At 64.6% G+C, this 57,671-nt stretch carries 48 protein-coding genes, 1 tRNA gene and 1 pseudogene (1 of these 50 running past the window's edge); 31 read left to right on the top strand and 19 right to left on the bottom strand.

Going from position 1 to position 57,671, the window contains the following annotated elements:
- Positions 1–37, bottom strand: partial view of a hypothetical protein gene (locus ATI53_RS22950; protein ID WP_146609897.1) — the 5' portion only. The gene continues 605 nt to the left of window position 1, outside the view; 37 of the gene's 642 nt are visible here — the first part of the coding sequence; the start codon lies at positions 35–37; its stop codon lies beyond the left edge, outside the window.
- Positions 38–372: 335 nt separating this feature from the next.
- On the opposite strand from ATI53_RS22950, the gene ATI53_RS08155 reads away from it, so the two are divergent.
- Positions 373–447, top strand: a tRNA-Val gene (locus ATI53_RS08155).
- 176 nt (positions 448–623) lie between these two features.
- On the opposite strand, the gene ATI53_RS22945 is transcribed toward ATI53_RS08155, so the two are convergent.
- A complete protein-coding gene (locus tag ATI53_RS22945; RefSeq protein ID WP_146609896.1) occupies positions 624–1,025 on the bottom strand; it encodes a hypothetical protein in 402 nt (133 codons plus the stop codon).
- A 1,238-nt stretch (positions 1,026–2,263) separates the two neighbouring features.
- Positions 2,264–2,434: a hypothetical protein gene (locus ATI53_RS23235; protein ID WP_009503588.1), complete on the bottom strand. Its 171-nt coding sequence runs from the start codon at positions 2,432–2,434 to the stop codon at positions 2,264–2,266.
- Between the two features lie 54 nt (positions 2,435–2,488).
- On the opposite strand from ATI53_RS23235, the gene ATI53_RS08140 reads away from it, so the two are divergent.
- The 4 genes from ATI53_RS08140 to prfB all read left to right on the top strand — a co-directional run bounded on the left by ATI53_RS08140 (position 2,489) and on the right by prfB (position 8,934).
- Entirely contained in the window at positions 2,489–3,631 is a 1,143-nt protein-coding gene (locus ATI53_RS08140; protein ID WP_009503587.1) for a pyridoxal phosphate-dependent aminotransferase, read from the top strand.
- A gap of 128 nt (positions 3,632–3,759) precedes the next feature.
- Positions 3,760–4,959 carry an N-acetylmuramoyl-L-alanine amidase gene (locus tag ATI53_RS08135; RefSeq protein WP_009503586.1) on the top strand — a complete coding sequence of 400 codons (1,200 nt, stop codon included), beginning with the start codon at positions 3,760–3,762 and terminating at the stop codon, positions 4,957–4,959.
- Positions 4,960–5,071: 112 nt separating this feature from the next.
- The gene (locus ATI53_RS08130; protein WP_111550161.1) at positions 5,072–7,609 is read left to right on the top strand and encodes a penicillin-binding protein 1A; all 2,538 of its coding nucleotides are present in this window, start codon (positions 5,072–5,074) and stop codon (positions 7,607–7,609) included.
- A gap of 203 nt (positions 7,610–7,812) precedes the next feature.
- Positions 7,813–8,934, top strand: a complete 1,122-nt coding sequence (prfB, locus tag ATI53_RS08125; protein WP_009503584.1) for a peptide chain release factor 2 — start codon at positions 7,813–7,815, stop codon at positions 8,932–8,934.
- A 3-nt stretch (positions 8,935–8,937) separates the two neighbouring features.
- Here the strand turns inward: prfB and ATI53_RS08120 are convergent, their stop codons facing one another.
- On the bottom strand, positions 8,938–10,080 hold the full coding sequence (locus tag ATI53_RS08120) for a CaiB/BaiF CoA transferase family protein (protein ID WP_009503583.1): 1,143 nt from the start codon (positions 10,078–10,080) through the stop codon (positions 8,938–8,940).
- Positions 10,081–10,213: 133 nt separating this feature from the next.
- Positions 10,214–11,173: an agmatinase gene (locus ATI53_RS08115; protein WP_009503582.1), complete on the bottom strand. Its 960-nt coding sequence runs from the start codon at positions 11,171–11,173 to the stop codon at positions 10,214–10,216.
- 195 nt (positions 11,174–11,368) lie between these two features.
- Here ATI53_RS08115 and guaB point away from each other — a divergent pair, with 195 nt between their 5' ends.
- The 3 genes from guaB to ATI53_RS08100 all read left to right on the top strand — a co-directional run bounded on the left by guaB (position 11,369) and on the right by ATI53_RS08100 (position 16,441).
- Positions 11,369–12,817 (top strand): IMP dehydrogenase, encoded by a 1,449-nt coding sequence (guaB, locus tag ATI53_RS08110; RefSeq protein WP_009503581.1) that lies wholly within the window; start codon positions 11,369–11,371, stop codon positions 12,815–12,817.
- A 7-nt stretch (positions 12,818–12,824) separates the two neighbouring features.
- A complete protein-coding gene (locus tag ATI53_RS08105; RefSeq protein WP_111550160.1) occupies positions 12,825–13,979 on the top strand; it encodes an RsmB/NOP family class I SAM-dependent RNA methyltransferase in 1,155 nt (384 codons plus the stop codon).
- A 161-nt stretch (positions 13,980–14,140) separates the two neighbouring features.
- The gene (locus ATI53_RS08100; protein WP_205912135.1) at positions 14,141–16,441 is read left to right on the top strand and encodes an ATP-binding response regulator; all 2,301 of its coding nucleotides are present in this window, start codon (positions 14,141–14,143) and stop codon (positions 16,439–16,441) included.
- Positions 16,442–16,451: 10 nt separating this feature from the next.
- Here the strand turns inward: ATI53_RS08100 and ATI53_RS08095 are convergent, their stop codons facing one another.
- On the bottom strand, positions 16,452–17,045 hold the full coding sequence (locus tag ATI53_RS08095) for a hypothetical protein (protein WP_009503578.1): 594 nt from the start codon (positions 17,043–17,045) through the stop codon (positions 16,452–16,454).
- Between the two features lie 179 nt (positions 17,046–17,224).
- Between ATI53_RS08095 and recA the strand changes: the two genes are divergently transcribed.
- Entirely contained in the window at positions 17,225–18,307 is a 1,083-nt protein-coding gene (gene recA, locus ATI53_RS08090) for a recombinase RecA (protein ID WP_111550159.1), read from the top strand.
- 39 nt (positions 18,308–18,346) lie between these two features.
- Here the strand turns inward: recA and ATI53_RS08085 are convergent, their stop codons facing one another.
- Together ATI53_RS08085 and ATI53_RS08080 are read right to left on the bottom strand one after the other, a co-directional pair.
- Complete coding sequence (locus tag ATI53_RS08085) at positions 18,347–19,309, bottom strand: phosphotransferase family protein (RefSeq protein WP_111550158.1); 963 nt, start codon at positions 19,307–19,309, stop codon at positions 18,347–18,349.
- Positions 19,310–21,775: a penicillin acylase family protein gene (locus ATI53_RS08080; protein WP_111550189.1), complete on the bottom strand. Its 2,466-nt coding sequence runs from the start codon at positions 21,773–21,775 to the stop codon at positions 19,310–19,312. It lies immediately after the preceding gene.
- Between the two features lie 171 nt (positions 21,776–21,946).
- On the opposite strand from ATI53_RS08080, the gene ATI53_RS08075 reads away from it, so the two are divergent.
- On the top strand, positions 21,947–22,819 hold the full coding sequence (locus tag ATI53_RS08075; RefSeq protein WP_009503574.1) for an NAD(P)-dependent oxidoreductase: 873 nt from the start codon (positions 21,947–21,949) through the stop codon (positions 22,817–22,819).
- Between the two features lie 61 nt (positions 22,820–22,880).
- Here the strand turns inward: ATI53_RS08075 and ATI53_RS08070 are convergent, their stop codons facing one another.
- Complete coding sequence (locus ATI53_RS08070) at positions 22,881–23,306, bottom strand: OsmC family protein (protein ID WP_009503573.1); 426 nt, start codon at positions 23,304–23,306, stop codon at positions 22,881–22,883.
- Between the two features lie 529 nt (positions 23,307–23,835).
- Here ATI53_RS08070 and ATI53_RS08065 point away from each other — a divergent pair.
- The 7 genes from ATI53_RS08065 to ATI53_RS24625 all read left to right on the top strand — a co-directional run bounded on the left by ATI53_RS08065 (position 23,836) and on the right by ATI53_RS24625 (position 32,198).
- Positions 23,836–26,736, top strand: coding sequence for an Rne/Rng family ribonuclease (locus tag ATI53_RS08065; RefSeq protein WP_111550157.1), 2,901 nt, complete (start codon positions 23,836–23,838; stop codon positions 26,734–26,736).
- Positions 26,737–26,971: 235 nt separating this feature from the next.
- Positions 26,972–27,724: a cytochrome c biogenesis CcdA family protein gene (locus tag ATI53_RS08060; RefSeq protein ID WP_009503571.1), complete on the top strand. Its 753-nt coding sequence runs from the start codon at positions 26,972–26,974 to the stop codon at positions 27,722–27,724.
- Between the two features lie 83 nt (positions 27,725–27,807).
- Positions 27,808–29,046 carry a hypothetical protein gene (locus ATI53_RS08055; RefSeq protein ID WP_009503570.1) on the top strand — a complete coding sequence of 413 codons (1,239 nt, stop codon included), beginning with the start codon at positions 27,808–27,810 and terminating at the stop codon, positions 29,044–29,046.
- Entirely contained in the window at positions 29,043–30,395 is a 1,353-nt protein-coding gene (locus tag ATI53_RS08050; protein WP_111550156.1) for a cytochrome P450, read from the top strand. The genes ATI53_RS08055 and ATI53_RS08050 overlap by 4 nt, the downstream gene beginning before the upstream one ends.
- A gap of 88 nt (positions 30,396–30,483) precedes the next feature.
- Positions 30,484–31,389: a fructose bisphosphate aldolase gene (locus ATI53_RS08045; RefSeq protein ID WP_009503568.1), complete on the top strand. Its 906-nt coding sequence runs from the start codon at positions 30,484–30,486 to the stop codon at positions 31,387–31,389.
- Between the two features lie 235 nt (positions 31,390–31,624).
- A complete protein-coding gene (locus tag ATI53_RS23230; RefSeq protein ID WP_009503567.1) occupies positions 31,625–31,879 on the top strand; it encodes an EF-hand domain-containing protein in 255 nt (84 codons plus the stop codon).
- Complete coding sequence (locus tag ATI53_RS24625; protein ID WP_511223674.1) at positions 31,824–32,198, top strand: hypothetical protein; 375 nt, start codon at positions 31,824–31,826, stop codon at positions 32,196–32,198. The genes ATI53_RS23230 and ATI53_RS24625 overlap by 56 nt, the downstream gene beginning before the upstream one ends.
- Here the strand turns inward: ATI53_RS24625 and cobS are convergent.
- Positions 32,141–33,124 (bottom strand): cobaltochelatase subunit CobS, encoded by a 984-nt coding sequence (gene cobS, locus ATI53_RS08035; RefSeq protein ID WP_009503566.1) that lies wholly within the window; start codon positions 33,122–33,124, stop codon positions 32,141–32,143. The genes ATI53_RS24625 and cobS overlap by 58 nt on opposite strands.
- 203 nt (positions 33,125–33,327) lie before the next feature.
- Here cobS and ATI53_RS08030 point away from each other — a divergent pair, with 203 nt between their 5' ends.
- Both ATI53_RS08030 and ATI53_RS08025 read left to right on the top strand, forming a co-directional pair.
- Positions 33,328–33,837 (top strand): sigma-70 family RNA polymerase sigma factor, encoded by a 510-nt coding sequence (locus ATI53_RS08030; protein WP_375342733.1) that lies wholly within the window; start codon positions 33,328–33,330, stop codon positions 33,835–33,837.
- Complete coding sequence (locus ATI53_RS08025) at positions 33,834–34,529, top strand: anti-sigma factor (RefSeq protein WP_111550154.1); 696 nt, start codon at positions 33,834–33,836, stop codon at positions 34,527–34,529. The genes ATI53_RS08030 and ATI53_RS08025 overlap by 4 nt, the downstream gene beginning before the upstream one ends.
- A 66-nt stretch (positions 34,530–34,595) precedes the next feature.
- On the opposite strand, the gene ATI53_RS08020 is transcribed toward ATI53_RS08025, so the two are convergent.
- The 3 genes from ATI53_RS08020 to ATI53_RS08010 form a co-directional block, all read right to left on the bottom strand.
- Positions 34,596–35,588, bottom strand: coding sequence for an ABC transporter permease (locus ATI53_RS08020; protein ID WP_009503938.1), 993 nt, complete (start codon positions 35,586–35,588; stop codon positions 34,596–34,598).
- Entirely contained in the window at positions 35,581–36,618 is a 1,038-nt protein-coding gene (locus ATI53_RS08015; RefSeq protein ID WP_009503936.1) for an ABC transporter permease, read from the bottom strand. Before ATI53_RS08015 ends, ATI53_RS08020 begins: the two co-directional genes overlap by 8 nt.
- Positions 36,619–36,779: 161 nt before the next feature.
- On the bottom strand, positions 36,780–38,486 hold the full coding sequence (locus tag ATI53_RS08010; RefSeq protein WP_009503934.1) for a peptide ABC transporter substrate-binding protein: 1,707 nt from the start codon (positions 38,484–38,486) through the stop codon (positions 36,780–36,782).
- A 235-nt stretch (positions 38,487–38,721) separates the two neighbouring features.
- On the opposite strand from ATI53_RS08010, the gene ATI53_RS08005 reads away from it, so the two are divergent.
- From ATI53_RS08005 to mltG, 8 genes are all read left to right on the top strand, one after another.
- On the top strand, positions 38,722–40,548 hold the full coding sequence (locus ATI53_RS08005) for an ABC transporter ATP-binding protein (protein WP_009503932.1): 1,827 nt from the start codon (positions 38,722–38,724) through the stop codon (positions 40,546–40,548).
- Positions 40,549–40,803: 255 nt separating this feature from the next.
- Positions 40,804–41,973, top strand: coding sequence for an acetylornithine deacetylase (gene argE / locus ATI53_RS08000; protein ID WP_009503930.1), 1,170 nt, complete (start codon positions 40,804–40,806; stop codon positions 41,971–41,973).
- Positions 41,974–42,025: 52 nt separating this feature from the next.
- Positions 42,026–43,189 carry a M20 aminoacylase family protein gene (locus ATI53_RS07995; RefSeq protein ID WP_009503928.1) on the top strand — a complete coding sequence of 388 codons (1,164 nt, stop codon included), beginning with the start codon at positions 42,026–42,028 and terminating at the stop codon, positions 43,187–43,189.
- 128 nt (positions 43,190–43,317) lie between these two features.
- Positions 43,318–43,776: a c-type cytochrome gene (locus ATI53_RS07990; protein WP_034452092.1), complete on the top strand. Its 459-nt coding sequence runs from the start codon at positions 43,318–43,320 to the stop codon at positions 43,774–43,776.
- A gap of 4 nt (positions 43,777–43,780) precedes the next feature.
- Positions 43,781–44,371 carry a cytochrome b/b6 domain-containing protein gene (locus ATI53_RS07985; RefSeq protein ID WP_111550153.1) on the top strand — a complete coding sequence of 197 codons (591 nt, stop codon included), beginning with the start codon at positions 43,781–43,783 and terminating at the stop codon, positions 44,369–44,371.
- Positions 44,372–44,446: 75 nt separating this feature from the next.
- Positions 44,447–45,247, top strand: a complete 801-nt coding sequence (locus ATI53_RS07980; protein WP_111550152.1) for a glycosyl transferase — start codon at positions 44,447–44,449, stop codon at positions 45,245–45,247.
- Positions 45,248–45,341: 94 nt separating this feature from the next.
- Positions 45,342–46,598 carry a beta-ketoacyl-ACP synthase II gene (gene fabF, locus ATI53_RS07975; RefSeq protein WP_111550151.1) on the top strand — a complete coding sequence of 419 codons (1,257 nt, stop codon included), beginning with the start codon at positions 45,342–45,344 and terminating at the stop codon, positions 46,596–46,598.
- Between the two features lie 2 nt (positions 46,599–46,600).
- On the top strand, positions 46,601–47,761 hold the full coding sequence (mltG, locus tag ATI53_RS07970) for an endolytic transglycosylase MltG (RefSeq protein WP_009503921.1): 1,161 nt from the start codon (positions 46,601–46,603) through the stop codon (positions 47,759–47,761).
- A gap of 60 nt (positions 47,762–47,821) precedes the next feature.
- Here mltG and ATI53_RS07965 read toward each other — a convergent pair whose 3' ends face one another.
- Positions 47,822–48,736 carry a WcbI family polysaccharide biosynthesis putative acetyltransferase gene (locus ATI53_RS07965; protein ID WP_111550150.1) on the bottom strand — a complete coding sequence of 305 codons (915 nt, stop codon included), beginning with the start codon at positions 48,734–48,736 and terminating at the stop codon, positions 47,822–47,824.
- Between the two features lie 43 nt (positions 48,737–48,779).
- Entirely contained in the window at positions 48,780–49,979 is a 1,200-nt protein-coding gene (locus ATI53_RS07960) for an MFS transporter (protein WP_009503919.1), read from the bottom strand.
- A 127-nt stretch (positions 49,980–50,106) separates the two neighbouring features.
- Between ATI53_RS07960 and ATI53_RS07955 the strand changes: the two genes are divergently transcribed.
- Both ATI53_RS07955 and ATI53_RS07950 read left to right on the top strand, forming a co-directional pair.
- Positions 50,107–50,736: a DNA-3-methyladenine glycosylase family protein gene (locus tag ATI53_RS07955; RefSeq protein ID WP_009503917.1), complete on the top strand. Its 630-nt coding sequence runs from the start codon at positions 50,107–50,109 to the stop codon at positions 50,734–50,736.
- The gene (locus tag ATI53_RS07950) at positions 50,733–51,398 is read left to right on the top strand and encodes an alpha/beta hydrolase (protein WP_009503915.1); all 666 of its coding nucleotides are present in this window, start codon (positions 50,733–50,735) and stop codon (positions 51,396–51,398) included. The genes ATI53_RS07955 and ATI53_RS07950 overlap by 4 nt, the downstream gene beginning before the upstream one ends.
- A gap of 98 nt (positions 51,399–51,496) precedes the next feature.
- Here the strand turns inward: ATI53_RS07950 and trpE are convergent, their stop codons facing one another.
- From trpE to ATI53_RS07935, 3 genes are read right to left on the bottom strand one after another with little or no spacing between them, the layout of a single operon-like run.
- Complete coding sequence (gene trpE, locus ATI53_RS07945) at positions 51,497–53,011, bottom strand: anthranilate synthase component I (protein ID WP_111550148.1); 1,515 nt, start codon at positions 53,009–53,011, stop codon at positions 51,497–51,499.
- A 6-nt stretch (positions 53,012–53,017) separates the two neighbouring features.
- A complete protein-coding gene (locus ATI53_RS07940) occupies positions 53,018–54,862 on the bottom strand; it encodes a peptidyl-prolyl cis-trans isomerase (protein WP_111550147.1) in 1,845 nt (614 codons plus the stop codon).
- A 47-nt stretch (positions 54,863–54,909) separates the two neighbouring features.
- Positions 54,910–56,112 carry an aminotransferase gene (locus ATI53_RS07935; RefSeq protein WP_111550146.1) on the bottom strand — a complete coding sequence of 401 codons (1,203 nt, stop codon included), beginning with the start codon at positions 56,110–56,112 and terminating at the stop codon, positions 54,910–54,912.
- Positions 56,113–56,346: 234 nt separating this feature from the next.
- Here ATI53_RS07935 and ATI53_RS07930 point away from each other — a divergent pair, with 234 nt between their 5' ends.
- Positions 56,347–56,766, top strand: a complete 420-nt coding sequence (locus ATI53_RS07930) for a hypothetical protein (RefSeq protein WP_111550145.1) — start codon at positions 56,347–56,349, stop codon at positions 56,764–56,766.
- A 239-nt stretch (positions 56,767–57,005) separates the two neighbouring features.
- A pseudogene (locus ATI53_RS23855) lies at positions 57,006–57,335 on the top strand (transposase); the annotation flags it as partial.
- Between the two features lie 15 nt (positions 57,336–57,350).
- On the opposite strand, the gene ATI53_RS07920 reads toward ATI53_RS23855, so the two are convergent.
- The coding region (locus ATI53_RS07920) for a transposase (RefSeq protein WP_211315393.1) at positions 57,351–57,671 on the bottom strand (321 nt) is incomplete at its 5' end.

Raw genomic sequence — 57,671 nt, 5'->3', positions numbered from 1 at the left:
CGAGACTCTGGCAATCGGGGGAATCATTGGCGCGCACTTCCCTGAAACACCCTGATACGGCTCGCGGCAGAGGGCTGTCATATGCCGCGGGATGGGTCTGAGTCCGGGCGGCACCATGTGCGGTGGCTGCTCAGTCGCATGCGACTGGTGCTGATCGTCCAGGAACCAGAAACCGGCAAGCAGCACAGGATCTATCCAAACTTTTTCAGGAATTTGCCGATCGGGGATGCTCTTTTCCCTTGTGATGGTTTGGCTAAGGACTCATCGCACCAGCCCGATGCGATGCCGTCGGGAGAGACATTCACATCATCGATAAAGGTGGCGACTGCCCTCTTGCGTCCCCCAAAGGGTTCCATTAATAGGCCGGCTACCGGGTGATTAGCTCAGTGGTAGAGCGCTTCGTTCACATCGAAGATGTCAGGGGTTCAAATCCCTTATCACCCACCATTATTTCATTAGCTTGGCGGCAGCTAACGAAGCGCTTTCCGGTTCCGTGAACCTGAGCGCCGCGATTCTATGCCGCAAAATCGAGGACATCCACAGCGTCCGGCATGTGCTGCCGTAACCCGACAGAAACACCGGGCCAGCGGCGGACAAGCGTCGTTAAACGTGCTTAGGTGTCGTCAGCGGTCATTGGTTTTTTGAATAAAGCGATTTTGGGCGTTGGCCGAGTGGCTTCGGAAAAGGACGTAAGAGCGGTAGTGCGTCAGATAAAACAGGCCGCGATTCCAAATGCGCGGCTGAACAGATGAACCGTGGCCTCCGCCAGACTCTCGACATAATCGCTGTAGCGAGCCACATATCATTGCAAGTTTGACATCAGCTTTTTCAGCAACGCCGTTTTCCAGGCAGGGAGCGTTCAAGGCCCCGTTCAGGGCGCCCTTCACCCCTCCAGCCCCCACTCGACAGTCGCAGCGCCGGACGACAGCGTGACGCGCCCAGCCCGGTTGGCGATGGTCGATGTGGTGACATTGTCGCTGCGGCGCGGGGTTGCTGCGGCGCGGGCCGATCTCGCCGCTGTTCATGCTGCCCCGCACCAGGTTGTCGCTGAACCCCGCGTAGTTCGAGTTGGCGATGACGATCTCCTGGCAGTAGCGCCAGCTCTTTCTCGATCATCCATTGCCCGGCGTTGGTCAGCGGGCAGTCGACCCCGTCGAGCACCAGATCAGACTGGCTGCCGCCATCCGAAACGACCTCGGGGAGAAAGATCACCGTGTTCGCCCCCGTCCCAGACAGGTTCGCCCGAAGTGTCGTGCCAAACACCCGCCCGCCGGGGACGCGACGCTCAGCGGATGACAGGGCGTTGTTGACGATCTCGCCGCCGATGATATCCACCGGATGTATCGAAGAGACGCCGTTGCGCCCGTTGTCATGCACATCCGGGTTTTCGACGCGTCGTCCGGAATGGTCGAGCCGCCCGACGATGCCGTCGAAATGTTGTACGCCACCTCGCACCCGCGCAGCACCGTGCCACGATTGCGCAGCTGGAACCCGCTGTCCGTGCGTGGGCCAAACGCCTTGCACATGTCGAACACGATCCCGCGCCCGGTGTCTGCGTGCGCCCGGTCGGCGCGCCCAACGTCAGCCCGGCCGCTCTTGTCCGCCCCGGACTTGAGCGCGTCCCCAACCAGCTGGCGGTTGTCCTGTGCCTCGTGACCGGGCTTGCGTTCGGCTCCGATCCGTTCAGCCCCGCGGACGGGGCGGCTTGCCGGTGCTGAACTCGATGCCCGCAGCGGCGCTGGAGGCGTCTCGGGTTGCCGCAACACCAGTGCATTTTGTGATATCGAGACTTGATGCGGATCGCGAGCAGCGGCCCCACGGCGCCAAGTCCCGGCGCAGCTGTTTCCATTGATAACGTCCCATTCAAGGTTCCCTTCGGGGATCTTGGCGGGCTGGGCCATAGCCGCCGCCGGGTTGAAGATGAAAACGTGCCGGCGCATCTCTGCCCCCCCGATCAGCATGACCCCCCGTTCCGGTCGCAGCCGCATCGGTCGGTCTGTTTTGCGATGGCCGGGGATGACCAGCGGTCAGCTTGTGTCGGGGCGGCGATGGCGGACGCTTCCAAGTCGATGCGCGACATGGCCGTTGGCGCCAAGCGCAGCCTTATGTGCGATCCCGACCTGCGATCGTTCGGCGCGCTCACGTCTGGATAATTGGCCCGATTTGCCAAAGATCGTCAGAGGATCGTCGATACTGGCGTTGATCCGATCGGCGCTGACACTCACGATACGCAGGTTTGGCGGGCTGGAATCGACGCAGGAGATCACCGCAGATCGCTGCGGACCTCTGGCGGCGCAAGCCGGTCCAGCGTGTTTTCCATGACGGCGTCACGCAGCACGGCGACCGCCCGCGCAGGCGATGCGCCGGGCCTCACGATCGTGGCACGCGCCAGGCGGCGAAGCGGGTCGACAGGCGTATAGATGGCGGTGGACATTGACCCTCTGTCGGAAGGCCCCTATGCGATGGTGCGCCAGCATGGGAGAGCGGGATGCGAAACTCAAGCCGGGGGGCCGTTGACCCCTTCATCGTGATGGATGTCATGGAATCCGCGCGCCGCGCGGAAGCCTCGGGGCGCCACATTATCCATATGGAGGTGGGTCAGCCCTCGGCGGGCGCGCCCCAAGAGGCGCTGGATGCGCTCGCCAGCCGGATGCAAAGCGATCCGCTGGGCTACACCGTCGCGCTTGGGCTGCCCGAATTGCGGGCGCGGATCGCGCGTCACTACGGCGAACGGCACGGGGTCGACCTCGATCCGGCGCGGGTGGCGGTGACGCCGGGGTCTTCGGGCGGGTTCGTGCTGGCGTTTACAGCGCTTTTCGATGCGGGCGACCGCGTGGCCTTGGGACGACCGGGGTACCCGTCCTATCGCCAGATCCTCAAGGCGCTCGATCTGGTGCCCGCTGAAATCGAAGCGGCTGCCAGTAATGGCTATCAGCTGGTGCCTCAGGACCTGGAGGGCGTGGATTTTCAGGGCCTTCTCATGGCCTCGCCCGCCAACCCGACCGGCACGATGCTGGGTCGCGATGCGCTTGGTGCCCTGATTGATGTCTGCAAAGGGCGCAATGCGGCTTTCCTGTCGGATGAGATCTACCACGGGATCGAACACGAAACCCCCTCGGTAAGCGCGCTGGAACTTTCGGATGATGTCTGCGTCATCAATTCGTTTTCCAAGTATTTCTGCATGACCGGCTGGCGCGTGGGCTGGCTGGTGGTGCCCGAAGGGCAGGTCCGCCAGATCGAACGGCTTGCGCAAAACCTGTTCATCTGCCCGCCCCATGCCGCTCAGGTCGCGGCGCTGCATGCGATGGATGCCGTGGATGCGCTGGATGCAAACCTCGCGGTGTATGCCCGAAACCGCGCAATGATGCTTCGGGAGCTGCCGGGTATTGGGTTTGATCGCATTGCACCTCCGGACGGGGCCTTTTACATCTATGCGGATGTCGGGGATCTGACGCAGGACAGCCGCGCTTTCGCGGCCGAAATCCTTGAAAAGGCAGGGGTCGCGGTCACGCCCGGGTTGGATTTCGACCCCGCTCGGGGGCACGGGACGTTGCGCTTCTCCTATGCGCGCGACACCGCCGAAATCGCCGAAGGGCTGGATCGGCTCAAAGCGTTCATGGCCGCGCGCTAGAGACAGGATTTTTCGTGCGAAAAATCCTGTCCGGGGTAGCCGGGGCGAGGCTGTCGCGGGTGGACAAGAAGATTTTTCGTACGAAAAATCTTCGTCGTGGTAGCGTCGGGAAAAGATCAGGCAGACACATGAGCAGGATTCTAGCTGGCTTTTTCGGGCTGTTTCTTGCCCATGCCGCCGTCGCGCAGGACCTGGGCGGACGGGCGATGTTCGTCGCGGGGGGCATTGCCGACGCACGGAACGGGGCCGAGCTGACGCTCGATCTCAGCCAAGGTGTGCCGTGGCGCGCCTTTACCCTGACCGACCCGCCGCGCCTTGTTCTGGACTTTCGCGAGGTCGACTGGACCGGGGCCGACTCCAAGGCGATGGTACACTCCGATGCGGTGAAAACCCTGCGCATGGGGCCGTTCAGCGCCGGGTGGTCGCGGCTTGTCGCGGTATTGAACGCCCCCATGCTGATCGACCGGGCGGGGATGCGTGTTGATGACGCCTCCGGGCGTGCGGCGCTTGCCATCACTCTGCGCGGCGCCACCGTTGAGGACATGCGCGCCAGTTCCGGCGCGCCGCGCGACCCGCGCTGGGACCTGCCGCAAGTCACGCTGAAGGCACCGTCGCGCGGCGCCGATGCTCCGCTGCGAATCGTGTTGGACCCCGGCCATGGCGGTATTGACCCCGGCGCCGAACGTGGCGGGGTGCAGGAAGCCGAGCTGATGCTGACCTTTGCGCGCGAACTGAGGGATGTGCTGCGCAGGGCCGGCTTCGCGGTGATGTTGACGCGCGACGATGATGTGTTCATTTCGCTCGAAGGGCGTGTCGCTGCGGCGCATGACGCCCGCGCCGATCTGTTCGTTTCGCTGCACGCTGACGCCATCGAAGAGGGCATCGCGCACGGGGCGTCGGTCTACATGCTGGACGAAAACGCGTCGGACGCCGCCTCGGCCGCGCTTGCCGAGCGGCACGACCGCGACGACATCCTTGCTGGCCTCGACCTGTCGGGGTCCGACGACCGCATCGCCGACGTGCTGCTGGATATTGCGCGTCTGGACAACAGCCCGCGCAGTCTGTCGCTGGCGCGGCACCTTCTTGGCGGGATCGAGAACGCCGTTGGCGAGGTGCACAAGCGGCCGTTGCGCCGGGCCGGATTTTCGGTGCTCAAGGCTGCCGACATCCCCTCGGTCCTGATCGAGCTTGGGTTCCTGTCCACCGCACGCGACCGGACCAATCTGCAAGACCCCTATTGGCGCGCGGGTATGGCGGCGGGTATTCGTGACGGGATCGCTGCATGGGCGATCGAGGATGCCGCATTGGCCCGTCTGCGCCGCCAGTGACCCTGGTGCGGGTGCCTTGGCGCGGGCGATCTTGCGCCATCACGGCTGCGTGTGTTTTGACCGTGGACGACAGACGGTATAAGGGGACCGGCAATCCTGAAAGGCGGCCCATGTGACTCGGTTCATTCTCTCTTTCTTCGGCGGTATCTTCAGCCTCATCACGCTGGGCATCACCATGGTGGCGGTGACCATCGGCGCGGTGTTCTGGATCTACGGGCAGGATTTGCCGAGCTACGAGAGCCTTGCGCAATACACCCCCCCGACCATCAGTCGGATCTATTCCACCGAAGGGCGGGTGATCGACGAATTCGCGCAGGAGCGGCGCATCTTCACCCCGGCGGATCAGATCCCCGATCTGGTGAAAGAGGCGTTCATTTCCGCCGAGGACAAGAATTTCTACGACCACCAGGGCTATGACGTGCGCGGCATCGCGGCGGCGGCCTTCGACGCGGTGCGCTCGCGCGGGCGCGATGTGCGCGGGGCCTCGACGATCACCCAGCAGGTGATGAAGAACTTCCTGCTGTCGGGCGACCGCCGCGCCGAGCGCAAGATCAAGGAGATCATCCTGGCGTCCCGCGTCGAAGGCGCGCTGAGCAAGGACAAGATCCTTGAACTGTACCTGAACGAAATCTTCCTGGGGCAGAATTCCTATGGCGTCACCGCCGCCGCCCAGACCTATTTCAACAAGTCGCTGACCGAGCTTGAACCCAACGAGGCCGCCTTTCTGGCGTCGATGCCCAAGGCGCCGTCGGATTTTCATCCGGTGCGAAACAAGGAACGCCTGCTTCAGCGCCGCGACTATGTGCTGCGCGAAATGCGCGAAAACGGCTATATCACCCAAGGGGTCTATGACGTCGAGGTCGCCAAGCCGCTGCTGTCGGTGCAGAACGGCGATTACCAGCCCTATCACCGGTCGCTGCCGCCGCGCGACTATTTTACCGACGAGATCCGCCGCCAGCTGACGCAGGATTTCGGCGAGGGCGAATTCTTTTCCGGCGGGTTGTCGGTGCGCGCCACGCTCGACCCCGAGATGCAGGTGCAGGCCGCCGAAAGCCTGCGCATCGCGCTGGAACAGTATGACAGGGGTCTTGGCCGCTGGAACGGCACCGGCAAGACCATTCCCGAGGATCAGCTTGGCACCGAGACCGCCTGGCGCGAGGCACTGGCCGGCACGCCCGTTGCGCGCGACATCGACCTTGAAAGCAAATGGCTGCCGGCGGTGGTGCTGGAGGTGGGCGACCAGTCGATGCGCCTTGGCATCGAAGGCATTGCCGCGGATGACGCGCGCGGCACCGATGTGCCGCGCAGCGACATCGCCTGGCTGCGGGGCAGTTTTTTCGACAATTTCGACCGTGGCGATGTGGTTCATGTGCGCGAAATGACCCAGGACAGCGATGGCAGTTTCATCCGCTGGACCCTGCGGCAGGTCCCCAAGGTGCAGGGCGCGTTCATGGCGATGGATGTAAACACCGGGCGCGTGATCGCAATGCAGGGCGGATTCAGCTATCAGGATTCGGTCTTCAACCGCGCCACGCAGGCGATGCGCCAGCCGGGGTCTTCGTTCAAACCGTTCGTCTATGCCGCGGCGCTGGATTCGGGCTACGCGCCGTCCACCATCATCATCGACGCCCCGATCGAGATCGACACGCCGCAGGGTGTATGGCGGCCCAGGAACTCGTCCAACACCTATTACGGGCCCACACCGCTGCGCACCGGCATCGAGCAGTCACGCAACCTGATGACCATCCGCCTTGCGCAGGAAATCGGCATGGACACGGTGGCGCGCTACGCGGAAAAATTCGGCGTCTACGACCGCATGGGGCGGGTGTTGGCCAACGCGCTTGGCGCGGATGAAACGACGCTGTTCAAGATGATCTCGGCCTATGCGCAGTTTGCCAATGGCGGCGAAAAGGTCGAACCGACGCTGGTGGACCGGGTGCAGGACCGCTGGGGACGCACGATCTATAACCACGAATTCGCCAAGGGCAACGAACGGGTCTGCGAGGATTGCGCCGATCCGAACCTGCCGCCGGGGCGCGGGCCACGCATCGTCGATAACCGCGACCGGATGATGGACCCGGTGACCGCCTATCAGCTGACATCCATGATGCAGGGCGTGGTGCAGCGCGGTACGGCGTCGGGCGTGGTCGACCTGGGCGTGCCGACGGCGGGCAAGACCGGCACCACCAACGATGCCAAGGACGTGTGGTTCATCGGCTTCACCAGCAATATCGTTGCGGGCTGCTACATCGGCTACGACACGCCGCGCCCGCTGGGGCGGAGCGCGTATGGCGCGTCGATGTGCGGGCCGGTGTTCCAGCGGTTCATGACGCAGGCGGTCAGGAAATACGGCGGCGGCAAGTTCAAGGTGCCCGAGGCCTGCGAATTCATGAACATCGACCGTTTCACCGGCGCGCGGCTTGGCCCGAACGCCAGCGGTGGCAACGTGGTTTCGGAATGTTTCCGCCGGGGCGAAGAACCGATGTTCGGCGTGGCGCTGGATGGGGGCTGGGCGATGTCGGGCAATTTCGACGTGATCCAGCCCGACGGGTCGAGCCGGGCGCGTGAAGTCACCACCTCGACCGGGAAGAAGGCCGTCGTGGGCCCGAAGGCAAGTTTCGGCACGTTGTCGTCGGGCGGGCTGTACTGATCCGCGGCGCGCCTCTGGCCGCAAGGGTGCTGGGGGCGCTGCCCCCTCGGCCATGCGGCCTCACCCCCGGAGTTTTTCTGGCAAGGTGAAGGGCGGGCGTGGCGCGTTGGGCATGCGTGCGGCGCTTGAAGGGGCGGGGCGGCTGGTTTATGTCGCCCTGACCACCCGCGAACCTTGCCCGCGAACCGTGAAAGAGACTTGCCATGCGCGCCGAAACCCAGAAGACCGTCGACCGGATCGAAAAGTCGCTGAACCTGCTGGGGCAGCGTCTTGACTGGGAAACCGCGCCGCATCGGCTTGAGGAATTCAACGCCCGTGTCGAGGATCCCAACCTGTGGGACGATCCGGCCGCGGCGCAAAAGCTGATGCGTGACCGCCAGATGCTAGTCGATGCGATGGAGACCTATCATTCCATCAAGCAGGATCTTTCGGACAACCTTGAACTGATCGAACTGGGCGAGATGGAAGACGATGCCGATGTGGTGTCGGATGCCGAGGGCGCGCTGGCCACGTTATCGGAAAAAGCGGCCCAGAAGGAGTTGGAGGCGTTGCTGGACGGGGAAGCCGATGGCAACGACACATTCCTGGAGATCAACGCAGGCGCCGGCGGTACCGAGGCCTGCGACTGGGCGGCGATGTTGCAGCGGATGTATGTCCGCTGGGCCGAAAAGCGCGGCTATGAGGTGGAGCTTCAGTTCGAGGAGGCGGGCGCCGAGGCCGGGATCAAATCCTGTGGGTACAAGATTTCCGGTCAGAACGCCTATGGCTGGCTGAAATCGGAATCCGGGGTTCACCGGCTGGTGCGGATCTCGCCCTTTGGCAAGGGCACGCGCGAGACGTCGTTTGCATCGGTCTGGGTTTATCCGGTGGTGGATGACAATATCGAGATCGAGGTCAATCCCAGCGACATCCGCATCGACACCTATCGCTCTTCGGGGGCGGGGGGGCAGCACGTCAACACCACCGATTCGGCGGTGCGGATCACCCACATCCCCACCAATATCGTCGTGACCAGTTCGGAAAAATCGCAGCATCAGAACCGTGACATTGCGATGAAGGCGCTGAAATCGCGGCTGTATCAGATGGAGCTGGACCGGCGGAACGCCGAGATCAACGCCCAGCACGAGGCCAAGGGCGATGCGGGCTGGGGCAACCAGATCCGGTCTTATGTGTTACAGCCCTACCAGATGGTCAAGGATTTGCGCACCAGCCACGAAACCAGCGACACGCAAGGGGTTCTGGACGGCGCTCTTGACCCGTTCATGGCGGCGACGCTGGCGCAGCAGGCATCGGGCAAATCGCGGGCGGATGCGCAGGGGGATTGAGGGCTAGCCCTTTTCCAGCCACCGCAGGATGTCCGCCCGGTTGCCGTCAAGCTCGGGGGCGGCGGGGCGCGCGGGGGGATCTTCCATGCCCGACATCTTGATCGGATTGCCGGCGGCCTTGAAGCTGGCGCGCCCGTAGCGGTCGAGCACATCGACGATCATGTTGCGCGCGCCAAGTTGCGGGTCCTTCATCACCTGATCCATCGCTTGGATCGGCGCGCAGGGCACTCCGGCGGCGGTCATCCGGGGCAGCCAGTGGCTGCGGGTATGATCCAGGGTAACCGCCTCTATCAGCCGCTTGAGCAGGCGCGCGTTGGCCAGCCGGGCGGCGTTGTCCGCGAACCGCGCATCGCCGGCGATGGGCAGGTCGAGCACCAGACAGAGCCGTTCGAACTGTGCCTCGGTTCCGGCCGCCAGCACGAAGGAGCCGTCCGAAGCCTGAATCGCCTCGCACGGGGCGATGGCCGGATGGCGGCTGGGGTGGGGCGGCGGCGTCGCCCCCATGGCCGCGCGCGGCACCGCCTGTTCCATCAGCGCAAGCTGAGCATCCAGCATGCTGACATCGACCCGCCGTCCAAGGCCGGTGCGGGCGCGGTCATACAGCGCCGCAAGAATGCCCTGCGCCAGAAACATGCCCCCCGACAGATCGCCAAAGCTGCTGCCCGCGCGGCGCGGCACCTCTTGTGTGCCGGTGCGGTCCATCAGCCCCGACCGGGCCTGCACGATCACGTCATAGGCGGCGCGTTTGGCATCCGGGCCGGTCTGCCCGAAGCCCGTGACCGAGGCATAGACAAGCTCGGGGTGGCGCGCGTGCAGCAGTTCCCACCCAAGGTTGCGCCGGTCCATCACGCCGGGGCGGAAGTTTTCGACCAGCACGTCGGCGCGCGCGATGATGCGGTCCAGCAGGGCACGGTCGGTGTCGATGTCGAAATCCAGCGCCAGCGACCGTTTGCCCCGGTTCACGGCGGCGAAATATCCCGATTTGCCATCCTTGAGCGGGGGCAGCGTGCGCGCGCCGTCGCCGCTGCCGGGACGTTCGATCTTGATGACCGTCGCGCCAAGGTCGGCCAGGATCATGGTGGCGAATGGCCCGGACAGAATCCGGGTGAAATCGACGATCGTGACGCCGGAAAGGGGTAGCGACATGGGCCTTTGGCTCTCTGCTGTCGGGGACTGCTCTGGGGCAGGCTGTCACGAGCGTCGCGGGCGCCGCAAGCGATTTGCGCGGGGCCGCCCGATTTTGCCGCGCGGGCGTTGCGCACACGTTTCGGTTGTGACCTCAGGCGCCTGCCTTGCGAGCATGAAACACAAACCCCAGCAGGTTCATCAGCACCTGCGCCGCCAGGATCGACGTCGATCCGGTGGGGTCGTAGTCGGGCGCGACCTCGACCAGGTCGATGCCGACGATGTCATGGGCCCGCGTGACCTGCTGCAACAGTTCCAGCACATCGTAATACAGAAATCCGCCATGGCTTGGCGTTCCGGTGCCCGGCGCGATCGACGGGCAGAACGCGTCGATGTCCAGCGTGATGTAGACCGGCGCGCCCTTTGGCAGGCGCGCGGCGACACCCGCGGGGCCCAGCTTGCGCGCCTGGCGCACCGACAGGATGTCCGAGCCCATGGCGCGTGCGGCGTCGTAGCCCTCGCGCGCGGTCGATGACACGTTGCGGATGCCGACCTGCGTCAACCCGCTGACATGGGGCTTTTCGGCGGCGCGGCGCATCGGGTTGCCGTGGCCGCGCGTGACCCCGTGGCGGACATCGACGAAATCCAGATGGGCGTCGATCTGAAGCAGATGAATGGGCGCGCTGCCCCCGAACGCCTCGATGCAGGGGATGTTGACCGAATGGTCTCCGCCGATGACAACCGGGAGGACGCCGGCTTTCAGCGCTGCCGTCACCCCGGCGCGGATGTTGGCGTGGCTTTGCGTGGTGTCGGTGTGAATGATGTCGGCGTCGCCCATATCGACGATGCGCACATCGGGGCCAAGGTAGGTGGTGTCGTCTTCGTGGTCGTAGGCCCCGGCGTGGCCGAAGCTGAACAGGGTCGAGGCCTCGCGCACGCCGCGCGGCCCGAACCGTGCCCCGGCGCGCCACTGGGTGCCCGCATCGAACGGCGCGCCGAGGATGGCGGCGTCCGCGTCGATCCGCGACCAGTCCGCGACGTGGGGCTTTCTGGCAAAGGTGCAGATGCCGGTAAAAGGCAGGTCAAGGCGCCCGCCTTCGTATCCATGGGCCATGTTCGGTTTCCTTCTTCGGGGCGAAGGTGGCCGGAATTGACGGCGCGGGCAAGAGTGGCGCCGCAGGCGGGGCCGGACCGGGTTCGCCGTCGCGGCGGCGGGCGGGGGCGTCGGCCGTGCCCTTTCGCCCTTTCCCCTCGGGCACATCCATGCAATAGGGACGTGCCAACCGATCCCCTCCCAAGGAGCTGCCCCATGGAGATTCGCGAGGCCCTCACCTTCGACGATGTCCTTCTCGTTCCCGCCGCATCCAGCGTGCTGCCCAGCACCGCCGACACCCGGACCTGGGTGACGCGGTCCATAGCGCTGAACATCCCGTTGCTGAGTTCGGCGATGGACACCGTGACCGAGGAGCGCATGGCCATCACCATGGCCCAGGCCGGCGGCATCGGGGTGATCCACAAGAATCTGTCCGTTGACGAACAGGCCCGTCAGGTGCGCCGCGTCAAGCGGTTCGAATCCGGTATCGTCTACAACCCCGTGACACTGACCCCCGATCAGACGCTGGCCGATGCCAAGGCCCTGACCGACCGTTACGGGTTCACCGGCTTTCCGGTCGTCGACCAGAATCACCATGTGGTCGGCATCGTCACCAACCGCGACATGCGCTTTGCCCAGCAGGACGATACGCCGGTGCGGGTGATGATGACGTCGGAACGGCTTGCGATCCTGCGCGAACCGGCGGATCGCGACGAGGCAATCAGCCTGATGCGCGCGCGTCGGATCGAAAAGCTGCTGGTGACGGATGCCAGCGGCAAGCTGACCGGACTGCTGACGCTGAAGGATACCGAAACGGCGGTGCTCAACCCGACCGCCTGCAAGGACGGGCTGGGCCGGCTGCGCGTCGCCGCGGCGACAGGCGTCGGCGACTCCGGGCTGGAACGGTCCGGGGCGCTGGTGGATGCGGGCGTCGACATTCTGGTCGTCGATACCGCGCATGGCCATTCCGCCGGCGTGCTGGAGGCGGTCGCCCGCGCCAAGCGGCTGTCCAACGAGGTGCAGGTGATCGCCGGCAACGTCGCCACCTATGATGCCACCCGCGCGCTGATCGACGCGGGCGCGGATGCGGTCAAGGTCGGCATCGGGCCGGGATCGATCTGCACCACGCGGATGGTGGCCGGGGTCGGGGTGCCTCAGCTCACCGCGGTGATGGATTGCGCCAGGGCGGCCGGAGACGTTCCGGTGATCGCGGACGGCGGCATCAAGTTCTCGGGCGATTTCGCCAAGGCGATCGCCGCGGGGGCGTCCTGTGCCATGGTTGGCAGCATGATCGCGGGCACGGATGAATCCCCCGGCGAGGTCATCCTGTACCAGGGCCGCTCGTTCAAGGCCTATCGCGGCATGGGCTCGCTTGGCGCCATGGCGCGCGGCTCGGCCGACCGGTATTTCCAGAAGGATGCGGCGAGCGACAAGCTGGTGCCGGAAGGCATCGAAGGGCAGGTGCCCTACAAGGGGTCCGCGGGCGCGGTGATCCACCAGCTTGTGGGCGGCCTGCGCGCGGCGATGGGCTATACCGGCAATGCGACCGTGGCCGACATGCGCAAGGACTGTTCATTCGTAAGGATTACCAACGCGGGGCTGAAGGAAAGCCATGTGCATGATGTGACAATCACGCGGGAATCCCCGAACTATCGGATCGGATGACCGGAGGATGACGCCGGCGGCACGGATTCAGGCGGCGGCGGAAGTGCTGGACCGCATTGCGCAGGGGACAGCGGCCGAAAAGGCGCTGCTTGGCTGGTCGCGCGGCGCGCGCTATGCCGGATCAAAGGACCGCGCGGCGGTGCGCGACCACGTCTTTGACGTGCTGCGCCGCTGGCGCTCCACGGCGGCGGTCGGGGGCGGGCAAACGGGCAGGGCGCGAATGCTGGGCCTGCTGCGTCAGGACGGCATGGATCCGCAAACGCTGTTCACCGGGGTCGGCCATGCGCCCGAACCGCTGTCGGCGGATGAGTTGGGGGCGGGGCGTCCGGCGAGCGGGGGCGAGGCGCTGGACCTGCCCGACTGGCTGCTGCCGATCTGGACGCAAAGCCTTGGCGACGCGGCGGTCGGGACCGCGCTTGCGTTGCGCCAGCGTGCGCCGGTTTTCCTGCGGGTCAACCTTGCGCGGATCGCGCGGTCCGACGCGCAGGCGCTGCTGGCGTCGGATGGCATCGAAAGTCAGCCGCATCCGCTGGCGTCAGGCGCTCTTGAGGTTACGCGCGGGGCGCGGGCGGTGTCGCGTTCATCGGCTTACACCGATGGTTTCGTCGAACTGCAAGACGCGGCGAGCCAGGCGGTTGTCGATGCGCTGCCGCTTGCGCCGGGGCTTCGTGTGCTTGATTATTGCGCGGGCGGCGGAGGCAAGGCGCTGGCGATGGCGGCACGGACCGGCACCGAAATCCAAGCGCATGACGCCGACCCGGCCCGCATGAAGGACCTGCCGTCCCGCACGGCGCGCGCCGGTGCCCAAATCCGCACAGTGGCGGCGCCAGAGGGGCGCTATGATCTTGTGCTGTGCGATGTACCCTGTTCTGGCGCGGGATCGTGGCGGCGGGCGCCCGAAGGAAAATGGCGCTTGTCCGCCAATGGGTTGGATGCGCTTTTGCAGACGCAGTCGGACATTCTGCGCCAGGCCGCCCCGCTTGTCGGGGCCGGCGGCACCCTGGCCTATGCGACCTGTTCCGTACTTATGCCCGAGAATACGGCGCGCATCAAAGCAGCCCTGGCCGAGATGCCGGGCTGGACGCTTGAACTGTCCCGCCAGTTCTTGCCATCCGACGGCGGGGACGGTTTTTTCCTTGCCTGCCTTCGGGCGCCGGGCTAGCGGCATGCGCTTAAAATAGCTCGATTTTCCGTTAATTCTGGGCGGTTTGGCAGGATTCTGCCCCGCGCGGGGTTTGCGAGGGGCTATCTTTCGCCGGTTTACTATTGGTTAATGTTTCCTGTGCGATGACTCGCGCAAGTGATCGGAAGGAAGGCGGCAAGGTGTCGGAAATCGCAACCACAATGCGGCGTCGTTCCCAATGGACACCCGATGTGCTGCGCAGCGCCGCCATGCTGCTGGCGCTCGCGCTGTTTTCGGGCGGGCTTGCCATCGTGATGACCGACGCCGCCTTACGGGTCGCCTGTGTGGCTGCTGCTTTCGCCTTTGGAACCATGGCGGTGCTTTCCGCCGCAGGATATCTTGTCCAGCGGCGGCGCAGTCTCGATGCCTTTGCCACGCTCAAGCGGTTCGCTGCGGATGAACCGGTTCCGACGCTTGCGACCGATGCCTCGTTCCGGGTGATCTATGCAAACACGGCGGCGGTCGACGTGCTGCGCGCCTCTGTCGACGATTCCCTGCCCGAACTTCTGGCAACCCGGATCGCCGATGCCGATGCGCTGGTGCACCGCCTCAGCATTCGATCGGAAAGCTCGGGTTTTGCGCGCGAAGGGGCGATAGCGAACGATCCTCGGGTCTCGCTTTCGTTGCGGCGGCTGGATCGCGGGCACTGGTTCTGGCGGTTTGAAACGGACAAGGCATTCGAGGATTCGCATGATGGCGAACACGAACCGCCAATTCTGACGCTCGGGCGCAGCGGGGCCGTGCTTTACATGAACGGTCGCGCCCGCGCGGTGCTTGGACGACGAATCAAACGTCTGGACGACGTGCTTGAGGATCCGCCGCTGCAGAACGGCGGTATTCACCATTTTGTCACACCCGAGGGCCCCAAGGGCTACAGCGTGCGTTGCGTCGATACCGGCATCGGGCGCCAGGAGGTCATTCTGGACCAGATCGACCCGGTGGTGGTTGAAGGCAGCGCGGCGGACGGGTTCGACAATCTGCCTGTGCCGCTGCTGCGCATCGGTCCGGATGGCACCATCTTGCGGGCCAATCCCGGCGCCTGCAAGCTGCTTGACACCGAACGTGCCGACGGGCGGAACATGTCGGAATTCATGGAGGGGCTTGGGCGGTCGATCCGGGGCTGGATTTCCGAAGCCGTCGCCGGGCGCGGGCTTCACAGGTCCGAATTTCTTCGCCTGACCCGGTCCGATCGCGAAATTTTCGTTCAGGTCACGCTGACCCGTGTGCGCATCGACGGGATGCCCGAACTGGTCGCCGTACTGAACGACGCGACCGAACTCAAGACGCTTGAGGCACAGTTCGTACAAAGCCAGAAGATGCAGGCCATCGGTCAGCTTGCCGGCGGCGTTGCCCATGATTTCAACAACCTGCTGACGGCGATTTCCGGCCACTGCGATCTGCTCTTGCTGCGTCACGACCAGGGCGATCCGGATTACTGCGATCTGGTCCAGATCAACCAGAACGCCAACCGCGCCGCTGCTCTGGTGGGGCAACTTCTGGCTTTCTCGCGCAAACAGACGCTTCGCCCAGAGGTGCTTGATCTGCGTGACACGCTTTCGGACCTGACGCATCTTCTCAACAGGCTGGTGGGCGAAAAGGTGCAGCTGACGCTCAACCACGACCCTGTCCTGCCGTCGATCCGTGGGGATCGGCGCCAGCTGGAACAGGTGATGATGAACCTTGTCGTCAATGCCCGCGACGCCATGCCGGATGGTGGCGAGATTCATATCGAAACCGCTAGCCAGACGCTCATGGAACCGCTTCACCGGAATCGCGCGGTCGTGGAACCGGGGCAATATGCCGCCGTCAAGGTAACTGACCAGGGGATGGGGATTCCGCAGGACAAGCTTCAGAAGGTGTTTGAACCCTTCTACACAACCAAACGTACGGGCGAGGGGACCGGTCTGGGGCTGTCGACCGTCTATGGCATCGTGAAGCAGACCGGTGGTTTCATCTTTGTCGACAGCGTGGTCGGTGAAGGCAGCAGTTTCACGCTTCTTTTCCCGACGTTCGACGTGCCGGTTTCAACCCAGCTCCCCGAGAAAATCGTCGAAAAACGCAAGATGCCCGCCACCGGCAGCGGCGTGGTGCTGCTCGTCGAGGACGAAGCCCCTGTCAGGGCGTTTGCGGCCAGGGCGTTACGATTGCGCGGCTATACGGTCCACGAGGCCTGCAGTGCCGAAGAGGCCCTCGAATTTCTCGACGATGTCTCGATGAAGGTGGATCTTTTTGTCACGGATGTGGTCATGCCAGGCCTTGACGGCCCCACCTGGGTACGAAAGGCGCTGGAACAGCGGCCAGGAACACGGGTGGTCTTTGTTTCGGGCTATGCCGAAGACGTATTCGCCGAAGGAGACAATGAAATCCCCAATTCAATTTTCCTGCCAAAACCATTTTCGCTGAATCAGTTGACGGAAACGGTGCACATGCAGCTCAACTGACCCGAAACGGTCATCCGGCGCGCGCCCAGGCTTCAAAATCGGCCGCGCAATTCCGGCGCAGCTTTGCTTCGGTGCGTTCGGTCAGCTGAAGCTTGGCATCCGGAGACACGTTCATGCGCGGCAAATCAAGCGTCACCCCCAGGCGCGTTTCAAGAAATGCCTTAATCGCAGCCTGGTTTTCGTACTTGAACAACAAGGTGACCGCCGTGCCGTTTGGCCGAGGCTCGATAAATTTCGCCTGGCTGCCGACATTCGCGTACGCCGGGCGGTCGCCACTGGCGTAGGCATCCACGAAGCTGTCGAAACTCAGATTTTTGGTCGATACCGGCTTTGAATCGAGAAACGCTCTCTGGCGGTATCTGTACCAGGACCCAAGCCACGAAATCGGTTCGCGCAAAACCGCCATGATCTCCATGTCCGGGGCGTCCATCTTGTCGAACATCGGCCTGAAGAACCGGTTGTAGCGGTAGACGGGGGCGTGTTTCAGTTCCGGAGGATCGAGAACGGCCATGGAGGCATGTGGCGCCAATGCCCGTTCATAGGCTGAACTGCCGGTTTTCGGGACCGCCAGCAGCACCAACCTGGGTTTCCAGAAAACCAGCACGCGCGCACTCCTTGGTATTCTTTTCGATGTAAAGAACTTCTTAACCTCACGATCACATGCTGGTCCATGAAAATTTAACTTGAAATGTTCCCTGTTTGATCTCATCTTGTTCAGAACAAGTGGCGAACAAAACCAGCGATTGCCGCCCCAGGCCGGGTGTGGAATAAGGATCGAGAAACATGGCAACGGCAGATCTTCTCAACATGGACAGCAAGCGCAACGCAGACCGACAAAAGGCGCTGGATTCGGCGCTCGCGCAGATCGAACGCCAGTTCGGTAAAGGCTCGATCATGAAACTTGGTGGCGAAAACGCAATCAAGGACATCGAATCGACCTCGACCGGATCGCTCGGGCTGGATATCGCTCTTGGCATTGGGGGCCTTCCGAAGGGGCGGATCATCGAGATCTATGGCCCTGAAAGCTCGGGCAAGACAACCCTGACACTACATGTCGTGGCCGAGGAACAGAAGAAGGGCGGCGTATGCGCCTTCGTGGATGCCGAGCATGCCCTGGATCCGCAATACGCCAGAAAGCTTGGGGTCAATCTTGACGAACTGCTGATCTCCCAGCCTGATACCGGCGAGCAGGCGCTTGAAATTACCGACACGCTTGTGCGCTCTGGCGCCGTGAGCCTGGTTGTCGTGGATTCGGTCGCCGCGCTGACGCCCAAGAGCGAACTCGAAGGCGATATGGGCGATTCCAGTGTGGGCGTGCATGCGAGGCTGATGAGCCAGGCCATGCGCAAACTTACCGGGTCAATCAGCCGTTCCAACTGCATGGTGGTTTTCATCAACCAGATCAGGATGAAGATCGGCGTGATGTTCGGATCTCCGGAAACCACAACCGGCGGCAATGCTCTGAAATTTTACAGCTCTGTTCGTCTTGATATTCGACGCATCGGTTCGATCAAGGACCGCGACGAGGTGGTGGGCAACCAGACGCGGGTCAAGGTTGTCAAGAACAAGGTCGCGCCGCCCTTCAAACAGGTGGAATTCGACATCATGTATGGCGAAGGTATCTCGAAGATGGGCGAACTTCTTGATCTTGGCGTCAAGGCGGGCGTCGTTGACAAGTCTGGTGCGTGGTATTCGTATGGCGACGAGCGGATCGGCCAGGGGCGTGAGAACGCAAAGAATTACCTGCGCGAAAATACCCGCATCTCGCTGGAGATCGAGGACAAGATCCGCGCTGCTCATGGCCTGGATTTCCATATGCCCGACCCCGAGGGCCGTGACGAAGACGGCGCTCTGACCGAAGACTGACGCATGGCGGTGGCGCGCCGCCGTGCGGGTGCGGCGTGCTCAGACCTGGAATAGCGGCTCTTTCACCCCGGCAACCTGGCGCGCCGCGACGAACCGCGCCAGGTTGTGTTGCGATGGCCGGGTGGTGGTGTTGGCCCAGATCCCCAACGCGACAAGCCGCTGGATGAAAATCATTGCATCCGCCCGCGCCGCAATCTGGCGATAGCCAGCGGCCAGTGCGCTTGCCGCGGGATGCGGGGGCTGCTCTGGGTCGCCGCGGGCCATCGCGTCCACCAGCAGCCAGACAAGATCGCGCAGCGGCTCATCCGGGCGGTTGTTTTCGAAGTCGAGTCCGACAAGCCCGTCGCGCGTCTGCATCAGGTTCGACAGGTGCAGGTCCCGATGCAGGATCGCGCGCTGCGATGGTGTTCCCCGGACCCGTGGGAAAGCGCCTTGCAGCTCGGCGACATGCTGCTCGAACACAGCGAAATCCGGAATCTCGCGGCGGCGCTGCCGGTGGCTTTCGGCCAGCGCGATCAGCCAGTCGAGCGGTCCGCGCGGACGAAACGGGTGCGGCGCGACGGTGAGCGCGTGAAACGCGGCGAGCCAGTCTCCGGCACGTTCGAGTTTGGCAAGTTGTTCGGGCGGGGTGAGCGTGGGCCAGATCTCGGCAAGGCTGGGGCCATCGACATAGCGCATGCCCAGAACGCGCAGCTCATCATCGTAAAAAAGCACTTCCGGCGCGCGTCCGGGCAAGGCCGTGGCCACCAGATCCTGTCGCGCAAACTGGGCGCGGCCCTTGTCGCCGCCGCCGGGGGCGAAAACCTTGACCACCAATCGTGCGTCGGGCGTGGCGGCGCAAAACACATGTGCGCGGCGATCTGCAGCAGCGTTCCTGAGACTGCCAAGGCCGAACCGCCCGGCCGGACAGTGACGCGCAAGCGCCAGGCGGGCACTATCGCGGGCGGTCCGGATGTCGATATGGGTTGCCGCGGGGCCGGGGCCGTCTTCGGGCGTCGACACTTAGCGCGCCTCCAGACGTGTGACGCCGATCGAGGCCGCGCGCGCGAGGTCTTCGTCGAGCGACATCGGGACGTATTCGCCACGCCGCCACAGGGTGCCAAGGTCGTCGTAGTGACGCGACAGGAAATGGCCCGACTGCCCGGTCGAGCTGATGAACACAGATGAATCGGGATCGGCGAAATCATAGACTCCGCGATAGGTCGCGGCATGCACGTTCAGGAACGGATCGGGCTCCTGTGCCGAACTGACGCCGCGTTGCAGGGTGAAATCCCCGCCCGAGGTGTTTTGCCTGATGTTGACGAAATAGCGCAGCACCGGCACCTCGCCCAGTACCGCGTGTCGATGCAGCGCCTGATGCGCATCGCCCCAGCGCAGCGATTCCAGCGCGGTGCCATAATGTTCGACGATCCAGAGCAGCGCGTCGTCCAGCGACATCCGCGCGATGTCGGTACAGCTTTCGGTCGCGACCGAGCGCACCACGTCGCACCAGGCACCGGCGCCGTCGACGTCGCGAAACACGCGTTCGATGAACAGCGGTTCGACACGGTCGAATTCGTCCGCCAGCGGGCCGATCTCGTCGCGGATCAGCCGGTCCTGAAGCGCCCGCAGCCAGGCGGCATAGATCAGCGGCTCGGGCATGTGTTCGTTCATCTCGCCGTTCCAGTTGGCAAGCAGGTCCAGCGCCCTTTGGCGTTGGCGTTCCGGAGTACCCTCGGGGGCGGCCTCGCCGGTGTACCACAGGTCGCGTCCGATCAGCGGCAACAGCGTGCGCGCGGCAGGCGATACGGTGTCAAGCTGCGCTTCGACAAAGCTGTCGCGGGTGTGGACCTGCCGGCCCTGCATCAGCTGCGTCCAACGGGTGACGCGCTGGCTGTCGCCCCAGTCAAAGCTGACGTGGTCGGGAAAGGCGCGATCGACGATCTTGTTGTTGGTGTTGCCCACGATGCCACCGGCGGGGTCGATCCATTCGGGATTTGCCGTATCGGGAAACATGCCCTGCCAGCGGTTCGCGGCGATCCAGCCGGGCGAGGGAAGGCGCCCCTGACCCTGCATCGCCCGGTCGCGCCTGGGCATCGCGCCCACCAGTTTCAGGCCGATGTGATCGGCGTCGATCACCGACAGCATCTGGGACGGCGCGATGTAAAGTCCGGTGGCGCCCAACGCCTCGTTGACGCTTTGCGCCCGCATCAGGCGCAGCGCCCCGCTGAGCGAGGTGTCTTGGGGCGACAATGCGGTCCAGCTCAGGCTCATCACATGGCCGCTCGGGGTGATCCGGTCCAGCCCGAACCGCCGTCCGGGCAGAACGGGGCCGTTTTCGGTCCAGCGCAGGGTGACGGTGACGGGGGCCTCGTCCTTGATTTCGATGATGGAGCGGCGGGTGGTAAAGCGCGCCCAGCCGTCCGGGGTGCGGTATTGTTGCGGATCGTCCGGGTTCAGCTCTTCGAGGTGCAGGTCCTGATCGTCAAGATACGACGAGGTTATGCCCCAGGCGAGGCTTTGGGACCGGCCAAGCATCACCGCGGGAATGCCGGGGATGGTGCCGCCGATGACGCCGCCCTCCTGCAACTGAAGCCGCGCCAGATACCAGGTCGATGGCGCAGTCAGGCCCAGATGCGGGTCGTTCGCCAGCAGGGTGCCGCCGCCTGCGGAACGCTCGGGCGCTGCCGCCCAGACGTTGGACGCCCCCGCAAGGCCGCGCCGTGGCACTGGCGACAGCGGATCGTCCCGTTCGGGCGCGGCGGCAAAGCGCGGCATCCGTGCGTCCGGCACCAGGCTGGCATATGACGGCAACGCGGCCGTCCCGTCACCGGGGATGTCGGGCAGGATGTCGGCCAGGCGGTCCGGATCGGGCAGTTGCAACGAGGCGCGCGCGCGCAGGATTTCATCGCGGAACTGGCCCGACAATTGCAGCGCCATGAGCTTGACCAGCGCGATGCTGTCAGCGGGTTGCCAGGGCGCGATCGGGGCGTCGAACACGAAGAATTCCGGCGCGCCACGTCCCAGGCTCTGGTCGTTGATCTCGGCGATGCGGGCGTTGACTCCGGCGGAATAGGCCCGCAGCGCGCCCAGTGCCTGCGGTTCCTGCGCGGCGACCGAGCGCGTCGCGAGCGTATAAAGATCAAGCCGCCGCAGCAGGATGTCGGTCTCAAGCGTGCGCTGCCCGAACACCTCGGACAGCCGCCCCTGCACGGTACGCCGCATCAGGATCATCTGCCACAGCCGGTCCTGCGCATGGGCATAGCCCAGCCCGAAAAACGCGTCCGTATCCGACTCGGCAAAGATATGCGGCACGGCGGAATTGTCGCGCACGATCTCGATTTCGGCGCCGATGCCATCGACCGCAAGCGTCTTGTCATACTCGGGCAGAGAGCGCGCCGCGAGGTAATAGACCAGCGCAACCGCGATCACGGCAAGGACGATCGCCGTGCTTGCCAGCCTCAGCAGCCATCGGAAGAGTGTCGCCATGCGGTCGTTGCCCCTTGTCCCCGGCCCGGTGTCGCCTGCGCCCTGATCCGGTGTCGTCAGCGCCCTGATACGGACCATGGCTCCGGGGATTACCGCCTCGCCGCCCCCTTGCCAAGGCCCGGTCCAGCGGCGAAGGTCCGCGCGACATCCGCGATAACGGGAGATTGAACCATGTCGAAATGCGCATTTCTGGGGCTTGGGGTCATGGGGTACCCCATGGCGGGACATCTGATCGCTGCGGGGCACGAGGTCACCGTTTACAATCGCACCGCGGCCAAGGCCGGAAGATGGACCGCGCAGCACGGCGGCAGGGCGGCATCGACCCCGTGCGAGGCCGCGCAGGGGGCAGATTTCGTCATGGCCTGCGTCGGCAACGACGACGATCTGCGCAACGTTTGCCTTGGGGCGGACGGCGCCTTTGCGGGGATGTCGGGCGGTGCGGTCTTTGTCGATCACACCACCGTCAGCCCGATGGTCACGCGCGAATTGCACGCCATCGCGGCCGAGCAGGACAAGGGGTTTGTCGATGCGCCAGTGTCCGGCGGGCAGGCGGGCGCGGAAAACGGCCAGCTCGTGGTGATGTGCGGCGGTGACCAGTCGCACTGCGACGCTGCCGCGCCGATGATTGCCGCCTATTCCAAGCTTTTCCGGCGGATTGGCGACAGCGGCGCCGGGCAGATTGCCAAAAGCGTCAATCAGATCTGCATCGCCGGGCTGGTACAGGGGCTGTCCGAAGGGCTGGCCTTTGCTGAAAAGGCGGGCATCGACGCGCGCGCGGTCGTCGAGGTGATCGGCGGTGGCGCTGCGGGATCGTGGCAGATGGTCAACCGCTCCGAGACCATGCTGGCGGACGAGTTCGAACATGGGTTTGCAGTAGACTGGATGCGCAAGGATCTTGCGATCTGTCTTGCCACGGCCGAAGAGAGCGGCGCCTCGTTGCCGGTCACCGCGCTGGTCGATCAGTTCTACAAGGACGTGCAGCAGATGGGTGGCGGGCGTTGGGACACATCAAGCTTGCTGAAACGGCTCAGGGCGTTCGGCTGACCGGCGCGCGCATAAAAATGCGGCGCCCGGCGATCCCGGACGCCGGCAGACAGGTTTCGGCCTAGCCGAGCGTTGCCTCCATGGTGATTTCCGCGTTCAGCAGTTTGGAAATCGGGCAGTTCGCCTTGGCTGCGTTGGCCGCATCGGCGAACTCCTGTTCGGAGGCGTTGGGAACCGTGGCACGCACCACCAGGTGGCTTTTGGTCACCGCGAACCCGTCGTCTTTCTGTTCAAGCGACACGGTCGCTTCGGTCGAAATGTCGTCCGCGGTCAATCCCGCGTCGCCCAGGATCATGCTCAGCGCCATGGAAAAGCAGCTCGCATGTGCCGCGGCGATCAGTTCTTCGGGGTTGGACCCCGCTGCGCCTTCGAACCGCTTGTTGAACCCGTAGTTGACGCCATCAAGCGCACCGGAGCCGGTTGAAATCGTGCCGGTCCCGTCCTTGAGGCCGCCCTTCCAGTGCGCCGATCCCTTTTTATCGATCATGTCGTGCTCCTTTGTGGTCGTTGTCCGCTGCCGGTCTTGCGGCGCTTGGGGGCCAAACGCGGGCAGGGCAATGCAGGTTGCATGGCTTTCGCGCCTGAGGCGAAGAAAGTCGCGTCAGTGCCCGGCGGGGCGCCACATTGCTTGTTGTCTTTTCCACACCCCATCCCCTATGCTGCAAGAGAGGTCTTTGCACCCGCATCGACCCTGAAAGTTTCGCTGCGCCGCCGCGTCCCCATCAAGGAAGCCGTCGCAGACCGATCGGGCCGCAAGGCCAACCGAAGACCGCCCGACCCGCCTTTCCGGCGGCGGGCCGCAAACAGGCGCAGGCGCCCTGACCGGAAACGGGACAGGCGGACATGCGTCGGAGAAGAAACGCGATGAAGCGTGCGACGCAGTTGAGGCACCCGGGTGAAGGCGTATCGCCTTCCCGTGCCTGCGCGCCGCAACTCGCCCAGACAAGCCACGCCGCGACACCGCTGAAACCGCCTACGGGCAGGTCGGGGGCGCTTGCGCCGTGCAGACGGACAACATGGCCAAGAAGATGCTCATCGACGCCACCCACGCGGAGGAAACCCGCGTCGTGGTGGTCGACGGAAACAAGGTCGAGGAATTCGACTTCGAATCGGAAAACAAGCGCCAGCTTGCCGGCAATATCTATCTCGCGAAAGTCACGCGGGTAGAGCCGTCGCTTCAGGCGGCATTTGTCGATTACGGCGGCAACCGCCACGGATTTCTGGCGTTTTCGGAAATTCACCCCGATTACTACCAGATCCCCGTCGCCGACCGTAAGGCGCTGATGGAAGAAGAGGCCGCGCTTGCCGCCGAGGCGGACGCGGAAGAAGAGGAAAAGCCCAAGCGCAGTTCGCGCTCGCGCCGGTCGCGGTCGCGCACCAAGGCGGAAAAGACCAACGCCGACGACAAGATTGCCAGCGCCGAGGTCTCCGAGATTTCGGGGATGGAAACCATAGACCTCGATGAGGGGGCCGAAGCTGGGGACGCGACCGAACCGATGGCCGCGACCGGCCACGAGGATGTCGCGACCGTTCCGACCGCGCCGGTTCAGGACGCGGCCGAGGTCACAGCACCGGGCATCGACGATGCCGGATCCGATGACCAAACCGACGACGACACGGACGATGACGATGGCGGCGACGATGACAACGGCGACGCACACGACGATGACAGCATCGAATCCGTCGCCGATGACGACACCGAGGAAGACATCCGGCCCAAGCGCAAGCCCCGGCCGCGCAAGTACAAGATTCAGGAAGTCGTCAAGGTGCGGCAGATCCTGCTTGTGCAGGTCGTCAAGGAAGAACGCGGCAACAAGGGCGCCGCGCTGACCACTTACCTGTCGCTTGCGGGGCGCTACTGCGTTCTGATGCCCAACACCGCCCGTGGCGGCGGCATCTCGCGCAAGATCACCAACGCCGCCGACCGCTCCAAGCTCAAGCAGATCGCGACCGAAATCGACGTGCCCAGGGGCGCGGGTCTTATCATCCGCACCGCCGGCGCCAAGCGGACCAAGACCGAGATCAAGCGCGATTACGAATACCTTCAGCGCCTGTGGGAACAGATCCGCGAACTGACGCTGAAATCCATCGCGCCCGCCAAGATCTATGAAGAAGGCGACCTGATAAAGCGTTCGATCCGCGACCTTTACAACCGCGAGATCGACGAGGTGCATGTCGAGGGCGAAAAGGGCTATCGCATCGCCAAGGACTTCATGAAAATGATCATGCCGTCCCACGCGAAGAACGTGAAGCAATACGCTGAAACCATGCCGCTTTTTGCCCGCTATCAGGTGGAAAGCTACCTCAGCTCGATGTTCAACCCGACGGTTCAGTTGAAATCCGGCGGCTATATCGTCATCGGTGTGACCGAGGCGCTCGTGGCGATCGACGTCAACTCGGGCCGGGCCACCAAGGAAGGCTCGATCGAGGAAACCGCGCTCAAGACCAACCTTGAGGCTGCCGAAGAAGTGGCGCGCCAGCTGCGTCTGCGCGACCTTGCCGGTCTGATCGTCATCGACTTCATCGACATGGACGAGCGCAAGAACAACACCGCCGTCGAGAAAAAGATCAAGGACAAGCTCAAGACAGACCGCGCCCGCATCCAGGTCGGCCGGATCTCCGGGTTTGGCCTGCTGGAAATGTCGCGCCAGCGTTTGCGCCCCGGCATGATCGAGGCGACGACCCAGCCCTGCCACGCCTGCCACGGCACCGGCCTTGTGCGATCCGATGACAACATGGCGCTGAACATCCTGCGCCAGGTCGAAGAGGAAGGCACCCGCGGCCGGTCGCGCGAAGTTCTGCTGAAATGTCCGGTCAGCATCGCCAACTATCTGATGAACCAGAAGCGCGAACATATCGCGATGATCGAGGCGCGCTACGGCATGTCCGTGCGTATCGAGGGTGACGTGCATCTGGTGTCTCCGGATTTCTCGATGGAGAAATTCAAGACCGCGACGCGCACCGTCCCCGAGATCGTGGCCCCCGTGGTTTCGGTCGACACCACGCTGATGGATGACATCGACGAGGATTTCGATACCACCGAGGACGACATCGAAACCGAGACCGAGGAGGAAACGCAGGCAGCGCCCGCGCCGTCCCCCGAGACCGACTCCGATACGGATGAGGACGGAAAGCCCAGGAAGCGCCGCCGCCGCCGCCGCCGCTCGCGCTCCAAGAGCAAAGAAAACGGCTCGGATGAGACCGGCGACGAGTTCGAGGACGCGTCCGCGGATGCGGGCACGCCTGGTGAAACAGCTGCCGAACCGGCTGCCGGGGCGGACGACGCTGCAAATGGCGCGGACAACACCGCAGAGGAGGCCACGGGCGAGACCGAAGAGACCAAGCCCAAGCGCACCCGTAGCCGCCGGTCGCGCACCCGCAAGCCCAAGGTCGCGGATGAGACGGCGTCCCCCGAACAGGCATTGTCGACCGAGGCCGCGGTTGAGTCCGCTGCCGGGATCGAGGCGTCGGAACCGGCTGCCGAACAGCCTGTCGCCGAACAGCCTGAGGTTGAAGCCGCGTCCGAAGCGCCGCAACAGCCGGTCGCCGAGGTCGCGGAACCGGTTGTCGACACCGCCGAAGTTGCGGCCCGGCCCGAGGAGGTCGCGCCCGAACCCGCGGCATCGCCAGAGCCCGCGCCCGACGAACAGGCCGCCGAACCCGTTCAGTCCCAGCCCGTTCAGTCCCAGCCCGTTCCGCCCGAGCCCGTTCAGCCAGAACCAGTGCATGTGGTCGAACACCCCGCGGCCAACGCCCCCGCACCGGCGGACGCGCCTGCCGTTTCGGCCACGACAGAGCCGGATCGCCAGACGCCGAGCGAACCTCAGGGCGCGCCCGAGGCCGAAGCTGCCGAAACCGATGCGGTTGGCGAGGCGGACAAACCCAAGCGGCGTGGCTGGTGGTCTCAGGGCGGCTGATTGCAGCCCTTGATCCGGTCAGTGACCCTGAACGCCCCGGTATCTCCGGGGCGTTTTTTCGTGCCGCCCCTTACGGTTCGCGCGCCTGAGAATGGCAAGCCCGCGCGCCGTGCATCGCGCTCGTCGGGGCCGCGCCAGGCTCCGGTCTGGCCCGATGCCGACACAAAACGATGGTCCACGCTGATGTGACAGTTCCGCGCGTGACCGGACGCGCAATATATTCTACCCATGCGACATGTTCGGAATCGACCTCATAGATGCCAGCCTCGCGCCGGCGATGCTCGTGGCGCTCGCCGCTGGCGTCATCTCGTTTCTCAGCCCCTGTGTGCTGCCCATCGTGCCGCCCTATCTGGCCTTCATGTCGGGGGTCAGCCTGTCGGAGATGCAGGCGGGGGGACGTGCGCGGATGCGGGCCTTTGTCACGGCGCTGTTCTTTGTGCTCGGGCTGAGCACGGTTTTCGTGCTGCTGGGGTTCACGGCATCCTGGCTTGGCATGTTCTTTTTGCAAAACCAGGTGCTTATGGCACGGATTTCCGGTGTCGTGGTGATCGTTTTCGGGCTGCATTTCCTGCATGTCTTTCGAATCCCGTTCCTTGATCGAGAGGCACGGATCGAGACCGGCGAAAGCGGTGGGTCGGCCTTTGGCGCCTATATCCTGGGCCTCGCCTTCGCCTTTGGCTGGACGCCCTGCATCGGGCCGCAACTTGGCGCCATCCTGTCGCTGGCGGCGTCCGAAGCGTCAATCGCCCGCGGGACCGCGCTTTTGGGGGTGTACGCCATCGGTCTTGGGCTGCCCTTTTTGTTGGCGGCGGTCTTTCTCAGCCGTGCGATGGGGCTGATGAACCGGATCAAGCGGCACATGGGCCTCATCGAAAAGGCCATGGGCTTGCTGCTGATCGCCGTCGGATTGGCGTTGCTGACCGGCGCGTTTTCGGCGTTTTCCTTCTGGTTGCTGGACACCTTTCCAGGACTTGCCGAACTGGGCTGATCGCGCCAGGCGCGCGCCGCTCTCTTGCCCTTGTGATCCGTTAGGGTCAGACTCGCGACAGGCTGGGACAAGCTGGGGCAGGCATGGTCGACACGGATTCACACACGCAAGAGGTCAGGCGGCGGCGGGTGTTCTACATCCCCGGCTACGATCCGATTCACCCGCGCCGCTATCGCGAGCTTTATCGCAAGGAAGCCGCAGCGCAGGCGGCGATTTCTGGCTATGACATCACGCTCAGCCCCAAGACCGGCGGCGGCGCCTATGGCTGGCAGGTGGACAGCGTTCAGGACGGCGCAACCACCCATGCCGAGGTCGAGGTTCTGGTCTGGTCCGACATCGTGCGCGGCAGCATGTCGAACACCATTGCGGCGACCTATCTGCAATTGCTGCGCACATCCTGGGAATACATCGTCACCGGCGCGCTGCGCCGCCTGATGCGTCTGCGCAAGGGGCCGGTGATCGCGGCGCTTTATCCGGTGGGCGCGCTGATCCTGCAGCTGGTGCTGGCGCTTGCCGCCGGTGGGGCAGGTTTTGCGCTCATCGGGCTGAGCGCGCCGTGGATCGGCTGGGGCGCGACGCTGATCGGGGCGCTTGTCTGGGGCGCGCTCACGGTGGCAGTCCTGCGGTGGTTCAAGGCCAGGGACGGCAAATTCTACGCATATTACCTGATGCATGACTACGCCTATTCGGCGCAGTCCAGGGGGGCCAATCCGCCCCCTCTGGAACAGCGCATGGCGCAGTTTGCCGACACCGTCGCGCAGGCGCTGACGCAGGATGTCGACGAGGTGCTGGTGGTCGGACATAGTTCTGGCGCGCATCTGGCGGTGTCGATTCTGGCGGATGTGCTGCGCGCGGGGCGGATGCCGAAGGGGGGACCGCGGCTGGCGTTCCTGAGCCTGGGGCAGGTGGTGCCGATGGTGTCCTTCCTGCGCGGCGCCTGGCGGTTGCGGGCGGATCTGGCCTGGCTGTCGGCGTGCGGCGATCTGACCTGGGTGGATGTGACCGCGCCGGGCGATGGCTGTGCCTTTGCCTTGTGCGATCCGGTCGCGGTCAGCGGCGTTGCGCCGGATGACAAGCGCTGGCCGCTGGTGTTTTCGGCGCAATTCACCAAATCCCTTACCCCAGAAACATGGGCCAGGTTGCGCTGGCGCTTTTTTCGCTTGCATTTCCAGTATCTTTGCGCCTTTGACCGGCCGCTCGATTACGATTATTTCCGCATCACGGCCGGGCCGCTGTCGCTGGCGACGCGCTATGCGGGCCGGCCGCCGTCGGCCAGCCGCATCGACGTGGCGGCCAGCAAGTTCACGTCGGTGCGCCCGTGATCCCGCCCAAGCCCCCCTCGCGGTCTGGTCGTGCGTCGCTTTTTCGGTACCTCAGGCTGTTTCGCCAGGACATCCTGTCGGCGCAACCGGCGCGGCTGTACCGCGCGTGGATGGCGGAGTTCCGCACGCCGTTCTTTCGCAGTTACCTGATCAATCAGCCCGATCTGGTCAAGACCGTGCTGAAGGACCGCCCGATGGATTTTCCCAAATCCTCGCGCATCGCCGAAGGGCTGCGCCCGTTGCTCGGCGAGTCGGTGTTTCTGACCAATGGCGACACCTGGCTGCGGCAACGGCGCATCATCGACCCCGCCTTCGAGGGCGGGCGGCTGCGCGAAACCTATCCCGCGATGTGGGCGGCAAGCCAGGCGGCGCGCTCCCGTCTGGCGGCGCGTGTCGGCGACACCGTCGAGATCGAGGAACAGACCAGCCATGCCGCCGCCGACATCATCTTTCGCACGCTGTTCTCGCTTCCGATCGAGGACCAGATCGCCTCGGCGGTGTTCCATGAATTCAAGACCTATCAGCGCAGCCAGCCGATCCTGAACCTGGCCGCTTTCCTGCCGTTGCCGCGCTGGCTGCCCCGGTTCCATCGCAGGCAAACCAAAGCGGCGGCGCGACGCATCCGCGCGCTTATCACTGAACTGACCGAACGTCGCCGCGCCGAAATCGCTTCGGGCAGCGCCCCGGACGATCTGGCGACCAAGATCATGACCACGCGCGACCCTGAAACCGGCGCAACCTTTTCGACCGCCGAGATGGTCGATCAGGTCGCGATCTTCTTTCTGGCGGGACATGAAACCAGTGCGTCTGCGCTGGCCTGGGCGCTGTATCTGCTGGCCACCCATCCCGACTGGCAGACGGCCGTCGCGGATGAGGCGCGCCAGCTTGGCGACAGTCCCGACTTTGCCGACATGGCCAGGCTCAGGGTGTCGCGCGATGTGTTTCGCGAAACGCTGCGGCTGTATCCGCCGGTGCCGATGATGGTGCGCGAAACCCGCTGCCCCGAACGGTTCAGGGGCAGGGATGTGCCCAGGGGTGCGCAGATCGTGCTTAGCCCCTGGCATCAGCACCGGCACGAACGGCTGTGGGATCGCCCTGACGAATTTGACCCGGCGCGCTGGGGCACCGAAAACGGGCGGCAATGCGCCCGCGATGCCTATATGCCGTTCTCGTCGGGTCCGCGCGTCTGCACGGGGGCGGGCTTTGCCATGGTCGAGGGGCCGCTGCTACTGTCGCTGCTGCTGCGCGATCTGCGTATTTCGGCATTTCCCGAAACGGTGCCCGAGCCGGTCGCCTTTCTGACCGTGCGCTCGCGCGGCGGCATCGTGCTGAAAGTCGACCGGCGTTAGCGTTAAACTTGATCTGGATGCTACCCATCCCCGAACGCTTGGTCTAAGCCTTTCAAGAATGACATTTTCTCATGGGAGAGGGATCTTCATGGCTCAGGACAAGGCCGTTTTCGCAAAGCAGAAAGAGCAGATGCACACCGGCAAGGGGTTCATCGCCGCACTTGACCAGTCGGGCGGATCGACCCCAAAAGCGCTGCTGCAATATGGCGTCGAGGAAAGCGAATACGCGGGCGAAGCCGAGATGTACGGCGAGATCCACAAGATGCGCACGCGGATCATCACCGCCCCCGATTTCACAGATCAAAAAGTACTGGGCGCGATCCTGTTCGAACGCACCATGCGCGCCGAGATCGAGGGCCTGCCCACCGCGCAGTATCTTTGGGAAAAGCGCGGCGTTGTGCCGTTTCTGAAGATCGACAAGGGCCTGGCGGATAAGGCCGATGGCGTGCAGATGATGAAACCGATGCCGGGGCTGGAGGCGCTGCTGACCGAGGCGGCGCAGGATTTCGGGATTTTCGGAACCAAGGAACGTTCGGTCATCCACGAGGCGAACGCCGCCGGGATCAAGGCCATCGTCGACCAGCAGGTCGAGGTCGGCAAGATGGTGATCGCCGCCGGAATGGTGCCGATCATGGAACCCGAGGTCGACATCAATTCGCCCACCAAGGCCGAAGCCGAAGAGATTCTGAGGGCTGAACTCATGGCGCATCTGGACCAGTTGGCCGAGGGCGAAGACGTGATGATCAAGCTTACCATTCCGACCGTCGCCGGGCTGTATGACGATCTGGCCGATCACCCGCGGTGCGTGCGCGTCGTTGCGCTGTCGGGCGGGTACAAGACCGATGACGCCTGCGAACGTCTGTCCAAACAGCCCAAGATGATCGCCTCGTTCAGCCGCGCCCTTGCCGAAGGTCTGTCGAAAAAGCAGTCCGACGATGATTTCAACGCGCTGCTGGGCAGCAATATCGACAAGATCTACCGCGCGTCGATCTGATCCGATCCCGATGCTGCAAAACAAAGGGCCCGACCGCACGCGGTTCGGGCCCTTTTTTGCGCGGAATGACCGATGAATGCGCGGGGCGTCGCGCAAACCCCGAAGGCACATCGGCGATCCCTTGCCGGCCCCGATCCCGACCGCGCAAACCCCATGGCCTCGCGCGCGCGTTCTCTGCTACGGGGCGGCGCGCAGCCCGTGCAATTCGGGATGGCCGGGGGGAGAGGGGGTCGCGATGTTGGAACGACTTGCAGCAGTTGCCGCGCTTGGCCTTGCGGCATCCGTCGCCATTGCCGGAGACTGGGTCGGGCTGGATGCGGATCTGGACCATGACGGTGCGCTTTCGCCACAAGAAGTGATGCGCGCATGGCCCGAAGTGTCGACCGACGATTTCCTGCGCATGGACGCCGACGGAAACGGCCGGCTGGACGAGCGTGAACTTGCGCTCGCCCGCGCCAGGGGGGTGCTGCAGCAATCCTGGGCGATCTAGTGGCCTTACGCGCGCGCCGTCTGCAACGCCGCGTAAAACATCCGCGGCCACGGATCGGAATCGCTCCTGCCGCGCAATGTGCAACCGGCGCGTCGTGGTGACATCCACGCGGCCGGAAGTCGTGGTGACATCCACGCGGCCGGAAGTCGTGGTGACATCCACGCGGCCGGAAGTTGTGGTGACATCCACGCAGGCGGAAGTTGTGGTGACATCCACGCGGGCGGAATCGGTCACCGGGCGCGTCGATGCAAACCGCAGGCGTTATGTGATGCTGAGGCTCGCCGCGCTTTCGGGCAGTTCCTCGTCAAAGCAACGCTGATAGAACTCGGCCACGGTCTGGCGCTCAAGCTCGTCGCACTTGTTCAGGAACGACAGCCGGAACGCATAGCCCACGTTGCGGAAAATCTCGGCGTTCTGCGCCCAGGCAATCACCGTGCGAGGCGACATCACCGTCGACAGTTCGCCGTTCATAAACGCGCGGCGGGTGAAATCGGCCACGGTGACCATCTGGCGGATGGTCCTGCGACCCTTTTCGTTGTTGTAATGCGGCGCTTTGGACAGGACGATGTTCACCTCGGCGTCGATCGACAGATAGTTCAGCGTGGCCACCAGCGACCAGCGGTCCATCTGGCCCTGGTTGATCTGCTGGGTGCCGTGATACAGACCTGTCGTATCGCCAAGACCGACCGTGTTCGCCGTCGCGAAGATGCGGAAATACTTGTGCGGGGTCAGCACCTGGTTCTGATCCAGCAACGTCAGCTTGCCGTCGGTTTCCAGAACCCGCTGGATCACGAACATGACGTCGGCGCGGCCCGCGTCGTATTCATCGAACACGATGGCGCAGGGGTTGCGCAGCGCCCAGGGCAGGATGCCTTCCTGAAACTGGGTGGTCTGCTTGCCATCGACCAGCTTGATGGCGTCCTTGCCGATCAGGTCGATCCGGCTGATGTGGCTGTCCAGGTTCACCCGCACCGCAGGCCAGTTCAGGCGCGATGCCACCTGTTCGATATGGGTCGATTTACCGGTGCCGTGGTAGCCTTGGATCATCACGCGGCGGTTGTTGCGGAACCCCGCGAGGATGGCCAGCGTGGTGTCGGGGTCGAACTTGTAGGTACTGTCCAGGTCGGGGACGCGGTCGGTCCGGTCGGAAAATCCATGAACCACCATGTCGGTGTCGATGCCGAACACCTCGCGCACCGCGATCTCTTCGGTCGGTTTCGCATTGACGTCGATCTCGCTGCTCATCTCGGGCCTCTGGTCTTGAACTATGTCCTGTCGCTCCCGTGGTGCCCCATATCCGGCGCAAGGGCAAGAGCGCCCGGCGACCGCATTGGGGTTTGCCCAAGCCGTGTTGCCGCGATAGGCTTTGCGCGACGAATGACCCCGCAGGCAAGCCCATCGTGAGTACTTCCCATATCGAGATCGAAGATCTCATCTCCCGTATCGCGATGGGCGACCGTACGGCGTTTCGCACGCTTTACGGGCGCACGTCCGCGAAACTCTTTGGTGTTTGCCTGCGTGTCTTGGACGACCGCGCCCTGGCAGAAGAGGCGCTGCAGGAGGCTTATGCCAAGATCTGGACCCGCGCCGGACAATACCGCGTCAACGGATATTCACCGATGACCTGGCTGATTACGCTGGCGCGCAACACCGCCGTCGACCGCAGGCGCGCGCGCGACGCGGGCGGGCGGCGGCGCACGTCGCCGATCGACGCCGCCGACCTGATCGCCGATCCGGCGCCGGGGGCGGCGCAACAGGCCGAGGCACGCGGCGAGGCGCGGGCGCTGCATCTGTGCATGTCCGAACTGCCGCCCGAACGGGCCGAAATGGTCCGGCGCGCCTATCTGGACGGCGCAACCTATGCCGAGCTTGCCGATGCCACTGGCACCAAGCTCAACACTGTACGAACATGGCTGCGACGCAGCCTGATGCAACTGAGGGAGTGCCTGAGCCGATGACCGGGGCAGCGGATACGGATCTGCCGGGCGGCTGGGAAGCTGCGGCGGCGGAATACGTGCTCGGGCTGCTCGCCGAGGACGAGGTTTCCGCCTTTGAACGGCGTCTTGCGCAGGACCGCGACCTTGAACAGGATGTCGCGGCCTGGCAGGAATATTTCGCCACGCTCACCGCCCCGATCGAAGATGTCGCCGCACCGCCGCAGGTCTTGCGCCGGCTTGAGGCGCAGCTGTTCGGGAGGGCGCGCCGGTCGCTTGTGGGGCAGATCATGCCCTATCTGCTTGGCGCGGTCACTGCCGGGGCGATTGCCTGGACGGTCAACGTCAGCGGGCTTCTGGGCTTTGACGACGACCCCGACCTGTGGGCCGATCTTGAAACGCCGTCGCGCGGGCTGGTGTTGCTGGCGCATTACGCACCGTCCAGCCAGACCTTCATGGTGCGCCGCGATGCGGGCGATTATCCCGAGGGCCGGTCGCTTGAAATCTGGATGATTCCCGAAGCCGGCGACACCCCGGTTTCCATCGGGCTTGTGGCCCAAGACGGGCTGACCGAAATTCCGGTGTCCGATGAGATAGCCGCACAATTGCCGGGGGCCGGGATCGCCATTTCGGATGAACCCGAAGGCGGCTCTCCGACAGGGCAGGCGACAGGACCGGTGATCTCGCTGGGACAGATGGCGCCGCGCGACGAATAAGGCACGAATGCAAAAGGCCCGGCAAACGACCGGGCCTTTTGCGACATTGCTGCCGGCGAAGCGGGTTCAGCGTCCCCTGATGCGCGGATCAAGCGCATCGCGCAGCCCGTCGCCGATGTAATTCACCCCCAGCACCGTCAGCGAAATAGCGATGCCCGGCAGCACGACGCGTTCGGGGAAATCCTCCATCCGGGCAACGGCATCGGCCAGCATCTTTCCCCAGGTCGGGAAATCCGACGGAAAGCCAACACCCAGAAAGGACAGCGCGGATTCCGTGATGATCGCCGTGGCCAGCCCCAGCGTCGCGGACACCATGATCGGCGACAGCACGTTGGGCAGAAGGTGCCGCCAGATGATCTTGAAAGGCCGGGTGCCGATGGAACGCGCCGCCAGCACGAATTCGCGTTCCTTGAGCGCCAGCACATCGCCGCGCACGATCCGCGCCGTGGGCATCCACGAGGTGATGCCGATGATGGTGACAATCAGGATGAACATGCCGCCCTCGGGGCCGAAATTGGCGCGCAGCGGCTGGCGGAACAGCGTCACCGCGACCAGCAGCAGCGGCAGGATCGGCAAGGACAGGAACAGGTCGGTCAGCCGCATCAGCGGCCCGTCGAGCTTGCGAAAGAAGCCGGCGGACACGCCCATTCCGGTGCCGATGGCCAGCGACAGCAGCATCGCCGTCCAGCCGACCGCCATCGACGCCCGTCCACCCGCGATCAGCTGCGCAAGGTTGTCGCGCCCCAGCTGGTCGCTGCCCAGCGGGTGCGCCCAGCCCACCCTGGCATCGGGAGACCACAGCGCGGTGTAGATCGGGCGCATGTCCTTGGCCCGGATATCGAGCTTCTGCGCATCCAGCGTCCACAGAAACGGCCCCAGCAACACGCCCAGGGTGATGAGCAGAAAAAAGAACGCGCCGGTCATCGCGCCCTTGTGCTTGCGGAACTGGTCCCACACGTCTTTCCATTTCGACCGGGGCGGGGCGGTTGGCCCCTTGTCGGCCAGGGCCTCGATGGGGGCGTCGGCCACGATCAAATCGTCCTGCGGGCTGTCAGTCATAGCGGATCCTCGGGTCGAGCAGGCCATAGAGCACGTCGGCGATCAGGTTGAAAAGCACGATCAGGAAGGCGAAGATGAAGGTCAGTGTCATCACCATCGGCAGATCGTTGGCAAACAGCGCGGTCAGCAGCAGCTGGCCGATGCCGTTCACCTTGAACACGTTCTCGGTGATGATCGCCCCGCCAAAAATCGCCGGAACGCCCAGCGCAATCACCGTGACCACCGGGATCATCGAATTGCGCAGCACATGGACCATGACCACCATCGCTTCCGAAAGCCCCTTGGCCCGTGCGGTGCGCACATAATCCTGCCCCAGATTGTCCAGCATCGACGCGCGCATGTAGCGCGACAGCTGCGCGGTGGTCTGAAGTGCCAGCACCATCACCGGCATGACCATCTGGCGCAGCTGCACCGTAAAGCTGTCCCAGTCGTTCACCACATGTGTGGTGTCGTAGATCGACGGAAACCAGCCCAGATAGACCGAAAACAGCACGATCAGCAGCGGCCCGGTAAAGAACGGCGGGATCGAAAAGCCGACCATGGTGATGAACGTGCCCGCCTGATCGAACACCGAATACTGCCGATAGGCGGAATAGACGCCGATGGGCAGGGCGATCAGGATACCCACGATATAGGACAGGCCCACCACCCACAGCGTCTGGGGGATGCGTTGCAGCACGATGTCCATCACCGGCGACCGGGTCTGCCAGCTGATGACGCGCAGTTCGTCATGGTAAAGCGCGGTGTCGGGCAGCCATCCCAGCAGGGTCGAGTCGCGCGTCAGCCAGTCGATGAAAATTTTGGGTTCGGTCCAGAACACCTGGACCAGCCATTTCCAGTATTGCACAAGGGCGGGTTCGCCCATCCCCAGCGCCTGGCGCATCTTTTCCTTGACCTCGGGCGGCACGGTCAGCGGCACCTGCGACATCGGATCGCCGGGCGCGAGTTGCAGCAGCATGAAGATGACGAAACTGATGAAGAGCAACGTCGGGATGGACAGGACAAGCCGTCGAACGGCGAATGTCAACATGGGCCAGGGTCTCCGGACTTTGGGAAGGAGCGGCGAAGCGAACCCGCCCCATCGCCCGTCTGGCGCGCGGCGGCAAGCCCTTGCGGGCGCGCCGCGTCGTGTAAAAAACGCATCGCCCTGAAAAATGGCACGCTCCCGCCACGGAGCGTGCCTGATCGGCGTCAGCCGTCGATGCGGTACCAGTCAGCGGCGTTCCACAGTTCGGAATCCCAGGTGTTCAGGATCACCCCGCCAAGGCTGTTGGAATGCGCGGAAACCCGGCCACGGTCGACCAGCGGTACAATGGTCATGCTGTCCTTGGTCACCATCTCGTTCAGCTTCCTGGCGATCTCGCCGCGCTTGGACAGTTCGCCGGTGGTGGCCAGTTCGTCGAGCAGCGCGTCATATTCCGGGTCGCAGTAGCGGTTGATGTTTTCCCCCTGCCACTGGCTGGACGGCTTGGGCTCGTTGCCGCAGCGGTACATCTGAAGATAGCTCTGCGGGTCGGTGCCATCGAAGTTGTTGGCATACATTTCCACATCGGCATAGAATCGCTGGAATGTGTCGGGTGATCCAGCGTCGCCGCCAAAGAACACCGACGAATCGACATTGCGCAGTTCGGTTTCGACACCGATCTGGCTCCACCAGTCCTTGATTAGCGCCTGAAAGTCCTGGCGCACTGCGTTGGTCGAGCTTTGGAAGAGCAGCGACAGATCGGTGCCATCCTTTTCGCGCACGCCGTCGCCGTCGGTATCGGTCCAGCCGGCTTCTTCCAGCAGCGCCCTGGCACCTTCCAGATCCTGTTCGATGCATTCGGTGTTGGGCGATGCATACAATTCCGGCGCGGGCACCAGGTTGCAGGTGGGGCGACCGGCCTGGCCGTAACCGATTTCGGTCAGCAGTTCGCGGTCGATGGCCATCGACAGCGCCTTGCGCACCTTGAAATCCGACAGGATCGGGTGCGGGTGGGCGACGGTCGAACGTTCACCTTCGGGCAGGTCGGGCGACGGATCGGTCAGGTTCATCTCAAGCCGCTCGACCAGCGTGCCAAAGGCCGACACGGGCACACCGGCACCGGCTTCGGCCATCGACGCCAGCACGTCGGGCGCCAGCTGAAGGTTCCATGCATAGTCCATCTCGCCGGTTTGCAGAACGGCGCGGGCCGCGGATTCGGCATCGCCGCCACCTTTGAGCGTTGCCGTGGCAAAGGCGGGCTTGGCGGGGTCGCGGTAATGGGGGTTTGCCGACAGCGAGATCACGTCGTTGGGCTTGAATTCATCGACCACAAAGGGGCCGGTGCCGATCGGGTTGAAATTGGCATCGGTGCAGGTCGACGCCGCGGGGCCGGTGCAGGATTCGAACTGGGCCTTTTGCAGGATGGGCGACTGGTTGCCCATGAAGGGACCGTAGGGGTTTGGCATCGGCTTGTCGAAATGCACGATGGCGGTCAGATCGTCGGGGGTTTCGATTTCCGAAACGTGGTCGAACTTGGCAAGCTGCGCGCAGCCGCCTTCGGGGTCCATGCAGTAATCGGCGGTGAACTTGACGTCGGCCGAGGTCACCGGCGTGCCGTCGGACCACTTCAGCCCTTCCTTGAGCGTCCATGTGATGGTTTTCAGGTCTTCGGAAACGCCCCCGTTTTCGACGGTGGGGATCTCGGCGGCCAGAAACGGCACCAACGCACCGGTTTCGTCGTAGCGGCCCAGCGGTTCCAGCACGAGCGATGAGGCTTCGATGTCCTTGGTTCCGCTCGACAGATAGGGCGTCATGATCGACGGCGCCTGCCAGTAAATGATGTTGACGTGGCCATCCTCGCCGCGTTCGGCGAACGCGGCCGGGGCCAGGGCGGATGTGGCAACCGCCCCCAGCAACAGGGTCTTGAATGTCATCGATCTCTCCTTGTTGGGCTCGCGGCCACTTTCGGGCCACTCTCGCTTGTCTTTTTTGGTTATATCCCGGATTGACCGCAAGGTAACGGCTGTTCCTTGATGTCAATCGAAGCAGACTCGGCGGAAATTGCAAGCGTTGCCGTCGAGAAAACCTGACCGGGGGTTTGACACTTGCCGGCGAAGGCCCGTAGCGTCGTCGGCTTGAAACGTCGCACAGACCGCCAGAGGAACGCCCATGCTCGACAGCGCCGGACCCATCGCCCGCATTGAAAAGCTGCGGGTGGAATTCCAGACCAAGGACGGCCCCGTTGCCGGTGTCGAGGATGTCAGCTTTGACATCAATCCCGGCGAAACCGTCTGTGTCGTGGGCGAAAGCGGGTCGGGCAAGTCGGTGTCGTCGCTGGCACTGATGCGCCTGATCGAATACGGTGGCGGCACCATCGCGGGCGGGCGTATCCTGTTCGACCGCGCCCGGGGCGGCGAAATCGACCTCGCCGCCGCGAAACAGGATCTGATGCGCACGATCCGCGGCAACGAGATCGGCATGATCTTTCAGGAACCGATGACGGCGCTGAACCCGGTGTTCACGGTGGGCCGTCAGCTGACCGAAGGGCTGCGGGTGCATCGTGGCATGTCAAGGGCGCAGGCCGAGGCGCGCGCGCTGGACCTGTTGCAACAGGTCCGCATCCCCGAACCCGAGCGGCGGTTGATGCAATACCCGCACGAACTGTCGGGCGGTATGCGCCAGCGCGTGGTGATCGCCATGGCGCTGGCCTGCAAGCCGCGCCTGCTGATCGCGGACGAACCGACGACGGCGCTGGATGTGACCATTCAGGCGGAAATCCTGGCGCTGATGGATCGGCTCAAGCGGGAAACCGGCACGGCTGTGATGTTCATCACCCATGACATGGCGGTGGTGGCGCAGATGGCCGACCGCGTGGTGGTGATGTTCCGGGGCAACAAGGTCGAGGAAGGCCCGGCGACGCAGATCTTCGAGACGCCACAGCACCCCTATACCAGGGCGCTGCTGGCCGCCGTCCCCAAGCTGGGCGAGATGACCGGCAAGGCCTATCCCGAGCCGATGAAACTGCTGGGCCGCGACCAGGCCGACATCATGCCGATCATCGGCACCGACACACCGCTTCTGACGGTCGAAAACCTTGTGACGCGCTTTCCGGTCAAGGGCGGACTCTTTCGCCGGACGGTGGCCAATGTTCATGCCGTCGAAGACGTCAGCTTTACGCTCAACAAGGGGCAGACGCTCAGCCTTGTGGGAGAATCGGGTTGTGGCAAGTCAACTTGCGGGCGTTCGCTGTTGCGGCTGGTCGAACCGGACCAGGGCAGGGTGGTGCTGGATGGCACCGATCTGATGGGACTGGGGCCAAACAGGTTGCGCGATGCGCGGCGTGAAATGCAGATGATCTTTCAGGATCCGTTCGCCTCGCTCAATCCGCAGATGGGGCTGGCGGATCAGGTGGCCGAACCGATGCGCAACTTTGGAACGCATTCGGGATCCGAACTGATGGACCGGGTGGCGATGCTCTTCGACCGGGTGGAATTGCCGCGCAGTTTCATGCGCCGCTTCCCCCACGAATTGTCGGGCGGACAGCGCCAGCGCATCGCCATCGCCCGGGCGCTGGCGCTGTCGCCCAAGCTGATCGTGGCCGACGAGGCGGTGTCGGCGCTGGACGTGTCGGTGCAGGCGCAGGTGCTGAATCTGATGATGGAACTTCAGGCCGAGATGGGGCTGTCCTATCTGTTCATCAGCCACGACATGGCAGTGGTCGAACGCGTGTCGCACAACGTCGGGGTCATGTATCTGGGGCGCATTGTCGAACTCGGACCCCGGGCCGCGGTATTCGAGAACCCGCAACACGCCTATACACGGGCGCTGCTGAAGGCGGTCCCGGTGGCGGATCCCCGGCAGCGCAAGTCCGAAAAGGATCTGAATTTCAAACCGATCCCGTCGCCGATCCATCCCGTTGGCTATACGCCCGCGCCCAACGTCTATGACGAAGTCGCGCCGGGCCATTTCGTGCTGACCTCGGAAAGCGGTTACTGAGCCCTGGAATGACGGCCGCACGCGGCTGCGCTGGCCCACGGGCCGAGGGGGCGCTGCCCCCGCTGCTGCGCAGCCCCCCGGAGTTTATCGGGCAAGATGAAGCCCGGGCGCGGTGCGTGTCCTTCATCTTGCCAAATAAACTCCCGCCGGAGGCATGCCGGACATAGCGGTCGAGCGCATAGCCGGGGGGGCGCGGGTCTTGCGGCAGACTCTCTGGCGGTTTAGCTCATTGGGGCACGAACAAAGGACAGTTTCATGACAGCGCGCCTCTCTCCCCGCGAGATCCTTGAGAAGCTGGTCGGCTTTCCCACCGTCAGCCGCGACACGAATCTGCCGCTGATCGCCTGGGTGGCGGCATATCTGTCCAGTCACGGCATCGACAGCCATCAGCATCCCAAGCCGGGTGAACCCGACACGAAGGCCGCGCTTTTCGCGCATGTCGGCCCGCGCCAGGCGGGCGGCGTGGTGCTGTCGGGCCATACGGACGTGGTGCCGGTGGACGGGCAGACGTGGTCGAGTGATCCGTTCACGCTGACCGAGCGGGACGGGCGCCTTTACGGGCGCGGCTCGACTGACATGAAAGGCTTTGACGCCTTGGCGATCTGGGCGATGGTCGAGGCGCACCATCGCGGGCTTTCGACCCCGCTGCAACTGGCGCTCAGCTATGACGAGGAACTGGGCTGCATGGGCGGCAAGGATCTGGCCGAGGCGATGGTGGCAAGCGATATGCCGCGCGCGCGATCGGTCATCGTGGGCGAGCCGACGATGCTGAAGGCGGTCACTGGCCACAAGGGCGGCGTGAACCTGTGGGTACATGTGCATGGGGTCGAGGTGCATTCGTCGATTCTGCACACCGGCGTGTCTGCGGTGATGTGGGGGGCAAAGCTGATCGAATGGTGCAACCGGGTCAATGCGCGCAACGCGGCGCAGGTGCCCGGCCCGGTGGCGAAGCTGTTCGAACCGCCCTACACCAACGTGCATGTCGGCCAGATTTCCGGCGGCACCGCCCATAACATCACCGCCAGGGACTGCGCCTTTGGGGTCGGTTTCCGCGTCGTTCCGGGCGAGGACGCCGACGCCTGGGCGCAGATGTTTCGCGACGAGGCAGCGCGCCTGACGCTTGAAATGCAGGCCGTCTGCCCCGAGGCCTGGGTCGAGATCACACCGATGTTCGAGCTTCCGCCGCTTATGCCGGTTCAGCACAACGCGGCCGAGGCGCTGGTGCGCCAGCTTACGGGCGACAATGGCGCGCTTCAGGTGAGCTATGGCACCGAGGCGAGCCATTTTCAGGCGGCGGGCTATGACGCGGTGGTCTGCGGACCGTCGGACATCGCCATCGCCCACAAACCCGACGAATATATCGAGATCGCGCAGATCGACGCCGGTCAGCGTTTCATGGAACGCTTGCTGGCGCATCTCGCCTGATCTTCCCCCTGCTGGCAGTCTGGCCGTAAAGCACACCCAAAGGACCCTACGCATGCCCGTCAAGAACCGCTTTGCCGAACTTCAGGCCGAAATCACCGCTTGGCGCCGCGACCTGCACCAGAACCCCGAACTGCTGTTCGACACCCATCGCACAGCCGGGGTGGTCGCGGATAAGCTGGCCGAATTTGGCTGCGACGAGGTCGTCACGGGCATCGGGCGCACCGGCGTGGTCGGGGTGATCCGGGGCAAGGCGACAGGGTCGGGCAAGGTGATCGGACTGCGCGCCGACATGGATGCGCTGCCGATCACCGAGAACACCGGCGTCGATTATGCATCAAGGACCCCCGGCGCGATGCACGCCTGCGGCCATGACGGGCACACCGCGATGTTGCTGGGGGCGGCGCGCTACCTGACCGAGACGCGCAATTTCGACGGCACCGTGGTGGTGATCTTTCAGCCCGCCGAAGAGGGCGGCGGCGGCGGCAAGGTCATGTGCGACGATGGCTTGATGGATCGCTGGGGCATTCAGGAGGTGTACGGCATGCACAACTGGCCCGGCCTGCCGCTGGGCAGCTTTGCCATTCGACCGGGGCCGTTCTTTGCCGCCACCGACATTTTCGAGGTGGCCATCGACGGGCGCGGCGGGCACGCCGCCAAGCCGCATGAAACCGTCGACCCCACCGTCACGGCCGCCACCATCGTTACCGCCTTGCAAAGCATCGCCAGCCGCAACGCCGACCCGGTGAGCCAGATCGTGGTGTCGGTCACCAGCTTTGTCACGTCGAGCGAGGCGTTCAACGTCATCCCCCCGCGCGTGACCCTGCGCGGTACCGTGCGCACCCTGACGCCAGAGAACCGGGATCTTGCGCAAGACCGGTTCGAACAGCTGTGCACCGGTATCGCCGCTGCCTATAATTGCAGCGCCAGCGTGGAGTACATCCGTAACTATCCCGTGATGGTGAACCACGACGACCAGACCGATTTCGCCGCCGATGTCGCGCGCGAGGTCGCTGGCGACTGCGCCGAGGCCTCGCTGGTGATGGGGGGAGAGGATTTTGCGTTTATGCTCGAAGAGCGCCCCGGAGCCTATATTCTGGTTGGAAACGGCGATTCCGCCATGGTTCATTCGCCCGAGTACAACTTTGACGACGAAGTCATCCCCGCGGGGTGTTCGTGGTGGGCCGGGATCGCGGAACGGCGGATGCCCGCCGCCTGAACGGCCCGGACAAAAAAAACGGGCGGCTTGTCATATTTGGTTTATGCTATGTGATCATGACCTCCGACATGGAATCGGCCCGGCGCCGGGCCAATCCGTCAAAGCAAGAAAACAGGAAAGACGACCCCATGCGCAAGCTACTCCTCGCCACGCTCGCTGCCGCCGTGCCTGCCACGATGGCTCTGGCCCAATCCGCCGAAGACACGGTGAAAGCCCGGCAGGGATTTTTCCAGCTTGTTGGCTTTGAAACGGGCGGGCTTGCCGCCATGGCCAAGGGCGATGTCGATTATGACGCCGAGGCCGCAAGCGCCCATGCCGCCGATCTGTCGGCGCTGATCTCGTTGCATGTCGCGGATTATTTTGCACCGGGAACCTCGAACGCGGATCTTCCGGGCAAGACCCGCGCGCTGCCGGTGATCTGGGAAGACACCGACGGGTTCATGGAACGGGTGCAGGCGCTGAACGCCGCTGTCGACACCATGGCCGGTGCGGCGGGCGGCGGGCTGGACGCGCTGCGCCCGGCGATGGGGCAGCTTGGCGGGGCGTGCAAGGCGTGCCACGACGATTACCGCGCCAAAAGCTTCTGAGCCGATGGCATCTGGTGATGACACGCGCCGCGGAGAGATCTCCGGCGCGGTGCTGTGGGACCCGGTGGTCCGGGTGCTGCACTGGGCGCTGGTGCTGGCCTTTGCCACCGCATGGGGGCTTGGCAAATTCGGGCCCGACCAGATGACGCTGCATTTCTATGCGGGCTACACCGTGGGCGCCATCGTTGTGCTGCGGGTGATCTGGGGTTTTGTCGGGCCGCGCACGGCGCGCTTTGCCAGTTTCGTACGCGGGCCATCGGCCATCGTCGCCTATGCAAGACATCTGCCCGAACGGCGCCCTTCGCGCACCTGGGGGCACAATCCGGTCGGCGCGCTGTTCGTGGTGGGCGTCCTTGTGGTTCTGGCGATGCAGGTTGCATCGGGGCTGCTGTCCGACCCCGAGGATTACATCAACGTCGGGCCCCTTGCGAAATACGTCAGCCACGAGACGACGCAGACGGCGCTGTCCCTGCACGAGCCGCTGTCGACGCTGTTGCTGATCATGGTGCTGATCCACATCGCGGCCATCGTCTTTTACAAACGGTGGAAGGGCGAAAACCTCGTGACCCCGATGATTACCGGACGCCGTTCCTGACCCGACGCCCCGACGCTATGGCCCCACGCCGCGGTTTGCGCTAAAGCCCCCGCAATCAAGGCCGAGGAGGCGCGCGTGAGCCAGCCCGTGAACATCATCTGCATCAAATGGGGCACCCTGTTTGGGCCGGAATACGTCAACCGACTGTTTTCCGGTGTGCGGCGCAACCTGTCCCGGCCCATCCGGTTCCTGTGCATGACCGAACATGGCGCGGGTCTGCACCCGGCGATCGAGGTGCTGCCGCTGCCGGTCGAACCCTTTGCCGAACCGATGGCGCAGGCGCTTGCGGTGGCGAACCGGCAGGGGGCAATGCGCAAGGTGTCGCTGTTTCGCCCCGGACTGGTGCCCGATCTGCAAGGCCCGGTGCTGGGATTCGATCTGGACGTGGTCATCACCGGATCGCTGGACCCGCTCCACGACCTTGCGCCCGGCACGGTTGCCATGCGGCACGACTGGACCGAAAAGCGCAAGGGGCGGCCCACGGGGCACGGATCGGTGTTTCGCTTCGATCCCGCGCTGCACGGCTTTCTTTACGAAGATCTGGCCGCGAACCCTTACGCCGAGGTCGAAGGGGCGCGCGGATCGGAACAACGCTACACCAGCCACAAGGCGATGGACCGCGGAGTGTTCAGCTATATCCCCGACCCCTGGGTGGTGTCGTTCAAATACGACTGCAACCCGTTCCCCGGAAACTGGCTGCACGCGCCGCGCCTGCCGCAGGACGCGCGCGTCGTGTGCTTTCACGGGCGACCCAAGATGACCGACGCGCTGGAGGGCTGGAACGGCTCGTTGATCCGTCATTCCAAGCCCTGCGACTGGCTGCGCGATCACTGGATTGTGAGAGCGCAGGCGGATCTGGGGCCGGAATACGCCTGAAGCGCCGTCCGAGGCTTGCCCCCGATGGCGCGGGCAGGGTAAGAGCGAGGCCAAGAAAAAAAACGTTAATTCGACCGAAGAGAGGGCAGAACGCATGCGCCGCGTCGTTGTCACCGGGCTGGGGCTGGTTTCACCCCTTGCGGACGGAGTAGAAAAAACCTGGGAACGCATCCTCGACGGTCAGTCGGGTGCGGGACCGATCCGTAATTTCGACACCGAGGGGCTGGTCACGACCTATGCCTGCGAGGTGCCGCTGGGCGACGGTGAAGGCGAATTCAACGCCAACAATTACCTTGAGCCGAAGGAACAGCGCAAAGTCGACACCTTTATCCTGTTCGGTCTTGCCGCCGCACAGCAGGCGGTCGCGGATTCCGGCTGGATGCCGACCGATCGCGAAGATCTGGAACGCACCGGCGTTCTGATCGGGTCCGGCATCGGCGGGCTCAATTCCATCGCCAACACCGCCGTCACCATGGAAACCAAGGGGCCGCGCCGCGTCTCGCCGTTCTTTGTGCCGGGCGCGCTGATCAACCTGATCTCGGGTCAGGTGTCGATCAAGTACGGTTTCCGGGGGCCGAACCATTCGGTGGTCACGGCCTGTTCCACCGGGGCGCATGCCATTGGCGACGCGATGCGGCTGATCCGCTACGGCGATGCCGACGTCATGGTCGCCGGCGGCGCCGAAGCGGCGATCTGCCGGATCGGCATCGCGGGGTTCAACGCCTGCAAGGCGCTGTCGACCAAGCGCGCCGACGATCCCACCAAAGCCAGCCGCCCGTATGACGCGGACCGCGACGGGTTCGTCATGGGCGAAGGCGCGGGCATCGTGGTGCTTGAGGAATACGAACACGCCAGGGCGCGCGGTGCCAAGATCTATGCCGAGGTGCTGGGCTATGGCATGTCGGGCGATGCCTATCACATCACCGCCCCGTCCGAGGACGGCGACGGCGCGGAACGCTCCATGCGCGCGGCGCTGAAATCGGCCAACCTGCGCGCCGAGGACATCGACTATATCAACGCCCACGGCACCTCGACCATGGCCGACACCATCGAACTTGGCGCGGTCGAACGCATCATGGGCGAGCACGCCGGCAAGGTCACCATGTCGTCGACCAAATCCGCCACAGGCCACCTGCTGGGCGCGGCCGGCGCCATCGAGTCGATCTTTTCGATCCTCGCGATCCGCGATCAGGTCGCACCGCCCACCATCAACCTTGACAACCCGGCGGTCGAAACGCCCATCGACCTTGCGCCCAACGCAAAGCGCCCGCGCAAGGTGACTCATGCGCTGTCCAATTCCTTTGGCTTTGGCGGCACCAACGCAAGCGTGATCTTCGGAAAGGTCGAATAGCCATGTGGCGCAACATCGCCTCGAACGCGATGACCTTTCTCGTGGTCATCGTTTTCCTCCTCGGGGGCGTGCTGATCTGGGCGCAAAAGGAATACCAGTCGGTCGGGCCGCTGGAACAGCCGATCTGTCTGCAGGTTCAGCGAGGCAGCAATTTCAACCGCGTGTCTTCCGATCTGGAAGACAAGGGGGCGATCCGGTCGGGGGTGTTGTTCCGGCTTGGCGCGGATTACGCCGACAAGACCGCACTGCTGAAGGCGGGGTCGTATCTGGTGCCCGAAGGCGCGACCATGCCCGAGATCACCGACATCATCACCCGCGGCGGCGCGTCGACCTGCGGCACCGAGGTGGTGTACCGCATCGGCGTGACCAGCGCGCAGGTCGAGGTGCGCGAACTTGATCCCGCGGCCGGACGCTATGCCGAGGTTCTTGAATTCGATCCCGCCGAACCGGCCCCCGCCGAATACGCGGCTTATCGCGATGACGTGGGCACCCGGTTCCGCGTGGCGCTCGCCGAAGGCGTGACAAGCTGGCAGGTGGTGACGGAACTGGGCCAGGTCGATATTCTGGACGGCGACATCGCCGAGCGCCCCGCCGAAGGCTCGCTCGCCCCGGAAAGCTACGAAGTCAGCCGCGGCGACACCCGCCAAAGCGTGATCGACCGGATGCAAGCCGCCCAGCAGGTCATCCTGGCCGAAGCCTGGTCCAACCGCGCGCCGGGGCTGCCCTATGCCTCGCCCGAAGAGGCGCTGACCATGGCGTCCATCGTCGAAAAGGAAACCGGCGGTGCGGATGAACGCCCGCTTGTGGCATCGGTCTTTGTCAATCGGATGGAACGCGGCATGCGGCTTCAGACCGACCCGACGGTGATCTATGGCATCACCGGCGGCGAGGGGGTGCTCGGCCGCGGCATCCGCCAGTCCGAACTGCGGCGCGAAACGCCCTACAACACTTATGTCATTGAAGGGCTGCCACCGACGCCCATCGCCAACCCCGGACGCCTGGCCATTCAGGCGGCGCTGAACCCGGCAGACAGCGATTACGTCTATTTCGTCGCCAGGACGCTGGACCCGGCGGATGGGCATCTGTTCGCCGCCACGCTGGACGAACACAACGCCAACGTCGCCGCCTATCGCCGGCTGGAAGCGGAACGCGCCAACCAGTGACAACAAAAGCCCCCGCGAACACGCCGGGGGCTTTTGCATGCGCGCAGCGGGCGCGACAGGTCAGGCTGTGACTGCGTCGCGATAGACCGACAGCGCGGCGTTGTATGACCCGAACCGTTTCAACCGGGCGTGCACCGCATCGGCCCCACGCTTGGCGTAAAAGCGGTGCAGGCGCGCGATCAGCTCTTCAAGGGGGATCTGTTGTCCGGCGCAGCAAGCCGTGTCGTTGGCATCGACGTCAAGATCCAGCGCCGTGCGTACCCAGCGCTTGACCGGCATCGCGTGCTGCCAGGCGCCCAGCAGGTGCAGCGTTCGTCCAGGTTCAAAATCGTCGATCCCAAGCGCCTCGGCAATGCGCGCCACGAAATACCGGGACACATGCGGCAAAGGGTGGCCCTTGGCATAATGCAGGCGCGAGCCTTGCCAGTGATCGTGGTAATAGGGCGAGGCGAGGATGTCGCAGTCAGCCTCTTGTTCGCGGCGGCGGTATTCGTCGATGCTTTGCGCGACGGCCCCGCGCAGCGTTTCCGCATCAAACACCGGAACGTCGTGGAACGCCCGGCATGCGGCTTCGGGCGACAATCCGGCGACGAACCCGGCGGCAATCGACGCATCCTCGGTCGCGGCAAAGGGATAATCCGCAAGCCCGGCCCATTGCGACGCAATGCTGGTGGCAAGCACCACATCGTATTGCAGCGCCGGAAGCACGATCAGCTGCTTTGCGTTCTCCTGCGCCCAGTGTCGCAGCGCGCCATGCTTTACCTCGGGGATCGGCGCGGAATACAGCGGCTGCGCGACGATCGCATCTGCGGCGGTCATCTGCTCCAGCAGAAAGGACCGGTCGGCAGGTTTCATCGCCTGGGCCTGGATCGTCCTGAGCGTCCGCCAGTCGTCCTGAAACGTCCGAGAGCCCTGCGACAAGGTATTTGCGAACTGCGCGCCCTGGCAATTGGCCAGAAAGAGGATCTTTTTCATGGTCGGACTATGCGGGCCCGGTCGCGCCTTGGCAAGTTTCGGTTCAGTCCCTGGCGGGGCGCAGGAACAGCCAGATCAACGCCCCTCCGGCCAGCACCAGAAACGGGGCCATCGCCATGTTGACGGCCGTCCAGCCTTGCTGCGCCGACCCGCCCGAGCAGTTCATCAATCCTCCCGACGCAAGCGACGCCATGGTGACGCCGCCAAACACCAGCAGATCGTTCAGCCCCTGCATGCGCCCGCGCTCATGCGGTTCGTGCGCCGAGGCCAGCATGGTCGTGGCCCCGATGAAGCCGAAGTTCCAGCCGATCCCCAACAGCATCAGCGCCACAAAGAACTGTTCCAGGTTGACCCCGGTCAGCGAAACGCCCCCCGCGCAGGCAAGGATCACCAGCCCCAGCGCGACGATCTTTTCGACGCCGAACCGCGCGATCAGATGGCCGGTGAAGAACGATGGCACATACATTGCCAGCACATGCGCGGTGACCACATTTGCGGCATCGCTCGTCTCGAAGCCGCAGCCCACCACCGCCAGCGGGGTCGAGGTCATCACAAGGTTCATCAGCGCGTAGCTGACCATGGCGCAGATCACCGCGACGGCGATGCGCGGTGTGGCCAAAAGCTCGCGCCGGGTGCGCCCCTTGGGGGCGTCATGCGCCGGAACGGGCGGCCTGGGAATGCGCAGGAACAAAAACAGCGCCGAGCCGACCAGGTTCACTGCGATCACCGTTGCATAGGTGCCCAGAAACGGCACGACGAACGCATTGGCGGTCAGTTTGACCAATTGCGGGCCGATGATTGCAGCCGCAAGCCCGCCCGCCATGACATAGGAAATCGCCTTGGGACGAAACGCCTCGGACGCGGTATCGGCGGCGGCAAAGCGGTAAAACCCCTGCGCCGACATGTAGATTCCGGTCATGAAGCTGCCCAGCAAAAATAACGGAAACGACGCTATATAAAGCGCATAGGCCCCCACAGCGCCGCCCAGCGCACCGCCAAGCGTGCCCAGCGTGAACCCCGCGCGGCGCCCGAACCGCTGCATGAACGCCGACACCGGAGTCGCCGCACACATCGACCCCAGCACGATCAGCGAAATCGGCAGCGTGGCGAAACAGGGGTTGGGGGCAAGCGACTGGCCCGCCAGCCCACCGATGGTGAAGATCATCGGCATCTGCGCGCCCAGAATGGCCTGCGCCATCACCAGGACGATGACGTTGCGTTTGGCGATACGATCTTCGGACATGGGCGGACCTTCGGTTGCTGTGCGGGATTCGGGTGGTGCCTGTCGGCTCCCTCGTGGCAGACTGGCCCCGCGATCCCGTGGTATCGGATCGGAATATGATCATTTTGGCAAGATTGGAAGGCGGCGCGTGATAGGACGGATCATCGAGACAGAGGCCTGTGTCGCAGAAGGCGCGGCGTGGCTGCGTCGGGCCGAACCGCGGTTCGCCCGTGCGCTGGATCTGACGGGGCCGTTGCCGCTGCGCAGGCGCCCGGATGGATTCGCACAGCTTCTGTCGGCGATTGTCAGCCAGCAGGTCAGCGTCGCCTCGGCCCGCGCGATCTGGGCGCGGCTTGAAGCGGCGGGCATGGTGGCGCCCGCGCCGGTGCTGGCCGCGTCCGAAGAAGAGCTGCGCTCGCTTGGCCTGTCGCGGCAAAAGGCAAGCTATGCGCGGGCGCTTGCGGGGGCGGGCATTGACTTTGACGCGTTGCGCGGCGCCCCCACTGACGACGTGATCTCGACCCTTGTGGCGGTCAAGGGCATCGGTATCTGGACGGCCGAGATCTATGCGATGTTCTCGCTGGGCCGGGCAGATGTGTTCGCGCCAGGCGATCTCGCCCTGCAAGAAGCGGTGCGGCTGCTGTTCGACCTGCCCGAACGCCCCAGGGACAAGGCGTTGCGCACCATGGCCGAAGCATGGTCGCCATGGAGGTCGGTTGCGGCGCGCGCTCTCTGGGCCTACTACCATGTGGCGAAACAACGAGAGGGCATTGCATGACGCGCGTTCTGAAAGCCGGTCGCAAGGAGCCCGTCTCGGGCGACATCCGGTCCTGTGTGGTTTTCCTGCATGGCTATGGCGCCAACGGCGCCGATTTGCTGGGGCTTGCCGATCCGCTGGGCGAACATCTGCCCGACACGCTGTTCGTGGCTCCCGACGCGCCCGAAGACTGCGCCGGGTCGCCCATGGGATTCCAGTGGTTTCCGATCCCGTGGATCGACGGGTCCTCGGAAGAGGAATCGATGCAGGGCATGGCCCGCGCGGTCGAGGATCTGAACGCCTTTCTGGATGCCCTGATGGTCGACGAGGATCTGTTGCCCGAGCAGGTCGCGCTGTTCGGGTTTTCCCAGGGCACGATGATGGCGCTGCATGTCGCGCCGCGCCGCGAAGACGAGGTCGCGGGCCTCGTGGCGTTTTCGGGACGTCTGTTGCAGCCCGAATTGCTGGCAGACGAGGTCGTGTCGAAACCGCCTGTTCTTCTTGTGCACGGCGATCAGGACGACGTGGTGCCGCCCGAGTCGCTGCCGCAAGCCGCCGAGGCGCTTCAGCGGGCGGGCTGGAAAGAGGTGTTTGCCCATATCCAGAAGGGCACCGCTCATGGCATCGCGCCGGACGGGCTAAGCGTGGCGTTGGCGTTTATCCGCGACAAATGCGGGTTCTGATGCGGAACACCAGCCACCGGGCGTGAGGGGGCGCCAAGATTTTTCGTACGAAAAATCTTGGCGCTGTCGGCGCGGGATGGCGGGGTTTGCGTGGGATGTCAGCCGTTGCCATGGCCGGTGAACCGCGCCGCATCGGCGGCGGCCCGGCGGATGGCGTTCGATTTATGCACGGTTTCCTGATATTCCGATTCGGGATCGCTGTCGTAGACAACGCCCCCGCCAGCCTGAATATACAGCTTTTCGTCCTTTACGATGGCGGTGCGCAGGGCGATGCACATGTCCATGTCGCCACCCGCGCTGAAATAGCCCACGCCGCCGCCATAGACACCGCGCTTTTCCGGTTCCAGCTCGTCGATGATTTCCATCGCGCGGACCTTGGGCGCGCCGGATACGGTGCCTGCGGGCATCCCCGCAAAGAAAGCCGAAAGTGCATCCTGCCCCTCGGCCAGTTCGCCCACCACGTTGGACACGATGTGCATGACGTGGCTGTAGCGTTCGATGATGAACTGCTCCGTGGGGCGCACGGTGCCGATCCTGGACACCTTGCCGGTGTCGTTGCGGCCCAGATCCAGCAGCATCAGGTGTTCGGCCAGCTCTTTCTTGTCGGCCAGAAGATCGGCCTCAAGCGCGCGGTCTTCCTCGGGGGTTGCGCCGCGCGGGCGGGTGCCCGCGATGGGGCGGATCGTGACCTCGCGTCCGAACACCCGCACGAGGATTTCCGGCGAGGCGCCGATCACCTGAAAGCCCCCGAAGTTGAAGTAGAACATGAAGGGCGACGGGTTCGTCCGGCGCAGCGAACGATAGAGCGCAAACGGCGGAAGCGGAAAATCCTGCGTCCAGCGTTGTGCGGGCACCACCTGAAAGATGTCGCCCTTGCGGATGTAATCCTTGGCTTTTTCAACTGCGGCCTTGTAACCGTCATGGGTAAAATTCGACACGGGCGGGGCGATGTCATGCGCCTCTCCCAGATCGCGGCTGGCCTGCGGCATCGCGCGTTCCAGATCGCGCACCGCATCCATCACCCGCTCTGCTGCACGGGCATAGGCCGCGCGCGCCGAGGTGTCCCCGGTGACCCAGGCGGGGGCAACGACCGTCACCTCGCCCTTGACACCGTCCAGCACGGCCACGACCGAAGGGCGCAGCATCAGCGCGTCGGGCAGGCCAAGCGGGTCAGGGTTCACATCCGGCAGCTTTTCCACCAGCCGGATCATGTCATAGCCGAGATAGCCGAACAGCCCCGCAGCCGCCTGCGGCAGGTCGTCGGGCAGGTCGATCCGGCTTTCGGCCAGCAGGGCGCGCAGGCTGGTCAGCGGGTCGGCATCGCACGGCAAAAAGGCACTGGGGTCGAACCGCGCCTGCCGGTTCATCTGCGCCTGCGTGCCGTGGCATTTCCACACCGTGTCGGGCTTCATCCCGATGATGGAATAGCGCCCTCGCACCTCGCCCCCGGTCACCGATTCCAGCATGAAGGCGTCCTGAGCGGCCCCCGTCAGCTTGAGCATCAGCGACACCGGCGTGTCCAGATCCGCCGCGAGGCGGGCATAGACCACCTGGTTCTTGCCCGCCTCGAAACCGGGGGCGAAATCTTCGAAACTGGGAATGAGCGTGGCCATGATGTCTTACCGGATATTCGTCAGAACGGCGTTGACCGCCGCCTGGTCGACGGTGATGCCCGCCCGCCGCTGGATATCGGCATTGAAGGCGGTGAACAGATCCTGCGCCACGCCATTGGCGGCACGCTGGCGCAAAAGGCCTTGCAGCATCTGGACCTGCGGGTCCTGCATGTCGACGGGGGTGATGCCGTCAAGCCGGATCACCACGGCTTCGTTCGAACCGGGAAGGACGCGCGTGTCGCCCGGCTGCATGTCGAACAGCGCGGCGACGATCGTGGCGGGCAGCCCGTCGATCTGGCTGTCGCGGCGCAGGCCGCTGTCGGTCTGCGCCGTCAGCCCCACCTCTTCGAAGCTGGTGCCGGACGCGATGCTGCTCGCCTTTTCCTGCGCCTGGGCCACCAGTGCCTCGGTCGCGCGGTCGCTTTCCCAAAGCTGTTCGACCTCGTCGCGCACATCGTCAAAGGGGGCGGGGGCGGGGGCGCGGATGTCCTCGACCCGCAGGGCGAACAGGCCGCCGTCGCCCAGCCGTTCGATGGCCGGATAATCGCCGGGGACCGCACGCGCCGCCGCGTCGTTGAAGTTGGCGTATTGCGCGATGCCGCTCTTGCTGGTCTGGGTCCAGTCGATCTGGCCAAGCTGCATGTCGGTGTCGGCCGCGATGTCTTCCAGCGTGGCACCGCCGGCCAGTTCGTCATCCAGCGACTGGGTCTGGTTGGCAATTGCCTTGCGCGCCTCGTTCATCACCACGCTGTCGCGCAGCTGGTCGCGGGCGTCTGCAAAGCTGGTTTCCTGGGCGGGCAGCACGCCGTTCACCCGATACAGCGCGGGGCCAAAGGACGAGGGGGCCGGGCCGACCACGTCACCGACTTCGGCGCTGAAAACGGCATCGGCGGCCTCGCCCATCTCGGTCCGGTCCTGATCGCCAAGATCGGTGTCTTCGATGTCAAGCCCGCGTTCCTGCACGACGGTTTCGAAATCCGTCTCGCCCGCGGTGATCCTGTCCAGCGCCGCCTGCGCCTCGGCCTCGTTGCCAAAGACCAGACGTTCGACAAGCCGCCGCTCGGGCATGTTGAATTCGGCGCTGCGCTCATCATAGGCGGCGCGCAGCACCGCATCGGTGACCTCGACGCTGTCGACGATCATCTCGGGGGTCAGCCAGGCGTAGGTGATGACATGGGTTTCGGGCAGGGTGAACCTGTCGATATTGTCCTGATACCAGGCTTTCAGATCCGCCTCGGCAGGGGCGGGAATGCCGGTGGTCAGCGCGTCGCGCCCGATCACCGCATAGGTCAGGCTGCGGGTTTCGCCCGCATAGCCCAGCAGGGTGTCCAGATAGGTATCGGGCAGCGTCGCGCCGGACAGGATCGCCCCTTGCAGGATCGAACGGGCGGCATCGCTGCGCAGGCTGTCCTCGAACGCGCTTTCCTTCAGGCCCGCATTCTGCAACGCGTAAGCATAGGCATCGCGGTTGAACTTGCCGTCGGGGCCGTTGAATGCCTCGATCTCGCGCAGCGAGCGAGCGACCTGCGCGTCCCCCGCCGACAGTCCGATGCGCGCGGCTTCGTCATCAAGCGCGGCGTTGGTGACCACCCGCGCCAGTACCTGATCCGTCAGCCCCATCTGGCGCGCCTGTTCGATGGTGACCTGCTGGCCCGATTGCTGCGACAGCTGGCGCAGTTCGGTGTCAAGCGCGCGCGCATAGTCAGACCCGGAGATCGGCGTGTTGCCCGCCATGCCGATGCGGTCCGACGTGCCGCTGAAGTTTACGGTTCCGAAGGCGCCGAAGCCCACGAAGGACGCGATCAGAACGCCCCAGACGAGATATTTCGTGATGCCGCTCTTGCGCGCCATGGTGCATATTCCCCGTTGCTCGTGCCCTGGTCTTATGGCGCTTGTGTCTAAGCCGGGGCGTCCGTGCCCGCAAGGGGCCAGTCCAGCGCCGCGAGCCGGTCGAACAACCGCCCGACACCGGCCCGATCGATGTTGGCATAGGCGATGCGCAGATGGCGTGCACCGCTGGGGTCGGTCGCGGGCGTGAACATGGTGCCCGGCAGCGCGAGCACGCCGGCCTCGGGCACCAGTTTCGGGCCGAGTTCATCGGCCGGCATCGCAAAGGGATGTTCGAGATAGGCGAAATACGCCCCAAGCCCCTTGAGGCGCCAGCCTTTCGCGGCGAGCTTTGGCATGTTGTCAGCGATGGCGGCGCGCCGGTCCAGAATCTCATCGCGTTCGCCCGCCAGCCATTGCGACAGGTTTTCCAGCCCCCAAAGGGCGGCACGTTGCCCAAGCTGGGGGGCGCAGATGGCCACCGTGTCCTGAAATTTCTCGATCTCGTTCAGCAGCGCGGGGGCGGCGACGATCGCGCCGACGCGGTGGCCGGTCAGCCGGTAGGCCTTGGAAAAACTGTAAAGCTGCACCAGCGTGTCCGTGGCGCCCGCGCGCGACAGCAGGTCGTGCGGGGGGCCGGAGCGGCTGTCGAAATCCTTGTAGGTTTCATCGACGATCAGCGTCAGCCCGCGATCATGCGCAAGATCGTAAAGCGCGGCAAGCGTTTCGGCGGGATATTCCACGCCGCCGGGATTGTTGGGCGACACCAGCACGATGGCACGGGTGCGTTCGGTGACAAGGGCGTGGGCGGTTTCGGCGTCGGGCAGCAGCCGGTCGTCGGTGGGCAGGGGCACCGTGGTGACACCCTGCATGTCCAGCCACATCTTGTGGTTGAAATACCACGGCACCGGCAGCAGCACCTCGTCGCCGATCCCGCAGATCGCGGCCATGGTCGCGGCGAAGGCCTGATTGCAGCCCGCCGTGATGGCGATGCGGTCCGGGGTGATGTGCGCGTCGTAATGCGCGGACCAATGCGCCGCGAGCGCCGCGCGCAGGGCGGGCAGGCCCAGCACCGGGCCATAGAGATGGGTTTCGGGGCGTTCCAGCGCCTCGGCCATGGCGCGGCGCAGCGGTGCGGGCGGCGGGTCGATGGGGGCGGCCTGGCTGACGTTGATCAGCGGGCGGTCGGGCGGAAACGTGACCCCGTCGATCCACCGCTTGGCCTCGGGCACGGGGGGCACAAAGGTCGACTGGGTGCGGCTGATATGCGTCATGCGGGTTAAGCCTTGTCGGAAATTCTTCCGCACGCTAGCAGCGCCGCCGGGCAGGGGAAAGGGTCGGCTGTCCGCGTTGAATACGGCACGGGCCGCGCGGATCCGGTCGTGGCCGCATTCGGCCCGGTCGGTCGGCACGGCAATCGGCGGCGGCGCTGACCGGGCCGGGGCGTTCCTGCGCGCAGGCTTTGCGTGAGCATTCGCGCCGGGGTGTCGCCCACCAGGGCTGCAACTGTGAAAACCGCGTTGGTCCTGCAACAGCGCCCGCGACCGCGCGACCCGGTCCAGCGCATCGCGCCGGGCACAGGCGGGGCGTTTCGGGTGCATCGTCATATGCCGCCATGCGTGCAGCGCGATGGCGCCGGGGCTCCGGCTCAGCCTGGCGAGCCGGGAAGAGACGCGCTGCTGTTTCCAGTGCCCGCGCGCGGACTCGCAAGGCCGGTGCGACACGGCGCCACCGCCGCCGCGCTGAAGGCCAAGCGCGCGGCACAGCGCGCGAATGTTATCGCCGCGCCACGGGCGGCCGGCGTCGGCGTTGTCGCCTGTACCTCGATCCTTCCCACCAGGGACATGGTGCTGACGGGCGAGCATGCCGAGACCAAAGACGCGCCGGCGGCATCCGGGTGGCCCGATGCGATCCTGTGCAACGGCTGACCACCTGACAGGCGGCGGCGTCACGCTCAGGCAGGGGCGATGAACGGGGCGGCGCAAACCGGGCCTGATCCGTGCCCTGGCGGGCGACGAGAGCTTCACGCCGGACGGATACGCCGCCCCCGTGTCGGAGCGGTCGGGCAAGACCATCGTTTACAGATGTGGTTCCGGAAATCTGAACAGCCGGGACAGGTGGATTTTCTGCGCAACAGCAGCATGAGGCTGCGAGCGAGGAGAAGATTATGGCAAGACGACCGCGCCGGAACCACAGCCCGGCATTCAAGGTGAAAGTGGCGGTGGCCGCGATCAAGGGCGAGAAGACCTTGATCGAGCTGGCGCAGGATTTTGACGTTCACCCGAACCAGATCAAGCAGTGGCGCGATCAGCCTCTTCAGGGCGCCGCCGGGGGGGTGGTGATGGGCCGAAGGCCGGGCCGGAACCGGTGATCGACGTGAAGACCCTGCATGCCAGGATCGGGGATCTGACGCTGGAGACCGATTTTTGTCCGGCGCGCCCGGCAAGGCGGGTTTGCTGCCGAGCGCAAAAAGACGATCGAGCGCGCGGCTAAGCTAAGAGTCCGTCCGAGATCATATCCTTTCTTGGCAAAGCCTTCGCAGCATTGATCGAATGGACGCCCATCGCAGGAACGCCAATGCGTTCTGGTTCAGGCACTCCCAGTCCTTGGCCAGGCGGCGGCAGCGATTGAGCCATCCGATGGTCCGCTCGACCACCCATCGCCTGGGCAGGACGACGAATTTGCCGGCATCCGTCCGCTTGACGATCTCGACATTGATCTTGCGGCAAACCTTCTTCAATTCCTCCTGAAACTTCGGCCCCTGATAGCCGCTGTCGGCATAGAGTTTCAGCAAGGAAGGGTACCGGCCGAAGAGCGCGCCCATCAACAGGAC

This window comes from Salipiger aestuarii (assembly GCF_003259905.1).
Classification (GTDB): domain Bacteria; phylum Pseudomonadota; class Alphaproteobacteria; order Rhodobacterales; family Rhodobacteraceae; genus Salipiger; species Salipiger aestuarii.
This window is presented reverse-complemented; position numbering and strand designations above follow the sequence as displayed.

What these genes read in the sequence shown, in the direction of transcription:
- ATI53_RS22945 (WP_146609896.1), bottom strand. Translation starts at nt 1,025, where the DNA reads ATGAACAGCGGCGAGATCGGCCCGCGCCGCAGCAACCCCGCGCCGCAG.
- ATI53_RS23235 (WP_009503588.1), bottom strand. Translation starts at nt 2,434, where the DNA reads ATGTCCACCGCCATCTATACGCCTGTCGACCCGCTTCGCCGCCTGGCG.
- ATI53_RS08140 (WP_009503587.1), top strand. Translation starts at nt 2,489, where the DNA reads ATGCGAAACTCAAGCCGGGGGGCCGTTGACCCCTTCATCGTGATGGAT.
- ATI53_RS08135 (WP_009503586.1), top strand. Translation starts at nt 3,760, where the DNA reads ATGAGCAGGATTCTAGCTGGCTTTTTCGGGCTGTTTCTTGCCCATGCC.
- prfB (WP_009503584.1), top strand. Translation starts at nt 7,813, where the DNA reads ATGCGCGCCGAAACCCAGAAGACCGTCGACCGGATCGAAAAGTCGCTG.
- ATI53_RS08120 (WP_009503583.1), bottom strand. Translation starts at nt 10,080, where the DNA reads ATGTCGCTACCCCTTTCCGGCGTCACGATCGTCGATTTCACCCGGATT.
- ATI53_RS08115 (WP_009503582.1), bottom strand. Translation starts at nt 11,173, where the DNA reads ATGGCCCATGGATACGAAGGCGGGCGCCTTGACCTGCCTTTTACCGGC.
- guaB (WP_009503581.1), top strand. Translation starts at nt 11,369, where the DNA reads ATGGAGATTCGCGAGGCCCTCACCTTCGACGATGTCCTTCTCGTTCCC.
- ATI53_RS08105 (WP_111550160.1), top strand. Translation starts at nt 12,825, where the DNA reads ATGACGCCGGCGGCACGGATTCAGGCGGCGGCGGAAGTGCTGGACCGC.
- recA (WP_111550159.1), top strand. Translation starts at nt 17,225, where the DNA reads ATGGCAACGGCAGATCTTCTCAACATGGACAGCAAGCGCAACGCAGAC.
- ATI53_RS08080 (WP_111550189.1), bottom strand. Translation starts at nt 21,775, where the DNA reads ATGGCGACACTCTTCCGATGGCTGCTGAGGCTGGCAAGCACGGCGATC.
- ATI53_RS08075 (WP_009503574.1), top strand. Translation starts at nt 21,947, where the DNA reads ATGTCGAAATGCGCATTTCTGGGGCTTGGGGTCATGGGGTACCCCATG.
- ATI53_RS08070 (WP_009503573.1), bottom strand. Translation starts at nt 23,306, where the DNA reads ATGATCGATAAAAAGGGATCGGCGCACTGGAAGGGCGGCCTCAAGGAC.
- ATI53_RS08065 (WP_111550157.1), top strand. Translation starts at nt 23,836, where the DNA reads ATGGCCAAGAAGATGCTCATCGACGCCACCCACGCGGAGGAAACCCGC.
- ATI53_RS08060 (WP_009503571.1), top strand. Translation starts at nt 26,972, where the DNA reads ATGTTCGGAATCGACCTCATAGATGCCAGCCTCGCGCCGGCGATGCTC.
- ATI53_RS08055 (WP_009503570.1), top strand. Translation starts at nt 27,808, where the DNA reads ATGGTCGACACGGATTCACACACGCAAGAGGTCAGGCGGCGGCGGGTG.
- ATI53_RS08045 (WP_009503568.1), top strand. Translation starts at nt 30,484, where the DNA reads ATGGCTCAGGACAAGGCCGTTTTCGCAAAGCAGAAAGAGCAGATGCAC.
- ATI53_RS23230 (WP_009503567.1), top strand. Translation starts at nt 31,625, where the DNA reads ATGTTGGAACGACTTGCAGCAGTTGCCGCGCTTGGCCTTGCGGCATCC.
- cobS (WP_009503566.1), bottom strand. Translation starts at nt 33,124, where the DNA reads ATGAGCAGCGAGATCGACGTCAATGCGAAACCGACCGAAGAGATCGCG.
- ATI53_RS08030 (WP_375342733.1), top strand. Translation starts at nt 33,328, where the DNA reads ATGGGCGACCGTACGGCGTTTCGCACGCTTTACGGGCGCACGTCCGCG.
- ATI53_RS08025 (WP_111550154.1), top strand. Translation starts at nt 33,834, where the DNA reads ATGACCGGGGCAGCGGATACGGATCTGCCGGGCGGCTGGGAAGCTGCG.
- ATI53_RS08020 (WP_009503938.1), bottom strand. Translation starts at nt 35,588, where the DNA reads ATGACTGACAGCCCGCAGGACGATTTGATCGTGGCCGACGCCCCCATC.
- ATI53_RS08015 (WP_009503936.1), bottom strand. Translation starts at nt 36,618, where the DNA reads ATGTTGACATTCGCCGTTCGACGGCTTGTCCTGTCCATCCCGACGTTG.
- ATI53_RS08010 (WP_009503934.1), bottom strand. Translation starts at nt 38,486, where the DNA reads ATGACATTCAAGACCCTGTTGCTGGGGGCGGTTGCCACATCCGCCCTG.
- ATI53_RS08005 (WP_009503932.1), top strand. Translation starts at nt 38,722, where the DNA reads ATGCTCGACAGCGCCGGACCCATCGCCCGCATTGAAAAGCTGCGGGTG.
- argE (WP_009503930.1), top strand. Translation starts at nt 40,804, where the DNA reads ATGACAGCGCGCCTCTCTCCCCGCGAGATCCTTGAGAAGCTGGTCGGC.
- ATI53_RS07995 (WP_009503928.1), top strand. Translation starts at nt 42,026, where the DNA reads ATGCCCGTCAAGAACCGCTTTGCCGAACTTCAGGCCGAAATCACCGCT.
- ATI53_RS07990 (WP_034452092.1), top strand. Translation starts at nt 43,318, where the DNA reads ATGCGCAAGCTACTCCTCGCCACGCTCGCTGCCGCCGTGCCTGCCACG.
- ATI53_RS07985 (WP_111550153.1), top strand. Translation starts at nt 43,781, where the DNA reads ATGGCATCTGGTGATGACACGCGCCGCGGAGAGATCTCCGGCGCGGTG.
- fabF (WP_111550151.1), top strand. Translation starts at nt 45,342, where the DNA reads ATGCGCCGCGTCGTTGTCACCGGGCTGGGGCTGGTTTCACCCCTTGCG.
- mltG (WP_009503921.1), top strand. Translation starts at nt 46,601, where the DNA reads ATGTGGCGCAACATCGCCTCGAACGCGATGACCTTTCTCGTGGTCATC.
- ATI53_RS07965 (WP_111550150.1), bottom strand. Translation starts at nt 48,736, where the DNA reads ATGAAAAAGATCCTCTTTCTGGCCAATTGCCAGGGCGCGCAGTTCGCA.
- ATI53_RS07960 (WP_009503919.1), bottom strand. Translation starts at nt 49,979, where the DNA reads ATGTCCGAAGATCGTATCGCCAAACGCAACGTCATCGTCCTGGTGATG.
- ATI53_RS07950 (WP_009503915.1), top strand. Translation starts at nt 50,733, where the DNA reads ATGACGCGCGTTCTGAAAGCCGGTCGCAAGGAGCCCGTCTCGGGCGAC.
- trpE (WP_111550148.1), bottom strand. Translation starts at nt 53,011, where the DNA reads ATGGCCACGCTCATTCCCAGTTTCGAAGATTTCGCCCCCGGTTTCGAG.
- ATI53_RS07940 (WP_111550147.1), bottom strand. Translation starts at nt 54,862, where the DNA reads ATGGCGCGCAAGAGCGGCATCACGAAATATCTCGTCTGGGGCGTTCTG.
- ATI53_RS07935 (WP_111550146.1), bottom strand. Translation starts at nt 56,112, where the DNA reads ATGACGCATATCAGCCGCACCCAGTCGACCTTTGTGCCCCCCGTGCCC.